We start from the raw sequence: 55,441 nt of genomic DNA on the forward strand, positions 1-55,441 counted from the left end.
CGGCCTCGAACCGGCCGCGACGGGAACGATGCGGCTTCACGATGCCCCGCTCCGACTACCGATCGCCCGCCGGCCACGGTCGCTGCGCGGCCGGATACAGCTCATCCCGCAGAACCCGCTGTCGACACTCAATCCCGCTCACACCGTGGGACATACCCTCGCCCGGCCCTTGCGGCGTCGGGGTGTCCGAGGTAGGGCCCACCTCGACAGCACGGTCACCGCGCTGCTCGCCACCGTGGGGCTCACCGGGGCATTCGCCGCTCGTTACCCTTCCGAACTTTCCGGTGGTCAGCGCCAACGCATTTCGATCGCGCGCGCACTGGCTGCAGAACCCGACGTCCTGATCTGCGACGAGGTGACATCCGCGCTCGATGCCGCTACCGCGCAGTCCGTCATGGATGTGCTTCGCGGGACCATGCACGAGCGACATACGAGCTTGATCGTGATCACTCACGATCTGGAACTCGCGGCCCGATACTGTCGGGACGTACTCGTGATCGACGACGGACGGGTAGTCGAATCCGGCTCATACGCCGCGGCCGACCGGCTGAGCTGACCCATCGAATCCGAAGGTAATCAATCGTTAAAGCACACTGCCACATAGGAATACGTTGATCTGTCGGTGCTGTGATCTGCCGCACAAGGGGTTTCGGTTGGCCTCAAATGAGGTTAGCCTTCCCATACACTGATTCCGGCCGTGAGCCTTCTCGAATCTCGCACTCACACAACACTTTCTTCTCAGCAACGACGGTTCTCGATCGTCTGACCGAAAGTTGGATACTCCATGCCCACAACATCAACACTGACCACGCGTGCCATCTCGGTTGCCGGAGCGGCGGCCACTGCAGACCTTCTCGCGGCGGTGGTGTCGGCGTACGGCACCGTCGACAATCCCGATCTGATCGGTGAGGCAGCGGACATCGCGAAAACGCTGCCCGCCGAGGTCCGCGAGGCGTGCACCATGGAGCCGCGCGGACTCGGATTCCAGGTGCTGTCCGGGTTCGAGATCGACGATCGGGCAATCGGTCCCACCCCCGCGCGATGGAACGACGTGGATCCCCACCGAACGGCCGAGTGGGACGTGCTGATGCTGCTTCTCGCGCATGTCGTCGGCGCCCCCTTCGGGTGGTCCGGCCAGCAGGAGGGCCGGCTGGTCAACAACATCGTCCCGTCTCCGGGACACGAGACGGAACAGACGGGAGCGAGCAGTACCGTCCTGCTCGAACCGCACACCGAGGACGCATTCCACCCGGGCCGGTGCCACTTCCTTCTGCTCGGTGGGATGCGTAATCACGACCGGATCGGCACGACCATCTCCTCGATCCGGGAAGTGGAACTCGAACCCGCCGAGTTCGTCGAACTCGCGAGCGCCACGGTGCCGATCCTCCCGGACGCCTCCTACGAGACCAACCCGGCGGCTGGCGTGCCCACTGCGGTCCCCGGCGGCAATGCCCTTGCGCTGCCGACACTCTGGGTCGGCGAGGACGGGCTGTGCCTGCGCTACGACCCGGCCTACACACCACTCGACACGGCTCCCGAACGGTATCGGCGCGCCTACGCCCGACTGTCCAAGGAACTCGCACGCCATGCCCGCACGATCTCCCTCGACGCCGGGGAGGTGCTGATGATCGACAACGATGTCATCGTGCACGGGCGGGTTCCCTTCACACCCCGCTACGACGGCACGGACCGGTGGCTCAAGCGCATCAACGTGCGGGTCCCGGGCCGGCATCGACCCCCGGCCGAGGACTTCGAGGACGGGTACGGTGAGGACGTCGTCGACCCGTCGGGAGTTCATCCGATCTACTCCGTCAGGAGCGCGAGCCGATGAGCGCACCCCATCCGATCCTGACGCTGACGGCGAGCGATCTCGACAAGGTCGAGGTGTCTTCCGGTGAGGTGCTCGCCGCTGTCGAGCAGGCGTACAGCGCTCTGGCGGCGGGAGAGTCGACGAATCCCGGGAAGCTGACCGTCGCTCCCGCCGACAAACACTCGGTGGCCTACTCGATGCTCGCCCGAGACGGGCAGAGCTCCACCGTGGCTTTCAAGACCTCGTACAAGTTCGACCCGGACCGGGATCGTACGAGCAAGCGCTACTACACCACGCTGTCGCTGTACGACGACGCCACCGGACTCCCGATCGCCCTGATGGATTGCGGGCGCATCGGCGCCCTGCGTACGCCGGCCGTATCGGGGCTGATCATCCGGGCCTGCGCGGCACCGAGCGCGTCCACCGTCCTCGTCGTCGGTTCCGGAACGCAGGGGCGGTTCGCACTGCCATTGGCGCTCACCGCACACCCACAGTTCACCCACCTCGAACTCTTCGGCACACATCCGGACGGAATTGCTGCGGTCCGAGAAGAATTGGCTCGTCAGTACCCGGACCGCACGGTCACGGTCAGTACCGATCTCGAGGCGTCCGCCCGCCGGGCCGACGTGATCCTCGCTGTGGCCGGTGAAGCGACGCCCGCGCGGATCGAAGCCGACTGGCTCGTCCCTGGCGCGCTCTCCATCCTCGTCGGTTACGGTCTGTCGCCGTCGACCCTGTCGGGCGCGGATTATGTGGTGGCCACCAACGCCGAACAGATGCGTACCACCGGTACCGACATGGCCGGCCCGGACGGAGTCCTGCGTTCGGTGGATGCTGAACTGCCCGACATTCTGGCCGGCCGGGCGCTGCCCCGCCTTTCGGCGACGGACCGGGTATTCGCCTACAACAGCGGACTCGTGGTCACCGACATCGCGCTCGGGCTCCTGTTCGCACACAAGGCACGTGAGCAAGGCCTCGGCAGCCCGTTGGAGTTGTGGTCATGACCCGAAGCATCCTGCGGTCGGTGCGACTGCCGGCATTGACCACCCCCTGGACCGACACCGTCACCGCGGACCGGGCGCTGTTGCGCGCCCTCGTGCGGGGATTCGGCGGCGGGCCCGTGCATCTTCTCGACCCGGCACAATTTTCACACAACGCCCGCAGCTTCGCGGCCGTCTTCGACGAGGCAGGGGTGGACGGGACCGTCTACTTCGGGAAGAAGGCCAACAAGGCGAACGCCTTCGCCGATGCCGTCGCCGACCTCGTCACCACCGACCGCCGCGCCGGACGTTCGGGCACCTTCGGTATCGATGTGGCCAGCGCCGGGGAATTTCGTCAAGCCCTCGCGGCGGGGGTGCGGGGCAGCGACCTGTTGATCACCGGCCCCGCCAAGCCGGCCGAACTTCTCGCTCTGGCCGTGCGGCACGACGCCGTCGTCACCATCGATTCCCCGAGCGAGCTCCGGTCACTCGCCGACCTGTCCGACGGACTTGGCGTGCGGGTCCTTTTCCGTGTTCTTCCGCAGCCGGAAACCAGCCGATTCGGGATGAACGACGACGAATTGCGGTATGCCGAACAGCTTGCGCTCGATCGCTCGGCTGACGTGACGATGCTCGGGTACAGCTTCCACCTCTCCGGGTACAGCATTCCCGAGCGTCGTGATCAGGCCGGCCAGCTGGTCGAACGCCTCCGTGCCGCCCGCGCGCAGGGGCTCGCCGCCGGAACGATCAGCCTGGGGGGCGGGTACCCCATCAGTTATGTGCCGCAGGAGGACTGGCAGCGATTCACGGGCGAATCGGCCCACGCATTTCATGCCGGTAAGCGCTTCGACAGTTACTACCCGTACCACTCGGCGATCACCGGAGCGCACGCCTTGCGGGCCATCCTCACCGAACCCGCGCCGGGACGAAAATCGCTGGCCCAGTTCGGCCAGGACCACGGCATCTCGTTCTTCGCCGAACCGGGTCGCGCCCTGTTGGACCGCGCCGGGATCACCGTGTTCCCCGTGCTGGGAGTCAAGGAACGCGATCCCGGAATGATCGTCGTCAACGGCACGAGCCTGAGCCTGTCCGAACAGTGGTTCGACACCGAATTCCTCCCGGACCCTCAGTTGGTGTCCGCAACGACGCCTACCGAGGACCGCATCCCGTTCTTCGCGTCGGTCGGGGCCGCGACCTGTCTGGAATCGGACATGCTTACCTGGCGAGTGATCGAGTTCCCGCACCGACCCGCCCCAGGCGATTTCCTGGTGTACCACAACACCGCGGGCTACCAGATGGACTCGAACGAATCCGCGTTTCACGACACCCCCGTCCCGCCCAAGGTCGTCATCACACTCGTCGACGGCCGACCCGCCTGGGAACTCGACCGCCCCACCAGCAATTAGGAGAAGACAGTGGAGACCATTGCCACTACCGCCCGCGTCGTCAGCCGAGTGTCGGATCTGATCGGTTCCACTCCCCTGCTACAGCTGTGCACCCTCGAGAACGGGACACGCTATCTCCTCAAACTCGAGCAGTTCAATCCGACCGGGTCCATGAAAATCCGGATGGCGCGCCAGATGGTGATCGATGCCGAGGTCGCGGGGCTGCTGCGTCCCGGAGGCCACATCATCGAATCGACCTCGGGCAACACGGGACTGGGGCTGGCTGTGGTCGCGGCGGAACGCGGATACCGCTTCACCGCCGTCGTCGACAACCACGCCAGCGCCGAGAAGCTGCGTTCCATGCGGGCAATGGGCGCCCACTTGCACTTCGTCACCGAGGACGGCGAAACCGAGCTCGCCACCTCGGCCCGTGAGGACCTCGCCGAGCAGATGGCCGCGGCGGATCCAGACGGGTGGTTCCCCGAGCAACACAACAACCCGAGCAACGCCGTGGGCTACCGCGCCCTCGCCGCGGAGCTCCTCGACGACGCGGCCTCGCCGATCGACGCCTTGGTCTGCGCGGTCGGAACCGGCGGCTCGCTGTTCGGGACGGCGCGCGAACTGCGGCGGCTCGGGCAGTCGACCACCGTCATCGGTGTCGAACCCGTCGGATCCATCGCCTTCGGCGGACCCGGTGGGCCGTACCACCAGTCGGGCACCGGCACTCCTCCCGGAGCAACCATCGGAACCGCAGTCGATTACTCGCTTCTCGACCAGGGCGTCAAGGTGTCCGATGTCGACGCCTTCGCGACCGCTCGGGCTCTGGCCCGGCGGAACGGGCTCATGGTCGGTGGTTCGTCCGGTGGCGCCATCTTCGCCGCGCTCGATGTCCTCCCGACGCTGCCCGCCGGCAGCACCGTCGTCACGATCGTCTGCGACGGTGGCGAGAAGTACCTTGATACAGTCTTCGACGACGAATGGATGACACGCCACGAACTCCTCGACCTCACCGCCGAGCTGCGCGTGGACGAGAAGCTCGATGCGGCCGGAGTACCGGCAAGCCGGTCCGCCCGCGAGCAGTCGCCGATCGAGTACGCATGACACACGAAAGCACAGGAACCATCGCGCCCACACAGAGTTACCGGCAGACCAGTCGCGAACTCGCCTATCTCTCTGCGCCGATCGCCCTGACCCAGCTCGCGCAGGTGGCGCTCACCACCACCGACACCGTCATGATGGGCTTGATCAGCATCCAGGCCCTCGCGGCAGGCGGTCTGGCCATCACCTTGTTCAATCAGTTACGCACCATGGGCGTCGGGCTGGTGACAGCCGTCGGCAACCTCATCTCCGGGGCTGTCGGCCGCGGTGAGCGGACGGGCGACACCACACCCTCCGAGGCCACCGCGGAGGAGGTTCGCGACATCGTCCGGTCGAGCTTCCTCATCGCCACGGTCGCCGGAATCCTCGGCGGCATCCTGCTCGTCGGGCTCGGTTACGGTCTCCGGTTCGTCGGCCAGGACGCCGAGGTTCTCGACATGGCGTTGCCGATGCTCATCGCGCTCGCCCCGGGCCTGGTGCCGTGCTTGTGGTTCCAGGTGATCCGCCAGTTCACCGTCGGCATGCGGCGGCCCAAGGCGCTGCTCGTCATCACCATCCTGTCGGTGCTCTTCAACATCGCCCTCAACTGGGCCTTCATCTACGGCACCTTCGGGCTTCCCGCCCTCGGCCTGCCGGGCATCGGTGTCTCCACCTCGCTGGTGTACCTGCTGACCTTCGGGATCTTCGCGGCCATGGTGCGCCGCGACGACGTGCTGTCGCCAATGCTCAGCCTCGCCATGCACCGATCCCGGCCCGAGACCGTACGGACGATCCTCCGTCTCGGGGTCCCGATCGCCGGAACCTACGGCAGCGAGGCGGGTCTGTTCTCGGTGACCGCGGTGATCATCGGCAGCTTCGGCGCTCCCGCTCTGGCCGCCCATACCGTGGTCAACCAGCTCACCTACATTGTCTTCCAGGTGTCAGTGGGCATCTCGCACGGTTCGTCGATCCTGGTCAGTCGATTCGTCGGACTCGGTGAGGCGATCAAATCGCGTCTGACCGCCCGAGTCGCCTTCTCCCACGCGGCAATCGTCATCGCGGTCGTCGGTGTCGTGTATCTCCTGGCACCGACCTGGGTGCTGTCGCTGTTCATGGACACCTCGGACACCACGGCCGTGTCCATCGCGACGGTGCTCCTCGCGATCGCGATCTTCCAGCAGTTCGCCGACTCCGCGCAGAACATCGGTATCGGACTGCTGCGCGGGGTGGGCGATACGGCCTCGAGCTTCGGTATCACCCTCATCGGGTACTGGCTGGTGGGTTTGCCGGTCGGCCTTCTGTTCGCCTTCGGCTTCGGCCTCGACACGTACGGCATGTGGATTGGTCTTTCTTGCGGATTGCTGACCGCGGCGATCCTGTTGCTGCGCACGTTTCAGCAGCGTCTACGAACGATCGAGACTCAACCCGCTTCGTAGTCCGGAAGGACTAGAAAAGGGACTCCCACCAGGAATTTTCTTGGCAGATCTCTTGTTTTCACCTACGCCAGATGCTATAACGAATCTACAGCATCTGCTGCAGGTAACCTGTCACAACGAGAGGGTTTTCTGGAGGTGGACACGATGTTGATGCGCACAGATCCGTTCCGCGACCTCGACCGTTTGACCCAGTCGATCCTCGGTACCGCTGCCCGCCCGGCAGTGATGCCCATGGACGCCTGGCGAGAAGGTGAGAAGTTCATCGTCGAATTCGACCTGCCGGGAGTGGACGCCGATTCGCTGACCCTGGATGTCGAACGCAACGTTCTCACCGTGCACGCCGAACGGCCGAGTCGGGACGAAAACAAGGAAATGGTGGCGGCCGAACGGCCACGGGGCGTATTCAGCCGGCAACTGTTCCTCGGTGAGAACCTCGACACCGACCGGATCGAGGCTCGCTACGACGCCGGGGTGCTGACCCTGACCATCCCTGTCGCCGAGAAGGCCAAGCCGCGCAAGATCGAAATCGGTACCAACACAGAGAAGAAGGCAGTCAACGCCTGACCCTGACCGGGGAGGGGCGATCGCGATGACACCGGAAGCCACCAGTCCCTACATTTCGGAGCCGACCAACTGCGAGATTCGGTCGTGGTCGGAGATCGAGTACGAGTTGCTCGTCGCCGACTCCGACCGCCTCCTCGCCGAGGCGCTCACGCCGCAGGCCGTCGTCCTGCTCAGGTGGGTGACTGTGGGTACGACCGGATCGCCTCGCCCCCTCCCACTCCCGTCGGCACCCTGGACGCCGTCCGCGGCGCCGGTGCCGGAAATCCGCGCAAAGCAGCGCTCCCCTCCGACGTGACGAAGAGTTGGGAAGTGCGACGGCGGGCGGGTGGAGGTGACGGCAAGGAGATACGCCGATTATGAACACCCGCACCGACTTCTACGACATCCTCGGGCTGCCACGCAGCGCAACCCAGAGCGAGATCACCAGCGCGTACCGCCGTAGACTGCGGCAGTTTCACCCCGACACCCGCGAAGCCGCACTCGACACCCAGCCTTCGGACGAGTCGCTGCAACACTTACTGGCCGCATACGCCGTGCTCCGTGACCCGCTCCGTCGCGCCGAATACGACCGGCAGAGCCTGGTGGCGCCACCGCGTGCAGGGATCCCACCAACGATTATTCGCGTCCGCCACCACGCATCGAGCGACCCGACACCGATGTTCCGGGCCGGGCCGGTCCGGCGTCACCGTTGACGACTGCGCAGTAGCGAACGCCTGCCTGATCCGACCTGCCTGATCCAGCCCTGGGTGCGTGTTCCCCATCGAGATGGGTATTCGTCGCTCATGGCTTCGGACGGCGGTGGCCGGGCGTATCCGGAGGCAAGGTTTGTCGCCGGACATCTGATCGCGCTGGTCGCCGATCGAGACTACGCGGCGCTCTCTGCGGAGTTGTCCCCGCTTGTGCAGTCGCCCGGGAGTTCGCTGCCTGGGCCGGCCCTGTACGGCGATGTACTGACCTGGGTTGTCACCGCGCTTGCGGACGTGGTCGTCGCGCGCCTCGGCGAGGCGGCGGATGGAGAATCCTTCGTCCTCGAGGTCCGTACCACCGCCGGCCGTACGGTGGGTGCCGGCGATCTGCCTCCCGGACAGGGCCGGGTAGGCCGGTCGGTGCTGGCGTTGTTGGCCGACGATCGCGCCGCCGCCCGTGCGCAGCTCGCGGCGGCCGAACGCGAATCCGATCCAGCGGTGCGTGCCACCACTCTGGTCGAGGCCCTGATCTGGCTCAACGCCATGCTCGAGGCTGAGACGTCCACATTCCCCGACCTGCCGCCCCGGTGACGGCGAGATACCCTGCAGCATTTACTGTAGGTTTATTACAGTGTAGGTAGTTTTATCGGGTAAATCGAAGGCAGCGAGAATTCCGCTCCCGAGGAGGCGTTATGCCGAGGAAAATCCTTCCGAAATCCCGGCGCGGCCTCTACGGCATCTCCGTCGCCTCCGAACTGTCGGGCATCGCGGCCCAAACGCTGCGCTTCTACGAGCAGTACGGACTGGTCACCCCGGCACGCACCAGCGGAGGTAACCGCCGCTACAGCGACTACGACCTAGCACGCCTCCAGCGGGTCTCCGAGCTGATAGAGGCCGGCGTCAACCTGGCCGGAATCGGCCGGATTCTGGACCTCGAGCGACGAACCGAGAAACTTCAACGGGACAACACCCGCCTCGCTGCCGACAACGCACAGCTACGAGCAGAAAGGACACCGACCATGGACATCGACCTCTCCGATGCCGTTCCGGAAGCCGACCAGCTCGAAGAAGCACAACCCGCCGACCCCACCGATGCAGGGAGCCGCTCGATCGCCGACGAGCAGCCCGTGACTTCGCGGTCGTCGTGGGACGCTCCCGAGGCCGACAGACTCGAACAACAGCAGTCGGCAGCCCCAGTCGCCGAGCTGATACCGCCCACATCCGGCAGGTGGGACGCACCCGAGGCCGACGCGTGGGAACAGGCTTTCGCCGTGCCCATGGACGACGACCGAGAAGTCGCCGAAGAATAGGCCTCGACGCAGCAGAAAACTGCCGGATGAACAGCCTCGCCCACGGCCTCACGGCGTAGCGTCGAGACCATAGCCGCGACGAGGCGCCGTGTCAGGTCGACCAGTCCCGACACCCGTCGAGGAGGGCGAGATGACCGAGCAATCTATCGGGGGATTGCCGCTGACCGAGGTAACGCACGCCTTGGACGTCGTCACCGGAGCGCTGAATGCGCTGCGCGACGAGGCAGTCGCCTGTGAACCACTCGAGACGGCTTGGAGCGAGTGGCGCACACCGCCGTCACGGCACTCCCCGAGGCAGATGCCGCCAGCGTCACCCGCCTGGTCGATGGGGTCCCGGACACAGTTGCCACGACCGACGACGCTATCGCCGCCATCGACGAATGCCAGTACGCCGCGGGCCGCGGGCCGTGCCTACAAGCCGCCGAGACACGAGAGCCGGTTCGCGCGGTCGTCGGCCGACACCGAGAAGAATGGCCCGAATTCACCGCCGTAGCAGAGGCGGCCGGAATTCACGCCTACCTCTCGGTACCCGTACTCCTCGACGACCGAGCCCACCACTCCGAACTCATCGGATCTCTCAACGTGTACAGCTATCACACGGAAGCCTTCGACCCCTTCGACGAACAACTGGTGCGGCTGCTCACCACGGCGGTCTCTGCGGCCATCGCCAATGCACTCCGCTGGCAGCGCGCACACCACCAAGTCCTCCAGCTTCAGAATGCGCTGAGGTCACGCGCCGACATCGACCAGGCCAAAGGCGTACTGATGGCCATCCACGGAATCTCGAGCGACCAGGCATTCGAACGGCTCGCCAAGATCTCCCAACGCACCAACACGAAAGTTCACGAAGTAGCCCGGAACTTCATGCGCAACTTCACTGCGCCGTCGTTGTGATCGGCTCGGGTCGAGGCAGACAGTCAGGACTCCGGAGGGTCGACCACTGCACAGCACCGGTCGGGTCGCGGATCGAGTACGGCCCGCGCACTTGGTTCGGCGCTTCCGGCGATCATTCCCTCGACGAGCCGTAAGTTCAGCCCGCACACCACGTCCAGATGGTCCTGGGCGACGAGATGGAACGGGCAGTTGCGTAACTCGACTCGGCCGTCGTCAGCTACCTGAGGCAGGTAGCCGCAGCTTCGGAGCGCTGCGAGAAGATTGTGCCCGGACTCGGCGGCAGATCGCCGTCCGGCATCGAACGCCGCCTCGTTCACCGCGTTCCGAACGGCTCCGCCGGCATCCTGTTCCACCGAAGAGACGAGCAACCGGGCGAGCAGTTCGTAGTCCCGCGGCGGCACACTGACGGCCATCTCCTTCGTGGCCCGGGCATACAGCTTCGCAGGACGCCCGGCCCCAGGACCGCCCCGTCCGGCAGGCCGCTGGTAGCTGATTGTCAACAGGTCGGCATCGGCGAGCTTGTCGAGGTGATAGGCCGCGAGGGTTCGACCGATCTCGACGGCCGCCGCCGCTTCCTCGCGGGAAACCGGCGTGGCGCTTTCGGTGACGTACTCGTACAGCTTGCGCCGCAACGGATCGTCCAGATTACTCAGCGCCGCCAGAGCCGCCGGCGCAGCGGATCGGGCTGTGGACGACATGCCCCGACTCTATCACCAAGAACTATTGACAAATAGGTGCGCACGGGCGGATTCTAAAAACAGTTCCTATTACTTTTACAGAAGGATCAGTGATGAACGCCCCGACGCCACGCTCCTCGTCAGCAGTCCCTGAACATTCCCTCGGTGCCGCCGTGCAACGCGCACGCAGCGACCCTGCCTATGGCGCATTCCTGTTGCTACGCATCGGCTTCACCGTGCTGCCGATCATCATGGGCCTCGACAAGTTCACCAATCTGCTCACCACCTGGGAGAACTACCTGGCACCGTGGATCGTCGACATCGTCCCCCTCAGCGCCCACCAGACCATGCTGGTGGTCGGAGTGATCGAAATCGTCGCCGGGATCGCTGTCGCGATCAAACCGCGATACGCGGCCTATATCGTCGCCGCCTGGCTCGCCGGGATCATCGTCAACCTGCTGAGCTACCCGGGCTTCTACGACATCGCACTGCGCGACTTCGGCCTGATGCTCGCGGCAGCGACCCTCGGCCGACTGGCCCACGTGTACGACCCGGCGTGGCACCGACGCACTGCGCCGGCCACGAACTTCGCAGCCGCGTAACCGGACCCCCTCAGTTCCCCGTCCACTCGACGAGTCCCCGGCCCGTCGGGTGGACATCCCCACGGTCAGGCCGGAGTGTCTCCTCGATGCCTGGACTCGAGAACCCGGTTGAGCGGCCGCGTGGGGGTAACGGCGTCCGCGTCGGCGAACGGGTTGACCCGCCCGTCGCCGGACGCGGGTGTCACCGCGGGGTGCCTGCCGAGCGTCGCCATATCGACGACGACCATATTGTTATCGATCGGATCGCTGTTGCGGCCCAGCCCGTCGATGACGGTGCGATAGTCCCCGGCGTCGAGGAGACTTTGATAGCGCTGGTGAAAATGACCGTGCCACAATCGGTTCGGCCGTACACCGTCGACGATCTTCCGAAGTCGCTGCCGATTCTCTGCCGTCGCGCGCAACTCGTCGGGTGGCACACCGGCCTCACGACGAGCCGACCCGGGGACGGCTATTCCGGCGGGACAGTCATGGCAGAACATCACCTCGGCGCCACCAGCGGCGGTAATGGCGCCGACCTCGTCGGCGCTCAGGGCTTCCTGCGGCCACCACGAGGTGTGCGGGGTCCGCAGTATCTTGTCGAGCGAGCATGCCCCGCCCACCGCCAGGCACCGCAGCTGACCCCACTGCCAGCGCAGCCCCCGCGGCAGGTGGACGATGCGTTCCCGCAGGTACCGCAGTCCGTCGTCGGCGATCGGTTGTTGCAACAGCCAGTCGAAGTCCTCGTGATTGCCATCGACGAAGCCGAGGACCACGCCCTCCTCCGCGAGGGCGGCGTCGAGGCTATCGAGGTATGTGGGGCGGAACGTGTAACCGAAATCGCCGAGTTGGACGATCACATCGGCGGCGCGTGCTCCCGCACGGGCGATCGCGCCGACGGCGTAGTCGGTGTCGGCGTGCCAGTCCCCCGCGACCGCCACCCGCCTTGGGGTGGCCAGGAAGCTGTCCACAGCCCACCTCCGTTCCGGAAATCCCCATCATCGTGTAGGAGATACCCATTCCGCCGGCGTACCAACCTTGTACCGAACTGCAGCAAGCTAGGGCATCACCCGCGCCCGGGCCAGTGGGCGCGCGGATCGAATCCCGCCGCCTTCTCGGCCTTCTCGTAGGTGCGCAGCGCATCGACCGCATGCTGATCCAACCGGGACGGCACGGCGACCTCCACGGTCACCAGCAGATCTCCGGGTGGTCCGCTGCGGCGTGGTACGCCACGCTCGCGCAATCGGAACGTGCGACCGGTCGGAGTACCAGCCGGAATCTTCACGCTGACACGACCGTCGAGAGTGGGAACCGAGATCGTTGTGCCCAAAGCTAATTCGCTGAATGTCGCCGGTACCGTCACCGTCAGGTCGTCACCGGCGCGGGCGAACACAGGGTCGGGATCCACCTTCACATTCACGTACAGATCGCCCGACGGCGCGCCCCGCAGACCCGGCTCACCCTGTGCGGGAAGCCGGATTCGTTGCCCGTCACTCACCCCGGCGGGGATGCGCACCGAGATGGTGCGGGTGCGGTTCGCGACCCCGGCTCCGTGACAGTCCGAGCACGGAGAATCGACCACCGAGCCGGTGCCACGGCACTCGTCGCAGGCGTCACTGAACCCGAACCCGCCTTGGTTCCGGTTGAGCACGCCGGAACCACCGCAGTAGGGACACCGACGCGGATGAGTTCCTGGACGAGAACCGCTGCCATGACAGGTGGTACACACCGTCGGTCCACTGATGCGCAAGGGTACGACCGCACCGTTGACCGCATCCCGGAAGGATAGATGCGTCTCTGTCTCGATATCGCGACCCCGCCGTGGGCGCGTCCGGGTGGTCTGTCGGCGACTCCGGAACAGATCACCGAACACGTCACTCATCGAGCCGGCATCGGCAGTCGTGAAGTGCGATCCGTTCCCGAAAAGATCGCCGAGGTCGAAATCGCTCATACGCGAGGTGCCGGTCGGGCCTGGGCGGAATCCCGTATTACCGAACATTCCTGCCTTGTACAGCCGCCGCGTCTCGTCGTACTCCTTACGTTTGGCAGGGTCCGACAGCACGGCGTGCGCCTCACTGACCGACTTGAACCGTTCCTCGGCGCAGGAGTCGTTCGGATTGGCGTCCGGATGCAGTTCGCGGGCCAACTTCCGGTACGCCTTCTTGATCTCGTCCGCCGACGCACCAGAGGGGACGCCCAAATCGGCGTAGAAGTCCCGCTCCAACCATTCCTGCTGCGTCACCGGGCATCCTCCTTTCACAGTGCCTACGATCGGTGAGCGTCCACCACGGTGACCATCGCCGTCCGTAACACTTTGCGGTCACCGAATTTGTAGCCGCGACGCAGCACACTTCCCACGACGAGCTCGTGCCCGTCGCCCTCGTGCTGAACTGCCTCGTGCAGAGTCGGATCGAACGGATCGCCCTCCTCGCCGAATGCGGCCACCCCCAGGTCCGCGAGCGTGGCCCGGATCTTGGACGAGATAGCGCGTAGTGGTCCGTGCTCGAGGTCGCCGTGGCTGCGTGCCCGGTCGAGGTCGTCGAGGATTCCGAGGAACTTCTCCGCTATGGAAGCCTTCGTGATCTCGGCGGTGACCTGCCGATCGCGTTCGACCCGCCGCCGGTAGTTCGCGAACTCGGCCTGCAGTCGTTGCAGATCGGCGGTCAGCTCCGCCACTCGATCCTCGTCGGGCGCGCCCGTCCTCCCACCGGCGGCGGACTGGCTCCGACCGCCGGCGACCGGGGGTTGCGAGGGCGTGTGCTCTCGAACCTGCCCGGTCTCCGGATCGACCCGGCGTTTATCGGTGATCGAAATCGGTTCTCGCGGTGGTTGTTTCCCGTTGGTGCGCTCAGTGCTCATCGCGCATCCTCCCTCCCGGGTTCGTCCACCACCTCCGCATCGAACACCTGCTCGGATCCATCGGACCCCGTGGTCCCGTCGCCGCCGGGCGCGCCGCCCTGCTGCGCCTGGGTGTCGTACAGTGCCTGACCCAAGGACTGGGACTCCGTGGCCAGCTTCTCGACCGCGGACTTGACCGCACCGATGTCGGTGCCGGCCAGAGCATCCTGCACTTCCTTGATCGCCGACCGCACCTTGCCCTTGACGTCATCGGGAACCTTGTCCTCGTTGTCCTTGATGAACTTCTCGGTCTGGTACACCAGCGACTCGGCCTGATTCCGCGTTTCGGCCTCCTCGCGCCGTCGGGAGTCTTCGGCAGCGTGCGCCTCCGCATCCTTGATCATCCGGTCGATTTCTTCCTTGGACAGACCGGAGCCCTCCTGGATCCTGATCGTGTTCTCCTTGCCGGTGCCCTTGTCCTTCGCCGTCACGTGCACGATGCCGTTGGCATCGATGTCGAAGGTCACCTCGATCTGCGGCACCCCGCGCGGAGCCGGCGGAATACCCGCCAACTCGAACGAGCCGAGCAGCTTGTTGTGCGAGGCGATCTCGCGCTCGCCCTGGAACACCTGAATCTGCACCGACGGCTGGTTGTCGTCGGCCGTGGTGAAGGTCTCGGACCGCTTGGTCGGGATGGTGGTGTTGCGCTCGATGAGCTTGGTCATCACCCCACCCTTGGTCTCGATACCGAGCGAGAGCGGCGTGACGTCGAGAAGCAGCACGTCCTTGACCTCGCCCTTGAGGACACCAGCCTGCAGGGCAGCGCCCACCGCGACGACCTCGTCCGGATTCACACCCTTGTTCGGTTCCTTACCGCCGGTGAGCTCCCGGACCAGGTCGGAGACGGCGGGCATGCGGGTGGAACCACCGACGAGCACGACGTGGTCGATGTCCTTGACCGCAATACCGCTGTCCCTGATCACCGATTGGAACGGGGCGCGGGTGCGGTCGAGCAGATCGGAGGTGATCTTCTGGAACTCGCTGCGCGAGAGCTGCTCGTCGAGGAACAGCGGGTTCTTGTCCGCGTCGACGGTGATGTAGGGCAGGTTGATCGAGGTGCTCTGCGAAGAGCTCAGCTCGATCTTCGCCTTCTCCGCCGCCTCACGCAGGCGCTGCAGCGCCATCTTGTCCTTGGTCAGATCGATGCCGTTCTGCGCCTTGAACTTGTCGACCAGCCAGTCGACGATGCGCTGGTCCCAGTCGTCACCACCGAGGTGGTTGTCACCGGAGGTGGCGCGAACCTCGACGACACCCTCGCCGATGTCGAGCAGTGAGACGTCGAAGGTGCCGCCACCGAGGTCGAACACCAGGATGGTCTGTTCCTTGTCGCCCTTGTCGAGGCCGTAGGCGAGTGCCGCGGCGGTGGGCTCGTTGATGATGCGCAGCACGTTCAGGCCGGCGATCTGGCCGGCTTCCTTCGTGGCCTGACGCTGGGCGTCTTCGAAGTAGGCGGGGACGGTGATCACGGCGTCCGTGATGTCCTCGCCCAGATACGATTCGGCGTCACGCTTGAGCTTCATCAGAACCCGGGCACTGATTTCTTGCGCTGTGTACTTCTTGCCGTCGATCTCCACCGTCCACGGCGTGCCGATCTCGCGTTTGACCGACCGCACCGTCCGGCTGACGTTGGTGACCGCCTGGTTCTTGGCGGGCTGGCCGACCAGCACCTCACCGTTCTTGGCGAACGCGACCACCGAGGGCGTGGTCCGGGACCCTTCCGAGTTGGCAACCACCACCGGGTCGCCACCCTCGAGCACTGACACGACCGAGTTGGTTGTACCGAGGTCGATACCGACCGCGCGTGCCATTTTTCCTCCTCAGTTATGGAAAGACTGCGTGTTTCAGAGTTGAGCCTGTTGGACTCAATTTTCCGACTCCAGAGCTGGTCAGTCAAGGTTTCCGGCCCTGCCGAGTCAGCCCGAGGTGATCTCTATCCGTCGGGCCCGCTCAGGCTCAGCCTTCCCGATTTCGACGCGCAGCACCCCGTCCTCGAGCGAAGCGGCGACCTTGTCGCCGTCGACCTCACGCGGCAGGGTCGCCCGGTAGCGGAACTGGCCGGTGCGTCGGGTCTGATGGCGGATCAGGCCGACACGCTTGCGTTCGGTGATCTCACCCTCAATCGACAGCTCGTTACCGCTCAGGTTCACGTCGATGTTCTCGCGGGGAACGCCGGGCACGACGGCTTCGACCACGTAGGAGTCGGCAGTTTCCTCCACGGTCACGGCCGGGGTCCATGAGTCCCAGATGCGGAAGGGGCCCGACTGTGCCACATCGGCATGTCGGCGAATTGGCGATGCCATCGTCCTCGACCTCCTCGTCCACGAGTCAATGCGAAGCGTGTGCAAAGTTGAGCGCATCACACTCAGGTTTTATTCCCCTCCGGCCCGGAAACTCGCTCGACGTACGCCTTCATTTCCATCCGACCGACCACCGAAGGGGGCTCATGCTGCTTCGTCCGGGCTCCGCCTATCCCCTGGGGGCGACGTACGACGGGTCGGGCACGAACTTCGCACTGTTCAGTGAAGTCGCCGAACGGGTGGAGTTGTGCCTGTTCGACACCGCCTGCACCGAAACGAGGATCGAACTCGTCGAGTTGGACGGCTTCATCTGGCATGCCTTCCTCCCGGGCGTCGAACCCGGCCAGCGCTACGGGTACCGCGTGCACGGGCCCTTCGATCCGGCCGCGGGAGCCCGGTGCAACCCGAACAAGCTTCTGCTCGGCCCCTACGCCAAGGCGATCGACGGGCGGTTCGACTGGAATCAGTCACTGTTCGGCTACGACTTCGGCTTCCCCGACAGCCGGAACGACGAGGACTCCGCGGCGCACATGCCGATATCTGTGGTGATCAACCCCTTCTTCGATGGGGGCACCGATCGCCTCCACGGCATGCCTACGCGGACACCGTCCTCTATGAGGCCCACGTCAAAGGGCTCACAGCGCTGCATCCGGCCGTACCGGAGGAAATGAGAGGCAGCTACGCGGCCCTCGGACACCCGGCCGTCCTAGGACATCTCCGCAACCTCGGGGTGACCGCACTCGAGCTGATGCCGGTCCACCACTTCGCCGACGACGCGCTTCTGCAGGAGCGCGGACTATCCAACTACTGGGGCTACAACACCATTGGCTTCTTCGCGCCCGACGCCAAGTACGCGATGAGCAGATCACCGGCAGGCCAGGTCCAGGAATTCAAGGCGATGGTCCGGGCCGTCCACCAGGCGGGGATCGAGGTCATCCTCGACGTCGTCTACAACCACACCGCCGAAGGCAACCACCTCGGTCCGACCCTCGGCTTCCGCGGGGTCGACAACGCCGCCTACTACCGTCTCGTGGACGACGACCGGCGGTACTACATGGATTACACCGGAACCGGAAACACCCTCAACGTGCGTCACCCGCACGCGCCGCAACTCCTGATGGACTCACTCCGATATTGGGTACTGGAAATGCACGTCGACGGCTTCCGCTTCGATCTCGCCGCCTCACTCGCGCGCGATTTCTACGAGGTCGATCGGCTGGCGAGTTTCTTCGAGCTCGTGCAGCAAGACCCGGTAATCAGCCAGGTGAAGCTGATCGCCGAACCGTGGGACCTCGGTCCCGGCGGGTACCAGGTGGGCAACTTCCCACCCCAGTGGACCTAATGGAACGGCCGCTACCGCGACACCGTCCGCGACTTCTGGCGGGGCGAGCCCGGGACGCTCGGCGAGTTCGCGTCCCGCATTACCGGCTCCGCCGACCTGTACGAGCACACCCGTCGACGGCCGGTCGCCTCGATCAACTTCGTCACCGCCCACGACGGATTCACGCTCCGCGACCTGGTCAGCTACAACCACAAACACAATGACGCCACGGCGAGAACAACAACGACGGTGAGAGCCACAACCGCTCCTGGAACTGTGGCGCGGAGGGCCCGACAACCGACCCGGAGATACTCGCGCTCCGCGCGCAGCAGAGCCGGAACTTCCTCGCCACTCTCCTGCTGTCGCAGGGTGTGCCCATGCTCAGCCACGGTGATGAACTGGGCCGCAACCAAAAGGCAACAACAACGCCTACTGCCAGGACAACGCCATCACCTGGGTCGACTGGGCCGCAACCGACGAGGACCTCCTCGCGTTCACCCGGCGGCTCGCGCAGCTACGCACCCAGCACCCAGTGTTCCGCCGGAGACGGTTCTTCGAAGGCCGCCCCGTGCAACGACGGCGCGACCACCTCCCCGACATCGCCTGGCCGCGCCCGGACGGAAGCGAGATGACCGAGCAGGACTGGCCGACTTCGGTCGTGCCGTAGGAATCTTCCTCAACGGCAACGCCATTCCCGACCCCGACGACTACGGGTTACCCGTCACCGACGACTCGTTCCTGCTGTACCTCAGCGCTCATCACGACAGCATCACCTTTCCACTGCCGTCGATCGAGTACGGAAAGTCCTGGGGGCTCGTCGTCGACACCCGACTGCCCGAGGCCGAACAGCCGAAGGCGATATTCCTCGCCGGAGCCGACATCGAGGTGCCCACGCGCAGTGTTACTGCTCAGGCGAACCGACTGAACCGGGCCCGCACTGTCGGTCCTACCTCGCCAACCGGAAACCTCCGACCTGATTGCCATTGAGGTACGTGGTGCCGGTGTAGGAGCCGTCCCCGTTGGCCACCATCGTGTCAGTGAGGAATCCGAGACCCGAGGGGCCGTAATCGATGACGGTTCTGCCCGCCGCATCTTCGTAGTAGTTGCCGCTCAGTCCACTGAGACCGAACACGAAATTGTTGGTGACCGTGCCGTTCCGGAAGGTCTTGCCCTTCCAGATCAGTCCGCCTCCGGGCGCGTCAGTGGTTCCCTGATAGGTCCCGTCCGGGACAGGTTCCGCGGCAGCGGTACCCGCTCCGACGAGGATGATGCCGGCCGACAGTACGGCCGCGGCGATGCCTGCTGCGAATTTGCGCATAGTTTCTCCTGAGCGTGTAGGGACCCGACTCGACGGACCGCTTACCCACCTTCGGCGCCCCACACACAGGTTCATCCGCGCCCACCACGAGGCTCCTCGGGAGGAAATGTCACACGAGCGGCGATAATGTCTTCCGCAAGTGCGGTGATCCTGCGCTCCTCGGCGAAGGCCATCGCCCGCAGCCGGGAGATCGCATCAGCCGGCGAGATACGTAACTGGCTCGCCATCATGCCCGCCGCGACATGCACATTGCCGTGGGGGAACAACGCCGGATCCGTCCAGACCGACGGGTAGCGAGTGGGGTCGAGCTCCTCGAGCACGGTCGGACCGAGCATCGCGGCGCAGCCCTCGGCGGCGCGGTACTGGGCACCGTCGAGCGTCCGGGGCTTGTCGCTGTACAGCTCGAGGACACCGACTCGTCCCCCGTTCCACAGTCCGAGCGGAAAGGCGTAGATGCCGCGGACCCCGAGCGCGACCAGCTCCGGCGCGAACGCCGGCCACCGCGCCGATACGGCGGGATCGGCCATATCGGCATGAAGCTCGGGCCTGTGGGAGCGGTACGCGGCGAGGCACGGCCCCTCGCCCAGGGTGAACTGCAATTCGTCGAGGCGCTCGGCGGTCGAGTTGGTGGCGTACACCAGGTCACGAGTGGTGTCACCAGCGAACACGGCGATTGCCGACCCATCCACGCCTACCGCGTCCAGGCACCCCTCGCACAATGCACGGGTGCGGCCGAGCAACATCAGCGCAGGATCGTCGTTGCGGTGAGCTGGATCCTCTCCGTGCGTCATTTCTCCAGCGTGCCCCGGCACACTGTCGGGCAAACGCCCTACCTCCCATCAGGCCGACTCGTCGTACGCGACGGGTTGGTCCCCGATAATCGGATCGACGACGTCCGACATCGGTATCGGGAGAGGCGGTGCGATCGACTTGTAGCGGTGCCCGGTCGGGGTGAGGAAGTCGTACGCGTGTACCTCCCCCTGCCGCCGCTTCGCTGTGGCCGCGTGCCAGCCGACAGCCTGCTTCGCGTAATTGCATGCCGCACACAATCCTGCCCCGTTCTCGAGCGACGTCGGCCCGCCCTTGTGCCACGACCTGATGTGGTCGTGGTGCCGGATCGGCGCATCACACCAGGGCGTGCGGCACGTGCGGTCGCGCAGGTCGATCATGCGCGCCAGCCCCATTGGGAACTTCCGCGCCTGCGACTCCACCGCGGTGAGCGCCCCCGACTCCGGGCACGCGTACACCCTCCGCAGCAACATCATTGGCTCGGCAGACGGAGCTGCGCCCGTGGTCTCGCGACCTCCAGCTGCATCACGACTCCCGGTCTCGCGACCTCCGGCTGCCTCGCCACCTCCGGCTGCCTCGCCACCTACACCCTTGCCGACCCATTCCCGAGCCAGTGCGGCGGGCACGGGGCCGTACCCCTGCAGGTGCGCCGGCTCGGACCCGCCGGCGAGCAGGGTGTGGTCGGACATCACCAGATTCACCGTGACCGCACATCCCGAAGCGGCACCGGCGCCGGTGACCCGTTCGAAGAGCAGGTCCGCCATGATCTGACCTCGACCCCGCCCGTCCCCGGCTGCGATGAGAGCGGCTGCGTCCCGCGACAACGTCGTCTGCACCGCGACACCCTGCTTTACCGGCAACAAGGCGCTCACATACGCCATCGTGTCCGGTGCCGGACGGCAGGAGACCCGCCGATCGGATTGGGCCTGCCGGGCGCGGCGCACCACCGCTGCCGCGTCCACCTCTGCAGCCCATGCTCGGGCCTTGGCCGCGACCGCACGGTCCCCGAGACCGTCCAAAGTGGCCGGATCTTCACACAATTGGCGGTCCAGGGCTGTCCGGTCTTCCCGGGACAGGCAGGCCGTCTCCTTGACGAGCAACGTCGCTCGCCATTCACTGAGCAGTCCGCGTTCGAGCAACCGCAGAGTGAAGGGCATTTCGTGTACCAACGCCGTCGCCATGCCCAGGTGCCGGTTCCCTCGCCAAGGTGAGTCCCGTCGCGCGAGTCCCACCTGCGCCGCGATTCCCCGCCCGCGCTGCGACACAGGGACTTTCGCCGACCCGGCTGCTTCCTGTTGCGAGGAAGCGAAATCCGCGGTTACCCGAGCCTGAGCCCCCGCACAGGCCGCTTTCAATTCTTCCAACGCCCGCAGTAGATCGACCCGCACACCATCATCACAGTGGCGCTCGACGACGCGCAAGCGGTCCACCACCGCGCGCACGTCAGCGACACCGACCGTCCCGGCGTCGCGTGCATCAACTGAATTCCCACCCGCCATCGAACCCCCCAATTCGAACGTATGTTCTACCTTAGCCCTCCCATCGATCCCACCGCAAGCCCTGTCGACTTTGCGGCATGATTTGCCGGCTGTTAGCCTTGCGGCCGCGGTTGAGCATGCAGCCCCGGGACGGAGCCCGCTCCCTTCCCACGCCGGCCAGCTCACTCAGGAGATTAATGACCGCCACCATGCCCAATTCCGCTTCAGCACCCCAGAGTCGGCGATAACGAATGGGAGCATTACGTAAGGGACGCTTCGCAGCGATCGTGTCCGGCGGGTTGCTCGCCGCCACGATCCTGGGCGCCGGGATAGCCGACGGACAACTACCTATGAACGTTGCGCTGTCGGGTCAGAGGTTCGTCGGGACGATGTCGGCGGTGGAGGGCGAAAGCATCACCGTCTTTCCTCGCCAGGTCGAGACGAAGGCAGGGCAGGTGCCCACGGTCGCGATCCTGATCGAGTCCGCTCGACTGACCGACGTGTGCCTCTCGACGGTCGCACACGGCCTGCCCCTGGTCGGGGACGTCACGATGTTCCTGCGGGTCCCGGGTGACGGCACGACCGCCCGCGATCTCGTCGCCGATGCGTCCGTCGTCGGTGGTTCGATCGGAATCTCGAACGTCGCGATGGGCGCTGATGTCTCGGCTACCGGGGACGTACAGGGTGTGGTCACGTCGGGGATGGTGGCGGCTGAATCGTCGATGACGGGTGCCCGCCTGGAAGGAGTGTCCCTCACCGCGACCTCACTGTCGTTGCGCGACTTCACCATCAGCTCGGAGATGGGTGCGAAGAGTTGCTGACACCTGAACCACCCCTCACCCGAAGGGAACGCTTCCGGCATTGGCGCGGCATGCGCCCGTTCGGGGGCGCGGTCATGCTCACTGTCTCCGCTGTGTTCCTCCTGCTTCCCGCCTACTCCACCGTCGAGGTCGGTGATCTTCTGATTTCGATCAGCACCATCTCGGGAGTGTCCACGCTGTTCCTCGGCGCCTCCATGCTGTTGTGTGCAGGCTCGGTGCTGGTACGGCCGAAGACGCGGGTCGCGGCAGGTGGAGGCGCGATGCTCCTCGCTCTCGTCGCGCTTCCGGCCGCCAATTTCGGCGGCTTCGGTGTCGGAACGCTCATGGGTGTTTTGGGTGCCGCCGCCACCCTCGCCTGGACGGATCGTTCCGGCGCGCCACCGGCTGAGACAGCCGCACCATGAAGCCCGCCGACTACTCTCACCGCAGACTGACCGGCACGATCAGACGGGCGCACCATGGATAACCACGCGGTCGCGGGTTCCGCCGACCCCCACGAGCTGGCCCGGCGCGTGCTCGGACTTCGGGTGCCGGGGCAGCGCCTGATCGTCGGGGTGACGGGACCGCCCGGCACGGGGAAATCGACGTTGGTCACCGAGGTTGCGGCGGCCCTGCCGAGGCGGGTTCGGACGGTGGTGGTCCCGATGGACGGTTTCCACCTCAGCAACACCGTGCTGCGCGCGCTGGGGTCGGTGGATCGCAAAGGTGCTGTCGACACCTTCGACGACGCCGGGTTCGCCGTTCTGCTGGAGCGGCTGCGCAGCCGCGACGAGGACGTCGTCTACGCGCCCGACTTCGACCACGCCTTCGGCGATCCGGTGGCTGCCTCGATCGCAGTGCCGCGCGCCGTCGACGTGGTGTTCACCGAAGGCAACTATCTGCTCGCCGATTCAGGTGCCTGGCCGCGCGCGCGTTCGGTGATGGACGAGGTCTGGTATCTCGACACCCCACGCGAGCTCAGGTTGGCGCGTCTGATCGATCGGCACCGCGCGGCCGGTAAATCGGGTCCCGCGGCCCACGCCTGGGCTCACGGCACCGACGAGATCAACGCGTCGATGGTGGCCGAAACGCGCGGGCGCGCGGACCTGATCATCGACAACGGGTGACGGACATGCTCAGAGCTCGGTCATGTCCGTCGGCGACCAGTACGCCCGCATGCTGGTGATGGCTCCGCGGTCGTCGAAGGTCATGACGTCGATGGGTTCGATGGCGTAAGCCTTACCGTCGATTTCTGTAACGACCCGGAAATGGAAAGCCGCATTGTTGCCGCTCACCCGTATGGTCAGCAGTTCAGTTTTGCAGTCGACGCCGTCGAGGGCGCCGTAGAAGGCTTCGATCGCTTCGCGCCCCACCCGGGCCTCGCCGCCCACCGGGTCCTCGAGGGTGGCGTCCTCCGCATACAGTGCGGCGATGGTGCTGGACGGGCCCGAGGACACGGCGTCGAGGTAGTTGGTGACGGCGGTCCGGATAACGTCGGCGGTGAGCAGTTCCTGATGTGTCATCAGTTGTTTCCGTTTCTCGGTTGCGGTGCCGGTGCGGTGATCAGTTTGTGCCGCAACGTTTCGATGGTTCCTCGGCTCAGTCCCAGTCCTTCGGTGAGGTAGCGGTCGACTGTGCCGTACTTCTCGGCGAGCCGGCCGAGCCCAGCCTCGAGATAGCTGCGGTCGACCCCCAGCAGAGGCTTATAGATCTGCGCGACGGTTTCGCCTCGAGAAGCCACGATCTGGTCGTACGTCACTTTCATCGACGCGGCCGTGTACTCGTTGGTCAGCAGGTAGTCGTCGAAGATGGTGCCCTCGGGCACTCCCGCGATTGACAGCAGCAGCGCGGACGCCCAACCGGTGCGGTCCTTGCCCGCCGTGCAGTGGAACAGTTGGGGCCCGGCCGTACGGGCCATTTCGGTGAGCAACTGGGCGAATCCCGCTCGGGTGGCCGCGTCGTCGACGAAGCTGCGGTTCATATTCTGCATGAACGCGACCGCATCGGCGGGTGACTTCAATTGCGCCACTGCGGCGCCCAGATCACCCGAGAGAATGGGGATGCCGAGGTAGCGCGGTCCGGCGGGGAGCCTGTCCGGCTTCGCGGCGACCTCTTCGACCGTGCGGACGTCGTACACGGCGGTCAGGCGCAGGCCGGTGAGCACGGCGAGATCCTGGTCGTTGGGCACGAGCGCGTTAGAGCGGTAGAACACACCCCTCGTGACGTGGTCACCCTTCCCGGTGGCGTACCCCTGCCCGGTTCCGCCGACGTCCCGGAAGTTGTCGACCGACGCCAGACGCGGTGTTTCGACGACGGGTCGTGCATTACCCAGGGAACCGAAATCGGGGAGGCTGATTCCCGGTGGCGAGAGCGGCTGCGCTGACACGGCCGCGGGACCACTCAGGCCGGTGAACAGGACGCCACCGGTGATCAGCACAGCGGCGGTGGATTTTGCACTACGAGACATGAAGAACCTTTCGTCGGAATGTCGCGAGATCCGCTTCCGTCTGGCTTGCGCGGAACGTCAGCGGGTAATCCACATCACAGTGCCCCGGCGTTTCCCGTGGCTACGAGTTATTCCGATGACCGGGAGAACCCGTTCCCCGGGCGGAGACATCCGCAGCAGACTCGGGCCGTCGGCACCGGCGTGCCGACGAACGAAATTTGTCACGAGACGAGGATGTGAGCTGAGATGACCGAGATCCCACAGCAGGTAGCGGGGAAGGTCGTGATCGTCTCCGGAGCGTCGCGCGGGCTCGGTGCCGCCTTCGCCGCCCGGATCATCGACGAGGGCGGAAGCGTGGTGGTGGCGGACGTCCTCGATGACGAGGGACGCGCCACCGCCGAAAAGCTGGGCGCACGCGCCCGATACGCCCATCTCGACGTCACCGACCGTCAGCAGTGGCAGGACGCGGTCGACCTGACGGTCAGCGAGTTCGGCCGGGTCGACGGCCTCGTCAACAACGCAGGTATTTCGGCCGGGCAGTACATCGAACACGAGACGGCCGAGAACTTCCGCCGCGTCCTCGACATCAATCTCACCGGTGTCTTCAACGGCATCCAGGCCGTGATTGCACCGATGCGGGCGGCCGGGGGCGGATCCATCGTCAACATCTCCTCCGCAGCCGGCCTCATGGGCTTGGCCCTCACGGCCGGATACGGCGCCTCCAAATGGGGCGTCCGCGGACTGACCAAGATCGCGGCGGTCGAACTGGGCACCGACAAGATCCGAGTCAACTCGGTTCACCCCGGCATGACGTACACACCGATGACCGCCGACCTCGGGATCCAGCAGGGCGACGGCAACTATCCCAACACCCCGATGGCGCGAGTGGGCGTACCCGAGGAGATCGCCGGCGCCGTCAGCTTCCTCCTGTCCGACGCTGCCGCCTACGTCACCGGCGCGGAACTGGCGGTCGACGGCGGCTGGACCGCGGGACCGACAGTGAAATATGTGATGGGCCAATAACTTCTGCTAATCAGCACCATCCGACCACATCGAGGAGTATCGACATGAATCGTTTCGCAGAGCGCCGGGTGCTGGTGACGGGCGCCGCCTCCGGAATCGGGCAGGCCACAGTCCTCCGCCTGCTCGAGGAAGGCGGCACCGTCGTGGCCGCCGACGTCTCCGACGACGGCCTGAAGCACACATGGGCGCTGGCCGAGGCGAAGGGCACCGCCGGGCGTCTCGACACCACGACCATCGATATCGGCGACGAGACGTCTGTGATCGACGGCGTGCGTGAGAGCATCGACAAGCTCGGCGGGCTGGACGTACTCGTGAACGCGGCAGGAATTCTCCGTGCCTCGCACACCCACGACACCTCCCTCGACCTGTGGAACCAGGTGATCGGCATCAACCTCACCGGCACGTTCCTTGTGGTCCGTGAATGCCTGCCCGCCCTGCTGCGGTGCGAGCGCAGTGTGGTCGTGAACTTCAGCTCCACCTCCGCCGCGTTCGCCCATCCCTACATGGCGGCGTATGCGGCGAGCAAGGGCGGAATCCAGTCGTTCACCCATGCGTTGTCGCTCGAATACGGCAAGCAGGGCCTGCGCGCGGTCAGCGTCGCCCCCGGAAGCATCAAAACCGGGATCACCGACGCCACAGCAGGTTATGTGCCCGCAGATGCCGATTGGGCTCTGTTTTCCAAGCTCTCCCCCATCCTGCCCACCACCCTCGAATCCGGCGGCGCCGCGATGGGTGGACCTGAACAGGTCGCCGGGGTCGTCGCCATGCTCGCCTCCGACGACGGTGCCTTCATCACCGGCACGGAGATCCGCATCGACGGCGGCACGCACGCCTGAGTGCCGACCTTACGGAACGTCGGTTCGGCGCGGGCAGCTCAGTTATCGACTGACGCTTCCCGCGTCGACCGGCAGGGCAACGGACGTGATGTACCGCGCCTCGTCCGAGGCCAGGAACAGAGCGGCGTTGGCGACGTCGACGGGTTCGATCCACGGGATCGGCAGCATGTTCATCGTCCCTGCGGCCGCGGCGAACTCCTCACGAGTGGGGTGCTCGAGGTCGGGCCGGAACGCCCGCCGCACCATGTCGTTCTGGATCATGTCCGTATCGACGTTAGTGGGGTGCACGCTGTTGACCCGAACCCGATGCGGCGCGAGCTCCTTGGCCAGCGAGCGCATCAATCCCACGACACCGTGCTTTGCGGCGGTGTAGTGCGCAACTCCTACCAGTCCCCGCAGACCCGCAATGGAACTGGTGAGAATCATCGCACCACCGCCGCGCTCGATCAGATGCGGCGCCGCAGCCTTGCAGGTCTGCCAGACGCCGGTCAGGTTGACGTCCAGCATGGTCTGCCAGGTTTCGGTGGTGAGGTCCAGCGCGGCACCCGAGGACGTGATACCCGCTGTGGCGCAGACGAAGTCCAGTCCGCCCAGCTCAGCGGTGGCCGCCGCGACGGTCTCGGTGAGTGCCGCTCCGTCGCGCACGTCCACCCTTGCGGTCACGATTCGGCGGCCGGTGTCCCGGACCAGCTTTGCGGTCACCTCGAGGTCCTCGGGACTCGCCGGGGGTGTCACCACCGTGTCGACCGGTCCGCACAGGTCGACGGCGATGACGTCGGCGCCCTCCTGGGCGAACCGCAGTGCCTGCGCCCGCCCGATTCCCCGGGCGGCCCCGGTCACCAGAACGACGGTGTCTTCTACACGACCTGTCATCACGACACTTTCTGGGTGAGTCCGGCATCGACCACGAGTTGGGTGCCGGTGATGTATCGGGATTCGTCCGACGCGAGGAACAGCAGCGCATTGCTGACGTCGCGTGAGTCCAGCCACGGCACCGGAAGCAGGTGGTTGCGGGTCAGCACTGGAATCACGTCGTCCTCGGTGGGTTTCTCGAGGTCGGGCCGAAGCCGGGACATCGTCGCCGGGTTCAATGTCATGCGGGTGCCGACCGCGCCGGGGTGCAGCACGTTCACGCGGATGAACCGGGGGCCGAGTTCGTTGGCGAGGGTCCGCGCCAGCCCGACCACGGCGGTCTTGGACGCCGAGTAGTGTGCGGCGCCGGCGACGGCCTTGATACCCGCCGTGGAACTGACCACGACGACGGAACCGCCGCCCTCGGGAATCGCCGGGACCGCGGCCTTGACGGTGTTCCATACTCCGGTGAGGTTGACGTCGAGCGACCGATTCCAGACGTCGTCCGGGATGGTCCACGCCGGTCCCGGATTGTCGGCGATGCCGGCGTTCGCGACCACCACATGGATGGCACCCAGCTCGGCGACACCTGCGTCGACCGCCTCCTGCAGGGCCGCTGGGTCCCGCACGTCGGCGTGTGCGACCACCACGCGTCGCCCGAGTTCGCCGACCAGTCGGGCAGTCTCCGCCAGACTCGCGGCCGCCTCGTCTCCGGGAAGGTCGACGGCGATGATGTCGGCGCCTTCCTCGGCGAGCCGGACCGCATGACTGCGTCCCATGCCGTTGCCGGCTCCGGTGATGAAGGCGGTCTTTCCTGCCATCCGCGCCATTCGTCCGCTCCCTCCTAGTCCAGGCGTCCGGGCGTCGGATAGCTGCGCAGCGACAGCCCTACCCGCCCGTCGTCCACGGCGTCGTCGATCGAGCCGCGCAGGGCCCCGCAAGTGGGGATGAACATCGAGTGTTCCCCTGCCGCAGCGAGTTGCGCGAACTCCGGGCAGGACCGTTCGGCGTCACCGAGCCATTGCACACTGGTGTGCGCATCGCTGTACTTCTCGACGAGTACCGAATTTCCGCAGCGACGGCATTCGACGGGCAGCATTCAGCTCACCGCCCCAGCGGCGTGGCGCGCCCCGATCCACCCGAACACCATTGCGGGCCCGATCGTCGCACCCGCGCCGGCATAGTCGTTGCCCATCACCGATGCCGACGTGTTGCCGGTGGCATAGAGTCCCGGAATCGGGTTGCCGCCCCAGTTCAGTACCTGGCTGTGCTCGTTGCACACCAGACCGCCCTTGGTTCCGAGGTCACCCGCCTCCATCCGCACCGCGTAGTACGGAGCCTTCTCCACCTCGTCCAGCGTCGGATTGGGCAGTCGTGGGTCTCCGTAGTAGCGGTCGTACGCGCTGTCGCCGCGTCCGAAGTCGGAATCGACTCCCGCGCGGGCGAACCCGTTGAACCTGTCGATCTCGGCCGCGAAGGCGCCGGCCGGAACACCCATCTTCTCCGCGAGCGCCGCGACGGAATCGGCCCGCAACATCAGCCCCGTCTCGAACCACTCGGCCGGGAACTTCTGGCCGGGCATCACACCGCCGAACTGGTAGCGGCTCTTGGCCTTCGAGTCGAAGACGAACCAGACCGGGTCGTGCCTTCCAGCGATCTGGTCGTGGACGAACGACACGTACGGCGACGCCTCGTTGGTGAAGCGTCGACCGTTCTGATCGACGATCAGCGACGGGGGAATCGAGCGCTCCGACACCAGGACGTGCATGATGCCGTCGGGACGCCGGAACGACGGCATCCACCATGCGTCGTCCATCAGGTCGAGTGCGGCACCCACCTGCTCACCGGCCATGATCCCGTCACCGGTGTTGTCGGGTGAGCCTGCGCTGTAGTTGTCCTTGCCGCCTTCACGCAGATACTTCTTCCGCAACTGCTCGTTCTGCTCGAAGCCTCCGGTCGCCAGCAGCACGCCGCGGCGTGCCCGGATTTTCAGCTCACGCTTCCCGGCGTCGACCACCGCACCGGTGACGGCACCGGTGGCGTCCGTGACGAGGGTTTTCAGCGGGGAGTTGAGCCAGAGCGGAACGCCCGCCTCCTTCAGCGCGAGCCGCAAACGGCCCACGAGCGCCTGCCCCAGTGTTTCCATTCGCCTGCGCCGCACCATGGCGACGACCGAGCGCCAACCGACACCGAGCGCGGTTCTGCGTCCGGCCCACGTCCGGAAGAACATGTTGAGGTGACGGAACTCCGTCGACGTCATGTACAGGCCACCGGGCATCGCCAACGCGTTGGGACGTTGCAACTCACGGTCGGAACCGAGCAGGTTCATATCGAACGGCAGCGGCTCGACGGTACGACCCTCTGCGCGCCCACCCACGTTCTCGGGGTGGTAGTCGGAATAGTCCTTGCACCAGGAGAACCGGAGATGAGAACTCGCCTGTTCCAGGAACCGCATCATCGCCGGGCCCTGTTCGATGTAGGCCTCGAGGCGTTCAGGCGGGACGCTGTCGCCGACGATCGAGTCCAGGTACCGCCGAACCTCGCCCGGATCATCGGTCATACCCTCGCGGAGCAGAACCGGCGAGTTGGGAATCCACAGGGCTCCGCCCGAGAGGGCCGTCGAACCGCCGTACACCGAGGCCTTTTCGACGACGAGGGTGTCGAGTCCCCGCCCGGCACCGGCGAGCGCGGCAGTCATGCCACCCGCGCCGCTGCCGATCACCAGAAGATCGACTTCCCGGTCCCATTCCTGCTCGTCTACGCTCATCGTGCACACCTTCCGAAGTGGTCTCGATCACACTCTGCCGGTGTCGATCCCGCTTTCCCACAACTCTTCCCGCGGAGCGGGAGACGCATCCGACTATCCGGCGAAGAGTCCGAGTCCGCCGCGGTAGACCAGCAGCGGCGGTGCATCACGCAACGCGCGCAGGCCGGTAACACGCGCGACGACGATCGTGTGATCGCCCGCATCGTGTTCGACTTCGACGGTGGCCTCCACCTGGGCGAGAGCGCCGTCCAGCGCGGGTGCACCGTTGTCGGCATACGACCACCCGACGTCGGTGAACTTGTCTCCCCCGCTGGTCGCGAAGGTTCGGCACACGTCGCGCTGGTCGTGGGCGAGCACATTGATGCAGACGCGTTCACTCGCTCGCAGGTGAGGCCAGCTCGTCGACGTGCGGGCCGGGCAGAACGACACGTACGGCGGTTCGAGCGACAACGAGACGAACGACTGGCACGTGAAACCGTGCGGGCTCGTGCCGTCGTGGGCAGTGACGACGGTGACGCCGGTGCAGAAGTGCCCGAGTACGGACTTGAAATCGGACGGTGCGAAGCCGCGGACGACCGGTGGTGCCGGTTCCTCGGTTCGTGTCATCGTGCCTCCTACCAGTACGAGTCGACAGAGTTCGACGGGTTGCCTCCAGCCTGGAGGGCGCCACCCTCCGCCGGAACGGTCCGTCCCGCCCAGCGGCAGGCTTTCGTAGGTCGGTGGTTGATAGGCTCCGAACATGCCTTCGTCCGACCCCCCACAGAGCTCCGGATTCGCCGGCCTTCGGTCGACGAGTTGGCCGGTGCTCGGCATCTTGTCGTTCGGCGAGGAGCTGTCCGGATACGACCTCAAGAAGTGGGCGTCGTACAGCGTGCGCTTCTTCTACTGGAGCCCGTCGTTCAGTCAGGTGTACTCGGAACTCAAGAAGCTCGAGGAGCTGGGATACGTCACGTCGCGGACCGTCGTCGACGACGAGTCGCGCGTGAAACCCAAGCGGCTGTACAAGATCACGGACACCGGTATGGCCGTTATCCGCAGCTGGGCGCGTGAGGCCCCCATAGATCCGCCCGTGCTCAAGCACGGTGTGATGCTACGGATGTGGCTCGGCCATCTCACCGAACCCGATCACCTCAAAGAAGCTCTCCGCGAGCACATCTCGTACGTGGAGGGCATGAGCAGACAGGCCGGGCTCGACGCCCGCGACTCCGAGGTCGAACCGACGTGGGCCTTCGCGCACATGGTCAACAAGTGGTCGGAGCGCTATTACGCAGCCGAGGGCGAACTCGCGAAACAGATGCTCGCCGACATCGACGAGGCCACCCGGAGGATCCGGGGCGAGGACGCCCCGGAGCACCCCGGTGTTCCCAAACCCACTGAAACACATGCCATCCGCAGATCCCGCGCCGCCCTGCAGGAGTACCAGGCTGCCATGAAGGCGGCGCGGGACGCAGAAGAGGCGGAGGGCTGACCCGACTCAGCGCCGAGTGTCGTCGTCTTCGGTGAAACGGGCAGTCCAGCGTTCGAGGGCATCCTCGGTGGCTCCCCGTTGCAGGAGCCAGGTCCGCACTCCACCGGGTTCCGCGTCCCACGTGTCGAGAACACCCTGGATCGCCTCGGGAGGGGCGCCGACCAGGTCCCGGTTGGTGGGATGAACCCGCCCGAGTTCGGGCGCGAATCGGGTGATCCTGGCGAGCACCGCGTCCATGTGGTCGTTGGTCGCCGTGTAGTCGTCCACTATCTCCGCTGCGCCGACACCCGCAACACGCAGAAGCATTGCGACCGCGATGCCGGTCCGGTCCTTCCCGGCGGCACAGTGGAGGAGAATCGGGCCGGGTGCGGTGGCCGCCACGTCGAGGATCTCCGCCAGTTGTGCGCCGGCTCGGTCGAGCACCCTCAGGTAGAGATCGGCGAGTCGGAAATTCGGGTCCGGCCGGGCGACCTCGCTGTCCGACATCAGCGCGATTCGGTGGACCACGGTGTCGGCCGAATCGAACGGATGCGCGCGTGTCGCCTGTTCCCGGGGACTGCGCAGATCGACGACGGTCTGCGCGGGCCACTCCGCCACGCCGGTCGGCGATGCGTCACCGTCGACCGGAAGCGCGCTGCGGTAGAGCACCCCGCTACGGGTCTGCAGCCCGTCGGGGAGCGGTAAGCCACCGAGGTCACGCAGATTCGGTAGGACGGCGGTCTCGGCGACGGTCATGTGAGCTTCTTCCGTAGGTGGGAGGCGACGCGATCGAGGGTAACCACCACCACGAGAACGACGAGAACGATGGTGAGGACACTGCCGTATTCGAAGAGACGGAGCTGCTGCGTCAGTTCCATTCCGATACCGCCCGCACCGACGATACCGAGAAGGGAGGCAGCGCGGACATTCCCGTCGAGCATGAGCAGCGTGTAGCTCGCGACGGTTGGTGTGCTTTGCGGCAGAAGGACCCAGCTGATGCGCTGCGCCCGGCTCGCCCCGGACGCCGCCGCCGCTTCCCATGCGCGCATGTCGGTCGTTTCGAAGATGTCGGCGAACAGACGTGCCATCCCGGCGGCGGAACCGATGATGATCGCCAGCGTTCCCGCGAGTGGGCCGAGCCCGACGGCCGAGACGAACAGCAACGCCCACATCAGCTCGGGAATAGCGCGCGTGAGGTTGATCGATCCGCGGGCGGCGTGATGAAGCCACGCCTGATCGAACACTGAGCGTGCCGCGAGCAGCGCCCACGGTATGGCGAAGAGCACTCCGACCGCGGTTCCGATGACGGCGATCGCCAGGGTCTCCCCCATGAGGGCGATCGCGGTGGGGAGGATGGCGAGGTCGGGCGGGAACATCCGTCCGACGAAATCGGCGATGTTGGGGATGCCGTCGAGCAGAGCGGCCACCGAGAATTCGGTGGCACCTGCCGCCCAGAGAAGGACGGTCGACACGATGACCACGCCGGCCGCGGTCTGCCAGGACGGTCTCCGTAGAGCCGCCAGGTCGGCCGTGCTCTCGAGTGCCTCCGGCTTCGGTTCGGTATCGAGTGTCATCTCACTGCACCCCCACGGGAGAACGAGCCGGATCGGCGTAGAGGAGATCGAGGTCGGACGAGGACACGTCACCCACCGGTCGGTCGAACACGAGGCGGCCCGCGCGAAGCCCGATCAGGCGGTCGGCGACATGCCTGGCCAGGTCGACATCGTGCAGGTTCAGGACCGCGGTGAGCCGTTCTACGCGCGCGAGACGGACGATGTCGTCGACCACCCCGCGCGCGAGCACGGGATCGAGGTTCGCGACCGGTTCGTCCGCCAACAGCATGTCCGGCTGCTGGGCGAGGGCTCGCGCAATCGCGACCCGCTGCCGCTGTCCGCCCGACAGTGCATCGGCGCGTTTACGCAACTGCTCGCCGAGGCCGAGTCGCCGCACGCTCTCGACGGCGATCTCCCGGTCGCTCCGCCGAACGAAATGCAGGAGGCTGGGCAACACGGGCTGGTACGCGAGGCGCCCGATCAACGCGTTGGACAGCACCGTCGCGCGCTCGACGAGCTGAAACTCCTGGAACACCACACCGACCCGGGCATGTGCGCGACGCCGGGTCCGACCGCGCAGCGTGCCGCGGTCCTCGCCGTCGTGCAGAACGCGGCCGTCCGTCGGAATCTCGAGCCCCGCCAGGCAACGCATCAGCGTCGACTTCCCGGCGCCGCTGCGGCCGAGGACGGCCACGATCTCACCGGCGTGAACCCGCAGCGACACGGACTGGAGGGCGGTCGTACCGTCCGGATAGCGGTAGCTCACGGCGTCCGCCTCGAGTCGCGGAGACATAACGACGTCGCTCATTTCCGCGACAACTCCTCGAGATCCACGCCGAGCTCGCTGGCGGCGTCCCGGAAGAGGTCGAAATCGGCGGCGGTCGCTTTTTCGAAGCTGGTGGCGTTCGCCACGCCGAGCGCCGCCGCATTGTCGCCGTCGACGAAGGAGTCGACGATGCCCTGTTCGAGGGCCGGATCGAGGTCCTTGCGGGCGATGATGACCAGCGACACCGGGATCGGGTCGGATTCGGCGACCACCCGTTGCGTCGAACCGTCGATGACGCCCTTGTCCACCATCGTCTGATACGACGATCGGGCATCGGCGGCGCAGTCGACCGAACCCTGCTTCACCGCGAGTTGGGCGGTGTCGTGGCCACCCGCATAACTGCCCTCGATGTCGGTGTCCGGGTTGATGCCGGCCCGCTTCAGCAGGAGCTTCGGGATGTAGTTGCCGCTGGTCGATCCGGCGTCGACGAAGGCGATCTTGCGTCCACGGAGATCGTCGATCGAGTCGATGCCGGTGTCGGTACGACACACGAACACCGAGCTGTACGCGGCGCCCTTGGCGACCACGAGAGGCGTGACACCGGCAACTGCCTCGGCCAGCGGTGTCGGGAACGGGCTGAATGCGGCCACATCGATCAGTCCCGAACGCATCGCCTCCACGATCGACAGGTAGTCACTGGTGGGCTTGACCTCGACGGGCTTACCCGAACCGGTGGCGATCAAGTCGGTGATCGGCGCGAACTTCGCCTGCAGGTCGGCGTTGGCCTCGGAGGGCGGTAGGCCGACCTTCAGAACCGCGGGTGCACCGCCGTTCGCGGCCGAATCGCCGCACGCGGCGGCGCCACAGACGGTCAGAGCGCAGGTCGCTGCCGCCAGGGCTCGGCGCAGTCTCGGGTTGTTGCTCACGGGAGGCCTCTCGAATCTGTCATTGGGGGTGATCGAAGATTCATCTAGACAAGTAGACGTTCGCACCCATCGAGGTTTCGAGCAGATGAACCGTTTCCCAACAGATATATCGAACCTCGCACCGATCCCCTCGACAGACCGAACTCATCTAGACTTCCGGCATGTCGAGCGCTCTTCGTCGCAGCAAGGTTCCCCTCTACCGGCAGGTGCAGGAGGTGCTGGAGCGCCGGCTCGACGGCGGATCGCTCCGCCCTGGCGACAAGTTGCCACCTGAAACCGAACTCGCGGCCGAACTCGGCGTCAACAGGCTGACGGTGCGCCAGGCCATCGGTGAACTCACCCGGGCAGGCCGCGTCGTCGCACGGCAGGGCGCCGGAACGTTCGTCGCGCAGCCGCCGCAGCATTTTCCGATCGAGCTGACGCCTAGCTACATCAACGATCCGGACGGCATGAGCCACGCCTTCGCCGCGGTCGGGCGGCACGTCACCGAGTTCCTCGTCTCGAGTGAGGTGGTCCTGGGCGGCACCGCCCCCGAAGCCGAGGAGAATCTGCCCGGGTGCCGGCTCCGCCGCATCGACACTGTCCTCGCGGTGGACGGCGACCCCTGGTTCGTCAACTCTTACTGGTTGGACGACAAGCGCTTTCGCGGTATCACTCGCCTCCTCGGCGAGGGAACACCGATCTACTCGGTGTGGAACGACGCGTACGGAGTGCGCCTTCGGGCCGCGTGGCGTTCGTTCGGAGCCGGCGCGGCCACGCCGCGGGTCGCGGAGCTGCTCGACATTCCCACCGGCGCCGCCGTCGTCCTACGCGATGGGCTGAATCTCGACGAGGACGGCAAGGCCACCGTCTACATCAACCGCTCGTGCCGCAGCGACCGAGTGCGGTTCGTGGCCAACTACGTCGCGGCGCCATAAATCTACTGCCGACAAAGGCCCCGGCTCGAGTTCAGGCGGAATGCCGGTCGGCACGGCCTGCGCTCGGCGTCGCAGTCGCCATGTAGTTGCGCCAGGTTCCCTTGGCCGCCATGCGGATCGGAGCGGTCAGCCGGTGGTCGAGCTTGATCTGGCTGCTGGGTCCGCAGACGGAAATTGCCGCCACCACGTTGCCCTCGGTGCCCACGGGCACGGCAACACAGCTGACGCCCACGAGGTCCTCTTCCCGGTCGTACGCCGCTCCGCGTTCACGCGTCTTCTGCAGCTCCGCGCGAAAGGCCGCCGGTGAGTCGATGCTGAACCGGGTGCTGCGCGGCAGACCGGCGTCGACGACGCGGTCGACCACGTCCTCGGACGAATGGGCCAGCAGCACTTTGCCCACGCTCGTACAGTGCGCGGGCTGGCGGCCGCCCACCCGCGACGGAAGGCCGACCCCGAAGCGTCCGGCGATCTTCTCGAGATAGACGACGTCGATGCCCTCGAGGATGGCGAAATGGACGGCATGGCCGGTGAGGCGGTGCAGTTCGTGCAGGAAAGGAAGCGCGGCACGGTGCAGTCGGTCCTGGTGCACGGCGAGCGAACCGAGCTCGAACAGTCGCATACCGAGTTCGTAGTCGCGACCTTCACGTCTCAGCCACCTCAGCTGCACCAGCCGCTCGAGCATCCTGTGCGCGGAGGAACGCGGCAGTCCCGTGCGGCGCACGATCTGGGCGAGGGTGAGCCGTCCCGGACCGTCGAAGGCGTCGAGGAGAAGAGCGGCCCGATCGAGGCCGGCGGTGGGGGTTGCGGGGCTGAGTGTCGTAGTCATGGGGACCTCCGTTGCGCCGCTGTGCAGGAGAACGACGCGTTGTGTGACTGGCGACACTTACTATAAATAGGCATATACCTATTTGCAATACGCCAGCCAGCCCGACAGCAAAAGGCCCGGTACCCGCATCGATCGACGCAGGTACCGGGCCTCGAGCAGCCGCTACATGGCGGCCAGCGGTTCGCTTCCGGACCAGTCATGGCCCCAGTAGCTGTCAGCGGTGATCTCTTCGGCCGAGTAGTACTTCTCGTCCACCTTCATGCCCTCGGTGCCGAACTCGATGTCCCAGCCACCGGGGGCACGCACGTAGAACGACACCATCTTGTCGTTGGTGTGCCGGCCCAGCGTGGAGGACACGGAGAACCCGTCCTTCACGACCCGGTCGAGGGCTTGTCCGACGGCGTCGAGTGTGTCGACCTCCACCATGATGTGCACCAGTCCCGGGGCGCCGCCGTGCGGTGCGGGGCACAGCGCCAGGCTGTGGTGCCGCTCGTTGACACCCATGAAGCGGACCCGCATCGGGCCGAACTCGGGCGGCGCCGGGATCCGGAAGGCGCCGCGGGGCAGGAACCCGAGAACGTCGGTGTAGAAGTCGAAGGCCCCATTGATGTCCATCACCGGCAGCACCACATGTCCGAGTCCCTGCGCGCCGGTCACGAACTTCGCGCCGAACGGGGTGACCACCGGAGTGTGATCGAGGACGGCGCCGTGGAAGATCTCGATCGTCGCCCCGGTCGGGTCCTGGAAGGTGACCACCTCTTCGACGCGGCGGGCGTCCGCTTCTTCCACCGACAGCGGCTTCACCGCGATCCCGGCGCCTTCGACCGCTTCCTGCACGCGCAGCAGGCCCGCATGATCGCGGACCTCCCACCCGATGGTGACCACCTCGTCGGTGTCCCCCGGAACGACGACGATGCGGGCGGCACGCTCGTCCATGCGGAGGTAGAGGGCATCCGTGTCCGGGCCCTTGCCCTCGGCGAACCCGAGGACGTCGAACGCGAACGTGCGCCACCGTTCGAGGTCGTTGGTCTGGATCTTGACGTAACCCAGTCCCTTGATATCGGTCATAGTGTCTGTCCTTCTCCGTGTTTCGGTAACGCCGGTCAGATCATCGACTTGAGGTTGTCGGCAGGGTCGAGGCCGAGCGAGCTGAGCGCCGATGCGTGGTACACGGTGCTGGGGACATGAATGGCGTGAGCCAGCCCGGCGTGGGCGTCCCGCCAATACCGCTGCAGCGGCTTGTCCATCCGCAGAGCGTTACCGCCGGACCGCGCGAAGATCTGATCGACGGCGGTGACCGCCCGCCATGCGGCCCGGACCTGCGTTCGGCGACCGGCGGCTCGGTCCTCGAAGCTGACCTCCTTACCGGATTCGACCAGGTCCCAGATCTTGTCGACGTTCGCGAGGAGCTCCTGCCGCGCCGCATTGATGTCGGCCGCGGCCTCGCCGACGGCGAACAGCACGTAGGGGTCGTCCTTGATCGCGGTGCCCTGGGCCCCGACACGGTCTCGCTGATAGTCGAGGTGCGCGGCGAGGGCGCCCTCCGCGATTCCCACGACGGCCGAGGAGATGCCGAGCGGGAACATCGTCGACCACGGCATGTTGTACAGCGTCTCGGTACGGCCGAACTTCTGCACCGCCGTGCCGTTCATGACCTCGTCGGCGTCCATGACCCGGTAATCGGGGACGAAGGCATTCCGGACGATGATGTCTTTGGAACCGGTGCCCTTCAGCCCGACGACATTCCACGAATCCTCGACGATCTCGTAGTCACTGCGCGGAAGAATCATGTGCAGCATCTTGGGCGGCAACGCCATCGCGCCGTCCTTGTCGCCCAGCATGGCGCCCAGGAAAATCCAGTCGCAGTGATCGGTGCCGGACGAGAACTGCCAGCGCCCGTTGAAGAGGAAGCCACCGTCGACCGGTGTAGCGATGCCGGTGGGCGCGTACGGCGAGGCCATCCACGTGTCGGTGTCCAGGCCCCACACCTCCTCCTGCACCTTCGGGTCGGCGAATGCCAATTGCCACGGGTGGACGCCGACGATGCCGCACACCCAGCCCGTGGCGGGGTCGAGGGCGGCGGCGGCCATCACTGTTTCCGCGAATGCGCGTGGATGTGCCTCGAAGCCGCCGTAATTCGCCGGTTGCAGAAGCTTGATCGGCCCGGCCTCGCGGAGCTTCTTCGCGGTGTCGTCGGGCAGCCGGCCGATTCGCTCGGCCTCGGGAGCCTGGTCGCGGAGCTCATCCGCGATGGCCATGATGTTGTCGAGAACCTCGTAGGTCATCGTTCGTGTCCTTTGTCTCTGAGCCCGCTCAGGCGTGGGTGTCGAGCGGTACGACGCCGTTGGCGAGGTTGTCGGCAACCTCCGCCTCCCAGCTCTGCACCGCCCGGGTGGTGTCGATCTCGAATTCGAAGCGCTTGGTCATGTCTTCGGTGATGTCCTCGACATCCACGTAGAACTGCTGGTACCAGCGGCGCAGCTGATACACCGGCCCGTCTTCCTCCGACAGCAGCGGGTTGTCGATACGCGACTTGTTGAGCCAGATGTCGACGTCCTGCTTGAACCCGAGTTCGACGCCCTCGGCGAATTGGGCCGCCATGCCGTTGGCCATCTCGTCCGACAGCCCCTCGGGCTTCTTGACCATGGCGCCCCACTGCAGCACGAACGAGTTGGACGTCACCGGATAGTGGCAGTTGATGAGCACCGTCTCGATCATCATCCCGTTCGCCTCGCTCCACAGCTTGTCGATCATGTAGGACGGGCCGAAGTACGACGCGTCCGAGCGCAGCGTGGAGTTGGGGTCGTCGTAGCTGGTGCCCACCGAGATGTCGTGGCGTGGCGTCGACCGCATGTACTGGGTGGCGACGTGCCCCTCGAACACATTCTTGAAGTAGCGCGGGAACGAGAAGTGGACGTAGTAGAAGTGCGCCATGTCGACCACGTTGTCGACGATTTCGCGACAGTGCGAGCCCTCCACCAGCAAGGAGTTCCAGGTCCAGTCCGTCCACTCCGAAGACCCGACGCCGTCGATCTCGGGGATCGTCACGTCGGCCGGCGGCGGATTGCCCTGCGGGTCGTTCCAGACGTAGAGCTGTCCGTTGCGCTCGAGCGTGGTCCAGGCCCGGGTGCGTGCGAGAGGGGGAACGCGTCGCGCGTAGGGAATTCCCGTGCACTTGCCGTTGCCGCCCCAACGCCAGTCGTGGAACGGGCAGGCGATGGAGTCACCCTTGACGGTGCCCTGCGCGAGGTTGCCGCCCATGTGCCGGCAATACGCGTCCAGCACACTGAGGGTGCCGTCGGAGGTCTCGAACACCACCAGGGACGTGCCGAACGCATCGACCTGATGCGGGGCGCCGTCCCGGAACGTCTTGGCCAAACCCAGGCAATGCCACCCGCGCGCGAATCGCGTGGGGGCAGAACCTACCTCGATCATCCGAACTTCGTCACCGTCTACGGCACCATTGCGCACCATGTCTACCTCCGCCTCGCTGTACGTCAAGAACACCCTCGGGGTGTGGTGCAGCTCATAGTCGGCTCGTCGCGTCCAGTGCGGTACCCAGCTCTCCCACTGAGCGAGAATCTTTCGTAAAGAACCCGGTTCCCCTCCCGTTGACAGGGAACGCGGGCGTCGCGCGGGCCCAGCACGATTAGCGTGCTCTTCACGCACACCCTCGACATCGGGAGGACCGATGGCCGCCGCCACCACGACTCACGCCCGCACAGCCTGGATTCGGCACCTCTGCGACGGCTCTCGCACGCCCGGCACAGCTCTTCCGACGAGCGCCGTCGAGCAGGACTATGTCTTTCTGCACCCGGATCAGATGTGCGAGGAACTTCGCCTGCGGTCCCGGACGGACGGCACCGAGGTGCTGGTGCAGGGCCGGGATTCCGACGAGAGGCTCGTTGTCGAATTCTGGTCCAACGTCGTCGGTTCAGGGCCCGCCGACGCCGCAGCCGACCTACTCGAGCAACACTGTGCCGATCGGCATTTCGGAACCTTGCGCCGGTTCCGTACCCGTATTCGGCGAGAGATCACCACCGGCGCCCGGTATTCCGCTGCCGTGCAGCAGACCTACGTCCAGGACGGCGCCCGAATGGTGGACGTCACCGTCACGTGCACGCTCGGCGGTGACGTACTCGCTCAGGCCTGGGCCACCTATGCTCTCCCCAACTAACTTTCGCGCGGTTTCCGACAAAATGAAGAGCCGCGCAGGCAATTGCCTGCGCGGCTGACCATTGTCTCGGCAACTACCCCACCCGGTCGGCCAACCGAGTTCGAGACCGGCAGAAGTCGAAACCCCGAAATCCCTCGTCCGCGACTTCGGCCAAGATCTTCCCGTACGCACCGAAGCCGCCGATATACGGCATGAAGACGCGAGGCTTCCCCGGAATGTTCGCTCCCATGTACCACGAATTGGCCAGGGGGAAGAGAGTGGCGGACGCCAGCTCCCGGCAATGCTGCACCCAACGGTCCGTAGCCGGAACGGTCGCCTCGATCGCGTCGTAGTCGTTCTCCCACAGGTGCTCGATGCAGGCCGCGATCCAGTCGATGTGCTGTTCGGCACCGAGAACCATGTTGGCCAGCACCGACGGACTACCCGGGCCGGTCACGACGAACATGTTGGGGAACCCCGGAACACCGACTCCGAGATACGTCTTGGGCCCCTCGCTCCAATACTCGGCGAGGGACACACCCGCCCGCCCCACAATGCGCATTCGATCGAGGGCGCCGGTCATGGCGTCGAAACCGGTGGCGAACACCAGCGTGTCGAGGGTGTACTCGGTGTCGGTGGTGGCGATGCCAGACGGGGTGATGGACTCGATCGGTGTCTCTTTCAGATCCACCAGCGTCACATTCGACCGGTTGTAGGTTTCGAAGTAGTGGGTGTCGGTGACGATGCGCTTGGTACCGATGGGGTGATCGTTCGGGATCAACTTCTCCGCAATCGCCGAGTCGTCGACCAGCCGGCGAATCTTCTGCTCGGCGAATTCGCGTGCGGTGGCGTTGGCGGCATCCGTCTTGGTTTGATCGGGAAAGGTTTTCGCGAACAGGACCCCACCCAGCTTCCAGCGCTCCTCGTAGGCGGCGCGGCGTTCCTCCTCGGACACCTCCAGCGCAGACTTCGGATGCGCGTTGTACGGCGAGCCGCCGCCACTCTCGCGGGAGAGCCTGCGACGTTCGGCGTAACCGGCCTTGATCGCGCGCCGCATCTCGTCGTCCCACGACATATTGCCCGCGGGAACGCTGTAGTTCGCGCTACGCTGGAACACGTAGAGGTGGTCCGCCTGCTCGGCGATGAGCGGGATCGATTGGATCCCCGACGACCCGGTGCCGATCACCCCGACCTTCTTACCGGTGAAATCGACTCCCTCGTGTGGCCAGTGACCGGTGTGATGGGTGTCGCCCGAGAACGTCTCGCGCCCGAGAATGTTCGGCATATTGGCGGTGGACAGGGCACCCGTCGCGAAGATGCAGTACCGGGCCGTCAGCATGTCGCCGCGGTCGGTGCGCACCTCCCACCGCAACGATTCCTCGTCCAGCTCGGCCGACATCACCCGGGTCTCGAACAGGAAGTGGTCCCTGAGGTCGAAACGGTCGGCGACGTGGTTGATGTACGCCAGGATTTCGGGTTGCGTGGCGTACTTCTCGCTCCAGTTCCACTCCTGCTCGAGCTCAGGGGAAAACGAGTACGAGTAGTCGACGCTCTCGACGTCGCAGCGGGCTCCGGGGTAGCGATTCCAGTACCAGGTTCCGCCCACACCCGCGGCGGCCTCGATACCCCGGACGGTCAGGCCGAGGCTCCGCAGTTTGTACACGGCGTACAGTCCGGCGAATCCGGCGCCGACGACCACCGCATCCACGGTGTCGATCCGGTTCGCACGAGCAGCATCTTCGGTGCGTGCACTCACGGGCGCGCTCCTCTCCCAGTCGATGGACATAGCCGGCAAAACGCCTGACTGGGACGGTAGGTGGAGACGGGCAGGCCGCCCCAGACCCGTTCCCGGTGAGCGGTCCCCACTCCTGGCCGACGCTGGGTGTACTCAGAATTCGATTCGGAGATGTTCGCTGACGGGCCGCGCCTGGCAGGCGAGAATGTAGCCGTTCGCGATGTCTTCGGGATCGAGTATCGCGGCACTGTCCATCGAGACCTCTCCCTCGATCACGGTGCACGCGCACGAACCACATTCGCCCTCACGGCACGAATACGGGACTTCGAGCCCCTTGGACAGCATGACGTCGACCAGGGTGGCTGCGCGTGGCCAGCTGAGGTTATGGGTGTCGCCGTCGAGCTGCACCTCGACCGTGGCCGTCGACCCCTCGTCACCGACGGGAATTTGCTCGACCCCAGGCGCGAACGGATCACCCGACAGTGAGGTGAACACCTCGGCGTGCACCTTGTTCCGGGGCATGCCGACGAGCGCGAGCGCCTCGTGAATTGCGCCCATGAACGGTCGTGGTCCGCACACATAGGCCCGGCGGTCGTGCCACCGATCCGACAGACTCGCCAACTGCCGCGCAGTGGGCAGGCCCTGCACACTCTCGAGCCAGTGCACGACGGTGAGCCGATCGTCGTGGCGGGATGCAAGCTCGCGCAGCTCCGCCGCGAAGATGATCGACCTCTCGTCCCGGTTCGCGTAGAAAAGCATGACCTTGCCGCTGCCCTGACTCAACGCGGACTTCAGGATCGACATCACCGGGGTGATCCCACTGCCCGCGGCGAACAGGAGCACGTCCTCGTCGAGATCGACCGGCGTGAACGCTCCTGCCGGCGGGAGAACCTCGATTCGGTCACCGACGTCGACGTGATCGCACAGCCAGTGGGAACCGTAGCCGTCCGCGGTGCGCTTGATCGTGACCTTCGGGAGGTCGTCGGTGAACGGCGAGCTGGCCAACGAGTAGCACCTCGCCACCGACCCGGATCGATCGCTCGGAATACGCAGCGTCAGAAACTGGCCGGGTTTGTAGGCGAATTCGTCTCGCCGTTCGGGCGGAACGTCGAGTACCAACGATCGCGCCTCGGACGTTTCCTCCACCACAGCGGCGACGGTCACCACTACTGATCGTGAATTGCGCGGTGTTGTAACGGTCGTCATCGCGACGGTGCCCTCTCGGTATGGGAGTTCGATCCTGCCGAAACTAGTGGAGACCGGCGGCGGCGGCCGTGGGCTTTCCCGGTGGGCGGGATCAGCCGTCAACCCCACCGGGACTGGCCACCGTCCAGCGGGATCGTCGCCCCAGTGAGGTAGCCGGCGTCCTCACCTACCAGGAAGACGACGGCACGTCCGATGTCGGTTTCGGCGTCGCCGACTCGCCCGAGCGGGATACCCGCCACGAACTCGGCTGCCTCCTCGGGATTGTCGTCCATCCAGCGTTCGAGGGCCGGAGTCTTCGCGTGCGGCGCGACGGAGAGCACCCGAATGCCGTCGGAGCCCCATTCGCAGGCAGCCGACCGGGTCAGTGAGCGCATTCCCTCCTTGATCGAACCGTAGGCGCCGTAATTGCTCGCGTCCCAGCGCACCGCCGCCGAGGTCACCAGATTGACGATCACGCCGCCACCGCGGACCTTCATGTGCGGATGGCACGACTGCATCATGCGGAGCGTCGCGAGCGGTCCCGTCGCGAACGACCGCTCGTACTCCTCGTCCCGGACGGACAGAATCGGGCCCGGCTTGCAGTCGTTGGCGTTGTTCACCAGGATGTCCACTCCACCGAAAGCGTCGACGGTGCGTTCGACGGCGGCCACGATGTCGTCCCGTCTGCTGACGTCGCAGACGACGGGCACGCTGTGTGCCCCCAGCGCCGTGAGGCGCTCGCAGGTGCCGACCAGTTTCGATTCGGTTCGGCCCGCGACCGCGATGGCCGCTCCTTCCTTGGCCAGGGCGAGGGCGATTCCCTGTCCGATCCCCTGCCCCGCGCCGGTAATCAACGCGACCTTGCCGTCCAGCTTGCCCATACCCACTCCTGTTCGCCTACTATCGGTTCCGATACCTCCGGCCGTCGTTCGACGACCGGCCCCACTTCCGCTGAGCGTCAGTGTTTCTCGCGCTCTCCCCATCTCAGAGGACTACCGTGACTCTCCCCAACCCCCTCGATTTCCGGAACCGCGCCGTGGTCGTCACCGGCGGCACCAAGGGCATCGGATTCGTCATCGCCCAGTCGTTCCTCGAGGCGGGCGCCGACGTCCTCGTCTGTGCGCGCACTCGCCCGGATGTGCTTCCGGCACACAGTGACCGCACCGCGTATTTCCGCGCGACCGACGTGCGCGACGCCGACGACGCCGCCGCGCTGATCGACGACGCCGTCACCCGGTTCGGCCGCCTGGACGTGCTCGTCAACAACGCCGGCGGCTCCCCCGACGCCGACGCGGCCACCGTCTCGCCGCGCTTCGTCGAGAAGATCATCGCCTTGAACCTGTTGGCGCCCTTCACTGTCGCCCAGTCGGCCAATGCCGTGATGCAGCAGCAGCCCGAGGGCGGTGCCATCATCAACATCGGAAGCGTCTCCGCTCACGACCCCCAGCCCGGCACCGCCGCGTACAGCGCCGCGAAAGCCGGTCTGCTCGTCCTGACCAAGGCGCTTGCGCTCGAATGGGCCCCGAAGGTGCGGATCAACCACATCACCACCGGGCTCATCCGCACGGACAGCGCCGCGACGGTCTACGGCGACGACGGTGGAGCCGCCGTCACCCGTACCCTGCCCATGGGCCGGATGGCGGTGCCGTCGGACATCGCGGGCGCCTGCCTGTTCCTGGCGAGTCCGCTGGCGTCGTACGTCAACGGTGCCGATCTCGCCGTTCACGGTGGTGGCGAGTACCCGGCCCGCTTCCTCGCCACCCACCCCGACCGCTCGTGACGCTGCTAGCCGAACGCCGCGCGGGCCCCGGCGATCACCGGGTGCCCGCCATGGACGAGCTCGAACGACGCGCCAGCCGCGTCACCCCACGCCCGCAGAACCGGTGAGTCGCCCGGGAACACCGGGGCGGCGAACCGGCCCTCCACTTCCACCAGGTCCGCGGGGTGTACGCCCAGTTGGCGCGCCAATTCGAGGGTGCTCGCCGCCAGTGTGCACAACCCGTGCATGATCGGCCGGGGCTGGCCGATCCGGGCGGCCGCCGCCGGGTCGAGGTGAATGTGGTGCCGGTCCCCGGTCAGCCGGTACAGCGCCGCCTGATTGTCCGCAGTGTTCACCACCGCGTCCACGGTCGGCTCACCCTCTGGCCGAGCCGGTTTCGACGGCCCACGCTCCCCGCCGAATCCACCCGCCCCCGGCGCGAACAGCGACCAGGTGGCCACGAAGAAGTCGGACTCGACGCGCACCTCGAATACCGCCGCCGACCCCTTGTCCCACACCTCACCCACCGATGCCGACAGGGCGATGTCACCGCGGCGTGGGAGCGGCGCGCGCACCGTCAGGTTCTGCGAGCCGTGCAGCGCGGTCTTCGTGTCGAAGGCACCACGTGATCCCAGCTCGTCCGGTGCCCACTGCGCGAGAGTCAACGCGAAGGTGGGCAGCACCCGCAGCCGGTCCTCGAAGACGAGGTCCAGTTCGGTGGCGCGGGCGCCCACAGCCAGCGCATACAGAATCGCGTCCCGCTCGTCGTAGGCCACGGTACGAGTGCCGAGGTCCTCGCCTCGCCACGCCGCCGCAGACCTATTTTGTGTGCTCGTCATGTTCAGTCCTCACTGCTCAGGATCAGGCCGCTGGTCGGTACTGCAGTGCCGGCGGTCACCAGCACGTTGCGAATGTCGTCCGGTTGAGTGGTCGAGGTTCCGCGGATCAGCCGGACTGCCTCCGCGATCCCGTTCACTCCGTGCAGGTACGCCTCGCCGATCTGCCCACCGTGGGTGTTGGCCGGCAGACGCCCTCCCACCTCGAGGTTGCCCTCGCGGATGAAGTCCTTGGCCTCGCCCGGCTTACAGAAACCGAGCTCTTCGAGCTGTGGCAATACCAGCGGGGTGAAGTGGTCGTAGAGGATCGCGGCCGAAATGTCCTCCGGCGTCAGACCACTCTGCCCGTACAACTGCCGGGCCACCAGTCCCATCTCGGGGATTCCGGTGATGTCGGGCCGGTAGTAGCTCGCCATCATGTGCTGGTCCTTGCCGGAACCCTGAGCGGCGCCCGCGACGAAAGCGGGTTTGTGCGCCAGGTCGCGAGCGCGTTCCGCCGACACGATGACGAGCGCCTGACCGCCATCGGTTTCCTGGCAGCAGTCCAGTAGGTGCAGGGGTTCGGCGATCCACCGCGAGCTCTGATGGTCCTCGAGCGTGATGGGCCGTCCGTAAAACCAGGCCGCAGGATTATCGGCGGCATGCTTGCGTCCGACCACCGCGACTCGCCCGAAATCCTCACTGGTGGCGCCGTACTGGTGCATGTAGCGACGCGCGAACATGGCCACCCACTGCGCCGGCGTCGACAGTCCCTGTGGTGTCAGCCAGGCATATGCGGCCCGGTCGGCGGTGCTGTCCATAGGCCGGTCGTGCTGGCCGAGTCCGTAACGCACCCCGGATCGTTCGTTGAAAGCGCGATAGCAGACCACGACGTCGGCGATTCCGGTGGCGACGGCCATCGCCGCCTGCTGCACGGTTGCGCAGGCGGCGCCGCCGCCGTACCCGATGCGGGAGAAGAACTTCAACTCTCCGATGCCCGTGTTGCGGGCGACGAGCACCTCTCCGTTGGTTTCCGCGGTGTAGGTGGACAGTCCGTCCACCTCGGCGGGGTCGATGCCGGCGTCGGCGAGTGCCGCGACGATCGCCTCACACGCCAGCTGGAGTTCGCTGCGTCCGGAGTTCTTGGAGAACTCGGTGGCGCCGATGCCGACGATGGCGGCCGCACCCGACAATGGGCTGATCACTGAACTCCTCCCGCGGCCCGGGCGACGGTGACGGTTCCGGTCACGTGATCACCGAGGCTGTTGGCGCCGCGCACCTTCACGGTGACCACCCCGTCCTCGTTCGAGATCACCTCGCCGGTCAACGTCAGTACGTCGCCGGGATAGTTCGGGGCACCCAGGCGAATCGCGATGCGTCGCAACGACGCCTGCGGTCCCGCCCAGTCGGTCACGAACCGCCCCACCAGGCCGTTGGTGGTGAGGATGTTCATGAACACGTCCTTCGAACCACGTTCCACGGCCAGTGCGGGATCGTGGTGGACGTCCTGGAAGTCCCTGGTGGCCAGTGCGGTGGCCACGATGAGGGTGCGGGTCAGCGGAATTGCCAGTTCGGGCAGGCCCGACCCGACCTCGACCTTTGTGAAGGGGCGGAGGGCACCGGTCGCGGTGCTCATGCGACCACCTCGACCCCGGATGCGAGCAACGCCCCGAGCCGTGCCAGGTCGGAGGCGGAGCCGCCGAGGGTTGCCGCGAGTTGTTTACCCCACAGCAGGTGGCGGTGCACCGGGTAGTCCGTGTCCACGCCGATGCCGCCGTGCACGTGCTGGGTTCGGTGCACCACCCGCTGACCGGCGTCGGTAGCCCACCACTTGGCCACCAGCACCGCAGTTCCCGGGTCTTCACCGTTCGCGAGGAGCCACACGGCTTGCCACAACGTCACCCGCATCGCCTCGAGATCGATGTAACAGTCCGCGAGTTGATGAGTGACTGCCTGGAAGGTGGCGAGTGGGCGACCGAACTGGTTGCGTTCGTTCAGGTAGGCCACGGACTGACGCACCGCGTCCTCTCCGACACCCAGTTGCAATGCGGCAAGCGCTAATTCGACCCGATCCTGAAGCCAGGCGGGTGGGGTGCCGTCCGCGGGACCGAGAAGCTCCGCGGGTGTCGCGTCGAACGTGACGTTCGCGCAGATTTCGTGAGTAGTCGATGCACCCCGTTCGGCGGTCACTCCTTCCGACCGTGGGTCGACCAGGAACAGCGCCACACCGGACGGGGTCGCGGCCGACACGACGACCCGTTCGGCAGCGTGCATCACCGGCACCGCGGCTTTCGCACCGGTCAGCCGCCACCCACCGTCGACCTCGGTGGCCGTCGTCGACGGGACCCCGTCTCCGTAGGGCCCGAATTCTTCGATTCCGATGGTGAGGAACAGGCTGCCGTCGGCCGCAGAGGACACAAGGGCATCCCGTTGGTCCGGTGTCCCGAACTCGCAGATCGCGAGCGCGCCGAGCACGTGCGGCCACAACGGAACCGGGGCCACGTGCCTGCCCTGCTCCTCGAGGAGGACGTAGAACTCTGGCAGACCCATACCGCCGCCACCGAGATTCTCCGGAAGGGCGATTCCGAGGAGACCGGTGCCGGCCAGTTCACGCCAGAGGTCTCCGTCGATGCGCTCCGCCGAGGATTCGACCTGCTTGATCCGCTCGGGGGTTGCCTTCGCGGCAAACACATCGGAGGCAAGTCCGCGGACCGCCTGCTGTTCCTCGCTGAAGGTGAAATCCATCAGTGCTCCCTCGATCGTTGGGGCCGGAAGGTGGGGAGCGTGAGTTCGGGATCGGCGTCGATCCAGTCGAGCTCCACCGGCATTCCGATAAAGACGTGTTCGGGTTCGACGTCCGTCATGTTCGCGATCAGGCGTGTGCCCTCTTCGAGTTCGATCACCGCCACGATCAGGGGGTAGTCGAAGGCATCGATCTTCGGGTGGTGATTGACGACGAATGTGTAGACGGTGCCGCGACCACACGCGTCGACGGTGTTCCACTCCGTGGAGCGGCACTGCCCGCACATGGGTCCGGTCGGATGCCGCAACACACCGCACCGGGCGCAGCGCTGGATCACGAGGCGGTGCTCGCGCGCGGCCTCGAACCAGAACGCATTGTCGGCGTTGAGGGCCGGGCGCGGACGAAGCGCGCGCGGGGCCGCTTTCCGGGTGGGCCGGAAGCGGAGGGTCCGCCACCGCTGGGTCCCGACGACGACACCGTCACCGTTTCGGTACGTCTTGAGGGTGGTGACGAAATGCCCCGCTCCGAGACCCGTCTGCTTTTCCTCGGAGACGGCTTCGACCACCTCCGTCGCGCTCACCCGCTCCCCGGGACGCAGTTCGACGAAGAACTCCTGATCGGAATCTGTCGCCACCACCGAGGTGAACCCCGCACTGTCGAAGGTCTCGATCAGCTCGGTCCAGACGGCGGACGGATCGGCACCGGACATCTTGTCGGCGTACGTGCGCATCGTCCACACCTGCAACATCGACGCCGGGGCGATCGCGCCCTCACGTCCGGTGTCGCGTGCGGCGTCGTCGTCGAGGTAGACGGGGTTGGTGTCGCCCATCGCCTCGGCCCAGTGCCGGATCATCGGAGTGTTCACCGGGTCGGGGCCCCACGTGGCCGGGACGATCGTCCGGCCTTCGAAGGCGCGTAACCGGGCGAGTAGCTCACTCACGTCGCCCTCTTCTCGCGCACCAGGCCGAGACCTCGAGTGCCCACCATGTCCCGCAGCACTTCGTTGACTCCACCACCGAACGTGTTGACGACGCTCTGCCGGGAGATCTGTTCGATCTGCCCCGCCAGGACGGCGCCCGGCGAACCGGGGCGCAACCGGCCGGCGGCACCGAGAATTCCGAGTAGCGCCCGGTACACGTCGACGTGCGTTTCGGTGCCGTAGGTCTTGGTGGCGCCCGCGTCAGCGCCCGACAATGTGTCGTTCGCGACGGCGGCCGTCATCTTCCAGTTCATCAGGCGCATGGCCTCGAGCTTGGCGTGGGTGCGTGCGAATTCAGTTTGCACCCAAGGGATCTCGAGGGCGTCGGTCGCCCTGGCCCAGTCGAGTACCTGATGCCACAACCCGAGTGTGCGGCCACCGAGGGCCGCGAGGCCGATCCGCTCGTGATTGAGTTGGGCGGTGATCAGCTGCCACCCGCCGTCGACGGCTCCTACCACGTCCTGATCGCCGACGCGGATTCCGCTGTAGTAGGTGGAGGTGACCGTCAGACCGCCCACCGTGGAGATCGGTGACCAGCTGAACCCGGGATCGTCCGTCGGCACGATCAGAATTGAAATACCCCGGTGTTTGAGCGCTGTCGTATCGGTGCGGCACGCGAGCCACACGTAGTCAGCTGTATTGGCCCCGCTGGTGAAGATCTTGTTGCCGTCCACCACCCAGGAGTCGCCGTCGCGGACCGCCCGCGTCTGCAACGACGCGAGGTCTGTGCCGGCGCCGGGCTCGGTGTATCCGATGGCGAAGACGATCTCACCGGCCAGGATGCCGGGGAGGAACCGTGCCTTCTGCTCCTCGGTGCCGTACTTCATCAAGGTGGGGCCGACGGTGTTGACGGTGACGAAGGGAAACGGCAGCCCGGCCCGTTGCACCTCGTCGAAGAACACGAACTGCTCCTCGACCGACCGGCCCTGCCCGCCGAATTCGACGGGCCAGCCGATACCCAGCCAACCGTCCTTGCCGAGCAGTCGCACGATCTCGCGGAAATGCTCCCCGCCGACGCCCTCCTCACCCGCGATACGCCGCTTCTCCTCGGGCAGCAGTGCCGCGAAGTAGGCCCGCAACTCCCTCCGGAGTTCCCACTGCGCGGGCGATTCCCTCGAGTCCATCAGCGTTCTCCTCATGCCTGTCGCTACGTTCGTTCGCGTGGCTGCAGCGAACGTCGTTCTGGACGCTAACCAGCGGCCCGGCGCCTCGGTGGCGATGTCTCGGTCACCGGGAGGTGGGCATAGCAGAGGTCGGCGGCCCGCTGGGATGGCCGGGCCAGCCTGCGTGGTGGAGACGAAGACGGTCAGTGGGCGCAGGCTCCGAGAACACCCATCCGCGCAGCGCGAGGAACCGGAGCACGCCGACGAACGCGCTGACCGCGACCATCAGGATTGCCTGCGGGAGACCGCTCGCTGACGGCAGCCAAAGGTCGAGCAGCGCAAGCGAAATGGTGCTGAGTAGCAGCCCGAGGATCGCGAGCCCGCCACCCTCCCACTGCGCGTGGAACCAGTGAACCCGCGCGGAGGCCTGGAACGTGAGCCTGCGGTGGAGTTCGTTGGCCAGCGCGGTACTGATCAGTGCACCGGCCACGTTGGCCGCAAACGCATCCCAGGAACAGAGCAGGAGGAATACGAGCGCATAAACAATATTGCTCGATCCGCCGACAACGACGAATCGGACGAATTGCGCGAGGACCCCTGCGCCGCGTGTTCGTTCCATCTCCATGCCGAGACAGGGTACACCGATCGGTTTCCGTAGTTTTCGCACGTTAGAGCCCCGCGCTTCGCGGGGTTGCAACAGAAAACCGATCGGTTTACGATGGCGGCGACGGAATAGTGAAGCTGCCGAAGGCTCTGTGGTGTCGCCTGCACCAACGGCGCGCGTTCACGACTGAAGCACGCCTCCGTGGTCAATCATTCCGACCGGGCCCTCACGGTGCCCCGCCCGACACGACAAAGGACACATTGATGCCTGAGCGCAATCCCATCCTGATCACCGGTGCCGCCGGCGAAATCGGTGGCGTGAGTCGCACGATGGTCGACATGCTGCTTACCCAAGGCCACCCTGTGCGCGCATTCGTGCGACGGGATGACGAACGCGCACACTCCCTGCGCCAAGCCGGGGCGGAGGTCTTCGTCGGAGATCTACTCAACATCGCCGACGTGACCACAGCATTGAAGGGTTGCAGTCGCATCTACTTCAGCATGAGCTTGTCGCCCTACTACACCGACGCCGTCACGCTGATGGCCGCGGCGGCGCGAGATCGAGGTGACATCGAGGTCTTCGTCAACATCTCCGAGTACGAGCAGTCCTTCATGACCTTCGAGAAGCTCTCTGCACCAGAGGAAGAACGACGTTCGTGGCTCGGGGGTCTCGTTGCAGATTGGTCGCCGCAGCAACGTGCCCACTGGATCGCAGAGCAGGTTCTGGACTGGTCAGGCATCCCGACCGTCAACGTGCGGGCAGCCATTTTCGTTGAAAACCCCCTCATGACCTGGCTCGCGCTCGGCCCGTTGAGCAACGGTGAACTGCGCCTGCCCTTCGGCGACCAGAGATTTGCACCCATCGCTGCGTTCGACGTGGCGGAACTGTGCGCGAAGATTCTGGTCGACCCTGCACCGCACATCTCGAAGTCCTACGAGCTCACCGGTCCGGAACTGAAGGACATGCACGAATTCGCGAAGGACTACGCGGCCGTGCTGGGACGGGAGGTGATCTACGTTCCCGAAGAGGTCGAAAGCTGGAATGAGACCTACGTGGACAGCGCCCTGGCCGAGTATCCGCACATTGCGGAGCACTTGAAGACCTTGGCCCGGCTGATCGCGGGAGGGGGATACCGTGGCAGCACCGATCAGTTGGAAACCCTTCTCGGGCGTCCGCCGAAGACCGTGCAGTGGGCCCTCGAGAACCATCCGCGCATCCGAAAGCTGGCGTCCACATAGGCCGCTGAGATCCGGCTCGCCGGACTGTTCATCGGGGGGGTGTTCAGGCGACGAGGTTTGCTGCCGCCCAATCCATGTGGGTCTGGATCGCACGGGCGGCCTCATCGGCATCACCGGTTTCGATGGCGTCGACGATGGCACTGTGGCGGCCGACGTCCATGTTGCCGACGGCGCGATCGAGGCCGGCGAACATGATCGACATCCGGATGGACCCTTCGAGGGAGATCCACGAGTGCACCAGTGTGTCGTTACCGGTGAGAGCGCACATGGTGCGGTGGAAGTTCAGATCGGCCTCGATGCGGGCTTCGAGAACGGCGGTGTCCATGACCTCGAGGGCAGCGCGCAACTCCGCGATGACGGTGGTGCGGTCGGCCAGGCCGGCGAGTTCCCGGACCGCCAGCGCCTCGAGTGCGGCGCGAACGGCGAAGATGTCGCGGATCTCCTTGGAATCGAGATGCCGGACATAAAGGCGACCGCGCGCGCCTGCCGTGATCAATCCTTCTTGCTGGAGCTGCCGCATCGCCTCGCGGAGCGTGCCGCGGCTGATCTGCAGCTTCTCGGACAGTTCGGTCTCCACGAGGGGGCTGCTCGGCGCGAGTTCCCCGCTGGTGATCGCGACCCGCAAGGCGGCGACGGCTTGCTGACGGAGACTGGTCTTCTCCAGCCCGAGCAGTGCGGCGGGTTGTCCGGCCATGGTTGCCTCCGTGGGATCTGCGATCAACTGTCGACAAAGGTCTGTTGACAGCAACCTGTTGACAGCCATCGTACGGCCCCCGCCGCCGGGCCTGCGGCGAGGGCCGTACGAGCTGGTCATGCCAGTTCGCCCAGAACCTTGGCGACGATACGGTCCGTGCTGAGGCCGTACCGTTCGTGCAGGGTGGGCAGGGCGCCCGCGTCGAGGAACTGGTCGGGTAGGGCGATCGGCACGATGCGTTTACCGAGTCCGGCAGTGACGACGGCGGCGGCCACGGTTTCGAAAAGCCCGCCGATCACGGTGTGGTTCTCCAGGGTGACCACCAGCCGGTCGGTGTTCACCTCGGCGAGGACGGTCTCGGCGTCGAACGGTTTGATCGTGGGCGTGTGCACGACCGCCACGTCGACGTTGTGCTCGGCGAGTCGGTCGGCGGCCTGCAGTGCGCGCATCGTCATCAGCCCGCTGGTGACGAAGACGACGTCGTTGCCGCCGCGGAGCACCTTCGCCTTGCCGAGCTCGAAGGTGTAGTCGTACTCGTCGAGCACAGTCGCGACCTTCCCGCGCAGCAGCCGCAGGTAGGTGGGGCCGTCGGAGGCGGCGAGTTGCGGGACGGCCTGTTCGATGTCCACCGAGTCACACGGATCGACGATCGTGAGGTTGGGGATGCCACGGAAGATGGCCATGTCCTCGGTCGCCTGGTGGCTGGGACCGTAGCCGGTGGTCAGGCCGGGGAGTCCGCCGATGATGTTGACGTTGAGATTCGGTTCGGCGATGTCGAGGCACAGGAAGTCGTAGGCGCGGCGTGCGGCGAATACCGAGTACGTGGATGCGAACGGAACCAGCCCGGTCTCGGCCATCCCCGCGGCGGCGCCGAACAACAGCTGCTCGGCCATCCCCATCTGGAAGAACCGGTCGGGGAACTCCTGCGCGAAGATGTGCATATCGGTGTACTTGGCGAGGTCGGCGGACAGGCCGACGATGTTGTCGTTCTCCCGGGCGGCTTTCACGAGGGCGTGTCCGAACGGCGCCGTGGTGGTCTTTTGGCCGTCGTCGACGAACGAGGCGATCATCGCCGACGTCTTGAGCTTCGGCTTACTGGCGGTGGTCATCTCAGGCGTCCTTGTCGTTGCAGCCGGCGGCCAGTTGGTCGCGGCAGATCTGCCACTCGTGTTCCTCGATGCGCATGAAGTGCGCCTTCTCCCGGGTCTCGAGCAGGGGCACGCCTTTACCGACCTTGGTGTCGCAGAGGATGATCGACGGCTTGCCGTCGGATTCGGCGGCGGCGTTGTCGAATGCACCCACGAGGGCGGTGACGTCGTTGCCGTCGACGCGCTCGACGTGCCAGCCGCACGCCGCCCACTTCTCGTGTACCGGTTCGGTACTCAGGACGGTCGAGGTTGCCCCGTCGGCCTGCAGGGCGTTGATGTCGACCATCGCGGTGAGATTGCCGAGCCGGTGATGGTGGGCGCCCATCGCCGCTTCCCACGTCGAGCCCTCGTCGAGTTCGCCGTCGGAGAGGAAATTGAAGATGCGGGCGGTGGAGTGCTGGTGACGCAACCCGAGCGCCATTCCGACCGCGATGGTCAGTCCGTGTCCGAGGGATCCACCCGAGATTTCCATGCCGGGGGTGTAGGTGGACATCGCCGACATCGGTAGGCGCGAGTCGTCGGAACCGTAGGTTTCCAGTTCGCTGCGCGGGATGATGCCCGCTTCGGCGAGGGCGGCGTAGTGGCCGATGGCGTAGTGGCCGGTGGAGAGCAGGAAGCGATCCCG

60 protein-coding genes and 1 pseudogene (2 of these 61 only partly in view) are annotated in these 55,441 nt (G+C 66.0%); 24 read left to right on the forward strand and 37 right to left on the reverse strand.

All coding sequences use genetic code 11. The features are described from left to right. The 12 genes from R4P95_RS22720 to R4P95_RS22775 all read left to right on the forward strand — a co-directional run. On the forward strand, positions 1-556 hold the 3' end of the coding sequence (locus tag R4P95_RS22720; protein ID WP_213574918.1) for an ABC transporter ATP-binding protein. 860 nt of this gene lie to the left of the window's left edge; 556 of the gene's 1,416 nt are visible here — the last part of the coding sequence; its start codon lies off the left edge, out of view; the stop codon is at positions 554-556. Between the two features lie 228 nt (positions 557-784). Beyond that, positions 785-1,831: a TauD/TfdA family dioxygenase gene (locus R4P95_RS22725; RefSeq protein WP_317745356.1), complete on the forward strand. Its 1,047-nt coding sequence runs from the start codon at positions 785-787 to the stop codon at positions 1,829-1,831. Beyond that, positions 1,828-2,814: an ornithine cyclodeaminase family protein gene (locus tag R4P95_RS22730; RefSeq protein ID WP_317745357.1), complete on the forward strand. Its 987-nt coding sequence runs from the start codon at positions 1,828-1,830 to the stop codon at positions 2,812-2,814. The genes R4P95_RS22725 and R4P95_RS22730 overlap by 4 nt, the downstream gene beginning before the upstream one ends. Then, positions 2,811-4,196 (forward strand): alanine racemase, encoded by a 1,386-nt coding sequence (locus R4P95_RS22735; protein WP_317745358.1) that lies wholly within the window; start codon positions 2,811-2,813, stop codon positions 4,194-4,196. The genes R4P95_RS22730 and R4P95_RS22735 overlap by 4 nt, the downstream gene beginning before the upstream one ends. A 9-nt stretch (positions 4,197-4,205) precedes the next feature. After that, entirely contained in the window at positions 4,206-5,276 is a 1,071-nt protein-coding gene (locus R4P95_RS22740; protein ID WP_249354123.1) for a PLP-dependent cysteine synthase family protein, read from the forward strand. Continuing rightward, on the forward strand, positions 5,273-6,688 hold the full coding sequence (locus R4P95_RS22745) for an MATE family efflux transporter (RefSeq protein ID WP_317745359.1): 1,416 nt from the start codon (positions 5,273-5,275) through the stop codon (positions 6,686-6,688). Before R4P95_RS22740 ends, R4P95_RS22745 begins: the two co-directional genes overlap by 4 nt. 144 nt (positions 6,689-6,832) lie before the next feature. After that, positions 6,833-7,252: an Hsp20/alpha crystallin family protein gene (locus tag R4P95_RS22750; protein ID WP_109334788.1), complete on the forward strand. Its 420-nt coding sequence runs from the start codon at positions 6,833-6,835 to the stop codon at positions 7,250-7,252. A gap of 25 nt (positions 7,253-7,277) precedes the next feature. Further along, positions 7,278-7,547, forward strand: a complete 270-nt coding sequence (locus R4P95_RS22755) for a hypothetical protein (RefSeq protein ID WP_317745360.1) — start codon at positions 7,278-7,280, stop codon at positions 7,545-7,547. Positions 7,548-7,608: 61 nt separating this feature from the next. Continuing rightward, a complete protein-coding gene (locus tag R4P95_RS22760; RefSeq protein ID WP_317745361.1) occupies positions 7,609-7,944 on the forward strand; it encodes a J domain-containing protein in 336 nt (111 codons plus the stop codon). A 90-nt stretch (positions 7,945-8,034) separates the two neighbouring features. Continuing rightward, entirely contained in the window at positions 8,035-8,529 is a 495-nt protein-coding gene (locus R4P95_RS22765; RefSeq protein WP_213574929.1) for a hypothetical protein, read from the forward strand. A gap of 101 nt (positions 8,530-8,630) precedes the next feature. After that, a complete protein-coding gene (locus tag R4P95_RS33650) occupies positions 8,631-9,248 on the forward strand; it encodes a helix-turn-helix transcriptional regulator (protein ID WP_397517700.1) in 618 nt (205 codons plus the stop codon). Between the two features lie 261 nt (positions 9,249-9,509). Continuing rightward, a complete protein-coding gene (locus R4P95_RS22775; RefSeq protein WP_317745362.1) occupies positions 9,510-10,142 on the forward strand; it encodes a GAF and ANTAR domain-containing protein in 633 nt (210 codons plus the stop codon). Between the two features lie 23 nt (positions 10,143-10,165). Here the strand turns inward: R4P95_RS22775 and R4P95_RS22780 are convergent, their stop codons facing one another. Continuing rightward, complete coding sequence (locus tag R4P95_RS22780) at positions 10,166-10,840, reverse strand: helix-turn-helix transcriptional regulator (RefSeq protein ID WP_317745363.1); 675 nt, start codon at positions 10,838-10,840, stop codon at positions 10,166-10,168. A 92-nt stretch (positions 10,841-10,932) separates the two neighbouring features. Between R4P95_RS22780 and R4P95_RS22785 the strand changes: the two genes are divergently transcribed. Continuing rightward, complete coding sequence (locus tag R4P95_RS22785) at positions 10,933-11,421, forward strand: DoxX family protein (RefSeq protein ID WP_317745364.1); 489 nt, start codon at positions 10,933-10,935, stop codon at positions 11,419-11,421. Between the two features lie 65 nt (positions 11,422-11,486). Here the strand turns inward: R4P95_RS22785 and R4P95_RS22790 are convergent, their stop codons facing one another. The 5 genes from R4P95_RS22790 to R4P95_RS22810 all read right to left on the reverse strand — a co-directional run bounded on the left by R4P95_RS22790 (position 11,487) and on the right by R4P95_RS22810 (position 16,595). Continuing rightward, complete coding sequence (locus R4P95_RS22790) at positions 11,487-12,368, reverse strand: metallophosphatase (RefSeq protein WP_317745365.1); 882 nt, start codon at positions 12,366-12,368, stop codon at positions 11,487-11,489. A 95-nt stretch (positions 12,369-12,463) separates the two neighbouring features. Then, positions 12,464-13,639 carry a molecular chaperone DnaJ gene (dnaJ, locus tag R4P95_RS22795; protein WP_317745366.1) on the reverse strand — a complete coding sequence of 392 codons (1,176 nt, stop codon included), beginning with the start codon at positions 13,637-13,639 and terminating at the stop codon, positions 12,464-12,466. 23 nt (positions 13,640-13,662) lie between these two features. Next, positions 13,663-14,256: a nucleotide exchange factor GrpE gene (gene grpE, locus R4P95_RS22800; RefSeq protein ID WP_317745367.1), complete on the reverse strand. Its 594-nt coding sequence runs from the start codon at positions 14,254-14,256 to the stop codon at positions 13,663-13,665. Then, positions 14,253-16,103, reverse strand: a complete 1,851-nt coding sequence (gene dnaK / locus R4P95_RS22805) for a molecular chaperone DnaK (RefSeq protein ID WP_317745368.1) — start codon at positions 16,101-16,103, stop codon at positions 14,253-14,255. Before dnaK ends, grpE begins: the two co-directional genes overlap by 4 nt. A 105-nt stretch (positions 16,104-16,208) precedes the next feature. Continuing rightward, on the reverse strand, positions 16,209-16,595 hold the full coding sequence (locus R4P95_RS22810) for an Hsp20/alpha crystallin family protein (protein WP_317745369.1): 387 nt from the start codon (positions 16,593-16,595) through the stop codon (positions 16,209-16,211). Between the two features lie 143 nt (positions 16,596-16,738). Between R4P95_RS22810 and glgX the strand changes: the two are divergent. Beyond that, positions 16,739-18,900, forward strand: a pseudogene (glgX, locus tag R4P95_RS22815) (glycogen debranching protein GlgX). Here glgX and R4P95_RS22820 read toward each other — a convergent pair. From R4P95_RS22820 to R4P95_RS22830, 3 genes are all read right to left on the reverse strand, one after another. After that, a complete protein-coding gene (locus tag R4P95_RS22820) occupies positions 18,860-19,231 on the reverse strand; it encodes a hypothetical protein (RefSeq protein ID WP_317745370.1) in 372 nt (123 codons plus the stop codon). The pseudogene glgX and the gene R4P95_RS22820 overlap by 41 nt on opposite strands. Before the next feature lie 71 nt (positions 19,232-19,302). After that, a complete protein-coding gene (locus R4P95_RS22825; RefSeq protein ID WP_317745371.1) occupies positions 19,303-20,022 on the reverse strand; it encodes a GAF and ANTAR domain-containing protein in 720 nt (239 codons plus the stop codon). A gap of 48 nt (positions 20,023-20,070) precedes the next feature. Beyond that, positions 20,071-21,519, reverse strand: a complete 1,449-nt coding sequence (locus tag R4P95_RS22830; protein WP_317745372.1) for an HNH endonuclease signature motif containing protein — start codon at positions 21,517-21,519, stop codon at positions 20,071-20,073. Between the two features lie 230 nt (positions 21,520-21,749). Here R4P95_RS22830 and R4P95_RS22835 point away from each other — a divergent pair, with 230 nt between their 5' ends. The 3 genes from R4P95_RS22835 to R4P95_RS22845 are packed head-to-tail and all read left to right on the forward strand — an operon-like array spanning position 21,750 to position 23,425. Then, a complete protein-coding gene (locus R4P95_RS22835) occupies positions 21,750-22,319 on the forward strand; it encodes a DUF6230 family protein (protein WP_317745373.1) in 570 nt (189 codons plus the stop codon). Continuing rightward, entirely contained in the window at positions 22,313-22,723 is a 411-nt protein-coding gene (locus R4P95_RS22840; RefSeq protein WP_317745374.1) for a DUF6114 domain-containing protein, read from the forward strand. The genes R4P95_RS22835 and R4P95_RS22840 overlap by 7 nt, the downstream gene beginning before the upstream one ends. A 54-nt stretch (positions 22,724-22,777) precedes the next feature. Next, positions 22,778-23,425, forward strand: a complete 648-nt coding sequence (locus R4P95_RS22845; protein ID WP_317745375.1) for a nucleoside/nucleotide kinase family protein — start codon at positions 22,778-22,780, stop codon at positions 23,423-23,425. 9 nt (positions 23,426-23,434) lie between these two features. On the opposite strand, the gene R4P95_RS22850 is transcribed toward R4P95_RS22845, so the two are convergent. Together R4P95_RS22850 and R4P95_RS22855 are read right to left on the reverse strand one after the other, a co-directional pair. After that, positions 23,435-23,821 carry a nuclear transport factor 2 family protein gene (locus R4P95_RS22850; RefSeq protein WP_317745376.1) on the reverse strand — a complete coding sequence of 129 codons (387 nt, stop codon included), beginning with the start codon at positions 23,819-23,821 and terminating at the stop codon, positions 23,435-23,437. Next, positions 23,821-24,765: a tyrosine-protein phosphatase gene (locus R4P95_RS22855; RefSeq protein WP_317745377.1), complete on the reverse strand. Its 945-nt coding sequence runs from the start codon at positions 24,763-24,765 to the stop codon at positions 23,821-23,823. Before R4P95_RS22855 ends, R4P95_RS22850 begins: the two co-directional genes overlap by 1 nt. Before the next feature lie 225 nt (positions 24,766-24,990). Between R4P95_RS22855 and R4P95_RS22860 the strand changes: the two genes are divergently transcribed. Together R4P95_RS22860 and R4P95_RS22865 are read left to right on the forward strand one after the other, a co-directional pair. Beyond that, complete coding sequence (locus R4P95_RS22860; protein ID WP_213574964.1) at positions 24,991-25,767, forward strand: SDR family oxidoreductase; 777 nt, start codon at positions 24,991-24,993, stop codon at positions 25,765-25,767. 44 nt (positions 25,768-25,811) lie between these two features. Next, positions 25,812-26,603, forward strand: coding sequence for an SDR family oxidoreductase (locus R4P95_RS22865; RefSeq protein ID WP_317745378.1), 792 nt, complete (start codon positions 25,812-25,814; stop codon positions 26,601-26,603). A gap of 42 nt (positions 26,604-26,645) precedes the next feature. Here the strand turns inward: R4P95_RS22865 and R4P95_RS22870 are convergent, their stop codons facing one another. The 5 genes from R4P95_RS22870 to R4P95_RS22890 form a co-directional block, all read right to left on the reverse strand. Then, a complete protein-coding gene (locus R4P95_RS22870) occupies positions 26,646-27,476 on the reverse strand; it encodes a mycofactocin-coupled SDR family oxidoreductase (protein WP_213574968.1) in 831 nt (276 codons plus the stop codon). After that, on the reverse strand, positions 27,476-28,285 hold the full coding sequence (locus R4P95_RS22875; protein ID WP_213574970.1) for a mycofactocin-coupled SDR family oxidoreductase: 810 nt from the start codon (positions 28,283-28,285) through the stop codon (positions 27,476-27,478). Before R4P95_RS22875 ends, R4P95_RS22870 begins: the two co-directional genes overlap by 1 nt. Positions 28,286-28,299: 14 nt before the next feature. Beyond that, on the reverse strand, positions 28,300-28,554 hold the full coding sequence (locus R4P95_RS22880) for a hypothetical protein (RefSeq protein WP_213574972.1): 255 nt from the start codon (positions 28,552-28,554) through the stop codon (positions 28,300-28,302). After that, a complete protein-coding gene (locus R4P95_RS22885) occupies positions 28,555-30,222 on the reverse strand; it encodes an FAD-binding protein (RefSeq protein WP_317745379.1) in 1,668 nt (555 codons plus the stop codon). A gap of 93 nt (positions 30,223-30,315) precedes the next feature. Beyond that, positions 30,316-30,828, reverse strand: coding sequence for a flavin reductase family protein (locus R4P95_RS22890; RefSeq protein WP_317745380.1), 513 nt, complete (start codon positions 30,826-30,828; stop codon positions 30,316-30,318). Positions 30,829-30,961: 133 nt separating this feature from the next. On the opposite strand from R4P95_RS22890, the gene R4P95_RS22895 reads away from it, so the two are divergent. Further along, the gene (locus R4P95_RS22895; protein WP_213574975.1) at positions 30,962-31,690 is read left to right on the forward strand and encodes a PadR family transcriptional regulator; all 729 of its coding nucleotides are present in this window, start codon (positions 30,962-30,964) and stop codon (positions 31,688-31,690) included. 6 nt (positions 31,691-31,696) lie between these two features. Here the strand turns inward: R4P95_RS22895 and R4P95_RS22900 are convergent, their stop codons facing one another. The 4 genes from R4P95_RS22900 to R4P95_RS22915 are packed head-to-tail and all read right to left on the reverse strand — an operon-like array spanning position 31,697 to position 34,914. Continuing rightward, positions 31,697-32,425, reverse strand: a complete 729-nt coding sequence (locus R4P95_RS22900) for a tyrosine-protein phosphatase (RefSeq protein WP_213574976.1) — start codon at positions 32,423-32,425, stop codon at positions 31,697-31,699. Continuing rightward, entirely contained in the window at positions 32,422-33,243 is an 822-nt protein-coding gene (gene phnE, locus R4P95_RS22905) for a phosphonate ABC transporter, permease protein PhnE (protein ID WP_317745381.1), read from the reverse strand. Before phnE ends, R4P95_RS22900 begins: the two co-directional genes overlap by 4 nt. A 1-nt stretch (position 33,244) precedes the next feature. After that, entirely contained in the window at positions 33,245-34,030 is a 786-nt protein-coding gene (gene phnC, locus R4P95_RS22910) for a phosphonate ABC transporter ATP-binding protein (protein ID WP_317745382.1), read from the reverse strand. Beyond that, a complete protein-coding gene (locus R4P95_RS22915) occupies positions 34,027-34,914 on the reverse strand; it encodes a phosphate/phosphite/phosphonate ABC transporter substrate-binding protein (protein ID WP_317745383.1) in 888 nt (295 codons plus the stop codon). The genes phnC and R4P95_RS22915 overlap by 4 nt, the downstream gene beginning before the upstream one ends. 161 nt (positions 34,915-35,075) lie before the next feature. On the opposite strand from R4P95_RS22915, the gene R4P95_RS22920 reads away from it, so the two are divergent. Then, a complete protein-coding gene (locus tag R4P95_RS22920; RefSeq protein ID WP_213574981.1) occupies positions 35,076-35,831 on the forward strand; it encodes a GntR family transcriptional regulator in 756 nt (251 codons plus the stop codon). Between the two features lie 31 nt (positions 35,832-35,862). On the opposite strand, the gene R4P95_RS22925 is transcribed toward R4P95_RS22920, so the two are convergent. The 4 genes from R4P95_RS22925 to R4P95_RS22940 all read right to left on the reverse strand — a co-directional run bounded on the left by R4P95_RS22925 (position 35,863) and on the right by R4P95_RS22940 (position 40,131). Next, entirely contained in the window at positions 35,863-36,657 is a 795-nt protein-coding gene (locus R4P95_RS22925; RefSeq protein WP_109325736.1) for an IclR family transcriptional regulator, read from the reverse strand. Positions 36,658-36,819: 162 nt separating this feature from the next. Further along, positions 36,820-37,725, reverse strand: coding sequence for a biphenyl-2,3-diol 1,2-dioxygenase (gene bphC, locus R4P95_RS22930; protein ID WP_317745384.1), 906 nt, complete (start codon positions 37,723-37,725; stop codon positions 36,820-36,822). Positions 37,726-37,760: 35 nt separating this feature from the next. Then, the gene (locus tag R4P95_RS22935; RefSeq protein ID WP_317745385.1) at positions 37,761-38,942 is read right to left on the reverse strand and encodes an acyl-CoA dehydrogenase family protein; all 1,182 of its coding nucleotides are present in this window, start codon (positions 38,940-38,942) and stop codon (positions 37,761-37,763) included. A 28-nt stretch (positions 38,943-38,970) separates the two neighbouring features. After that, a complete protein-coding gene (locus R4P95_RS22940) occupies positions 38,971-40,131 on the reverse strand; it encodes a Rieske 2Fe-2S domain-containing protein (protein ID WP_213577430.1) in 1,161 nt (386 codons plus the stop codon). Between the two features lie 217 nt (positions 40,132-40,348). Between R4P95_RS22940 and R4P95_RS22945 the strand changes: the two genes are divergently transcribed. Continuing rightward, entirely contained in the window at positions 40,349-40,834 is a 486-nt protein-coding gene (locus tag R4P95_RS22945) for a hypothetical protein (protein WP_317745386.1), read from the forward strand. A gap of 73 nt (positions 40,835-40,907) precedes the next feature. Here the strand turns inward: R4P95_RS22945 and R4P95_RS22950 are convergent, their stop codons facing one another. The 3 genes from R4P95_RS22950 to R4P95_RS22960 form a co-directional block, all read right to left on the reverse strand. Beyond that, positions 40,908-42,569 carry an NAD(P)/FAD-dependent oxidoreductase gene (locus R4P95_RS22950; RefSeq protein ID WP_317745387.1) on the reverse strand — a complete coding sequence of 554 codons (1,662 nt, stop codon included), beginning with the start codon at positions 42,567-42,569 and terminating at the stop codon, positions 40,908-40,910. A 132-nt stretch (positions 42,570-42,701) separates the two neighbouring features. After that, on the reverse strand, positions 42,702-43,754 hold the full coding sequence (locus R4P95_RS22955; protein ID WP_317745388.1) for a ferredoxin--NADP reductase: 1,053 nt from the start codon (positions 43,752-43,754) through the stop codon (positions 42,702-42,704). A 98-nt stretch (positions 43,755-43,852) separates the two neighbouring features. Next, positions 43,853-44,614, reverse strand: a complete 762-nt coding sequence (locus R4P95_RS22960; RefSeq protein ID WP_213574989.1) for an SDR family NAD(P)-dependent oxidoreductase — start codon at positions 44,612-44,614, stop codon at positions 43,853-43,855. A 116-nt stretch (positions 44,615-44,730) separates the two neighbouring features. Here R4P95_RS22960 and R4P95_RS22965 point away from each other — a divergent pair, with 116 nt between their 5' ends. Next, positions 44,731-45,513 carry an SDR family oxidoreductase gene (locus tag R4P95_RS22965; RefSeq protein WP_317745389.1) on the forward strand — a complete coding sequence of 261 codons (783 nt, stop codon included), beginning with the start codon at positions 44,731-44,733 and terminating at the stop codon, positions 45,511-45,513. Between the two features lie 5 nt (positions 45,514-45,518). Here the strand turns inward: R4P95_RS22965 and R4P95_RS22970 are convergent, their stop codons facing one another. The 7 genes from R4P95_RS22970 to R4P95_RS23000 form a co-directional block, all read right to left on the reverse strand. Further along, positions 45,519-46,331 (reverse strand): MaoC/PaaZ C-terminal domain-containing protein, encoded by an 813-nt coding sequence (locus R4P95_RS22970; protein WP_213574993.1) that lies wholly within the window; start codon positions 46,329-46,331, stop codon positions 45,519-45,521. Positions 46,332-46,333: 2 nt separating this feature from the next. After that, complete coding sequence (locus R4P95_RS22975) at positions 46,334-47,512, reverse strand: lipid-transfer protein (protein ID WP_213574995.1); 1,179 nt, start codon at positions 47,510-47,512, stop codon at positions 46,334-46,336. Further along, positions 47,509-47,943, reverse strand: coding sequence for a MaoC family dehydratase (locus tag R4P95_RS22980; protein ID WP_213574997.1), 435 nt, complete (start codon positions 47,941-47,943; stop codon positions 47,509-47,511). The genes R4P95_RS22975 and R4P95_RS22980 overlap by 4 nt, the downstream gene beginning before the upstream one ends. Continuing rightward, positions 47,940-49,052, reverse strand: a complete 1,113-nt coding sequence (locus R4P95_RS22985) for an acyl-CoA dehydrogenase family protein (protein ID WP_213574999.1) — start codon at positions 49,050-49,052, stop codon at positions 47,940-47,942. Before R4P95_RS22985 ends, R4P95_RS22980 begins: the two co-directional genes overlap by 4 nt. Continuing rightward, positions 49,052-49,990, reverse strand: coding sequence for a bifunctional MaoC family dehydratase N-terminal/OB-fold nucleic acid binding domain-containing protein (locus R4P95_RS22990; protein ID WP_213575001.1), 939 nt, complete (start codon positions 49,988-49,990; stop codon positions 49,052-49,054). The genes R4P95_RS22985 and R4P95_RS22990 overlap by 1 nt, the downstream gene beginning before the upstream one ends. Then, positions 49,987-51,153, reverse strand: a complete 1,167-nt coding sequence (locus R4P95_RS22995; RefSeq protein WP_317745390.1) for an acyl-CoA dehydrogenase family protein — start codon at positions 51,151-51,153, stop codon at positions 49,987-49,989. Before R4P95_RS22995 ends, R4P95_RS22990 begins: the two co-directional genes overlap by 4 nt. A 103-nt stretch (positions 51,154-51,256) precedes the next feature. After that, positions 51,257-51,757 (reverse strand): GtrA family protein, encoded by a 501-nt coding sequence (locus tag R4P95_RS23000; RefSeq protein WP_213575005.1) that lies wholly within the window; start codon positions 51,755-51,757, stop codon positions 51,257-51,259. A 242-nt stretch (positions 51,758-51,999) separates the two neighbouring features. Here R4P95_RS23000 and R4P95_RS23005 point away from each other — a divergent pair, with 242 nt between their 5' ends. Continuing rightward, positions 52,000-52,974, forward strand: coding sequence for an NAD(P)H-binding protein (locus R4P95_RS23005; RefSeq protein ID WP_213575007.1), 975 nt, complete (start codon positions 52,000-52,002; stop codon positions 52,972-52,974). Positions 52,975-53,017: 43 nt separating this feature from the next. Here R4P95_RS23005 and R4P95_RS23010 read toward each other — a convergent pair whose 3' ends face one another. From R4P95_RS23010 to R4P95_RS23020, 3 genes are all read right to left on the reverse strand, one after another. Then, on the reverse strand, positions 53,018-53,668 hold the full coding sequence (locus R4P95_RS23010; protein ID WP_213575009.1) for a GntR family transcriptional regulator: 651 nt from the start codon (positions 53,666-53,668) through the stop codon (positions 53,018-53,020). 116 nt (positions 53,669-53,784) lie between these two features. Continuing rightward, positions 53,785-54,777, reverse strand: a complete 993-nt coding sequence (locus R4P95_RS23015) for a transketolase family protein (RefSeq protein ID WP_317745391.1) — start codon at positions 54,775-54,777, stop codon at positions 53,785-53,787. Position 54,778: 1 nt separating this feature from the next. Next, on the reverse strand, positions 54,779-55,441 hold the 3' portion of the coding sequence (locus R4P95_RS23020) for a transketolase (RefSeq protein WP_213575013.1). Its footprint extends 225 nt past the window's final position; only the last 663 of its 888 coding nucleotides appear in the window; its start codon lies off the right edge, out of view; the stop codon is at positions 54,779-54,781.

Origin of the sequence: Rhodococcus sp. IEGM 27 (genome assembly GCF_033142305.1) — a bacterium.
Taxonomy (GTDB): Bacteria; Actinomycetota; Actinomycetes; order Mycobacteriales; family Mycobacteriaceae; genus Rhodococcus_F; species Rhodococcus_F oxybenzonivorans.

Coding starts and splice junctions, on each gene's coding strand:
- R4P95_RS22920 (WP_213574981.1), top strand. CDS start 35,076: ATGTCGAGCGCTCTTCGTCGCAGCAAGGTTCCCCTCTACCGGCAGGTG.
- phnE (WP_317745381.1), bottom strand. CDS start 33,243: ATGACACTCGATACCGAACCGAAGCCGGAGGCACTCGAGAGCACGGCC.
- R4P95_RS22845 (WP_317745375.1), top strand. CDS start 22,778: ATGGATAACCACGCGGTCGCGGGTTCCGCCGACCCCCACGAGCTGGCC.
- R4P95_RS22900 (WP_213574976.1), bottom strand. CDS start 32,425: ATGACCGTCGCCGAGACCGCCGTCCTACCGAATCTGCGTGACCTCGGT.
- grpE (WP_317745367.1), bottom strand. CDS start 14,256: ATGAGCACTGAGCGCACCAACGGGAAACAACCACCGCGAGAACCGATT.
- R4P95_RS22980 (WP_213574997.1), bottom strand. CDS start 47,943: ATGAGCACCGCGACCGGTGCCCTCCGCCCCTTCACAAAGGTCGAGGTC.
- R4P95_RS22885 (WP_317745379.1), bottom strand. CDS start 30,222: ATGAGCGTAGACGAGCAGGAATGGGACCGGGAAGTCGATCTTCTGGTG.
- R4P95_RS22830 (WP_317745372.1), bottom strand. CDS start 21,519: ATGGCGGGTGGGAATTCAGTTGATGCACGCGACGCCGGGACGGTCGGT.
- R4P95_RS22750 (WP_109334788.1), top strand. CDS start 6,833: ATGTTGATGCGCACAGATCCGTTCCGCGACCTCGACCGTTTGACCCAG.
- R4P95_RS22785 (WP_317745364.1), top strand. CDS start 10,933: ATGAACGCCCCGACGCCACGCTCCTCGTCAGCAGTCCCTGAACATTCC.
- R4P95_RS33650 (WP_397517700.1), top strand. CDS start 8,631: ATGCCGAGGAAAATCCTTCCGAAATCCCGGCGCGGCCTCTACGGCATC.
- R4P95_RS23015 (WP_317745391.1), bottom strand. CDS start 54,777: ATGACCACCGCCAGTAAGCCGAAGCTCAAGACGTCGGCGATGATCGCC.
- R4P95_RS22985 (WP_213574999.1), bottom strand. CDS start 49,052: ATGGATTTCACCTTCAGCGAGGAACAGCAGGCGGTCCGCGGACTTGCC.
- phnC (WP_317745382.1), bottom strand. CDS start 34,030: ATGAGCGACGTCGTTATGTCTCCGCGACTCGAGGCGGACGCCGTGAGC.
- R4P95_RS22855 (WP_317745377.1), bottom strand. CDS start 24,765: ATGTCTCGTAGTGCAAAATCCACCGCCGCTGTGCTGATCACCGGTGGC.
- R4P95_RS22755 (WP_317745360.1), top strand. CDS start 7,278: ATGACACCGGAAGCCACCAGTCCCTACATTTCGGAGCCGACCAACTGC.
- R4P95_RS22745 (WP_317745359.1), top strand. CDS start 5,273: ATGACACACGAAAGCACAGGAACCATCGCGCCCACACAGAGTTACCGG.
- dnaK (WP_317745368.1), bottom strand. CDS start 16,103: ATGGCACGCGCGGTCGGTATCGACCTCGGTACAACCAACTCGGTCGTG.
- R4P95_RS22725 (WP_317745356.1), top strand. CDS start 785: ATGCCCACAACATCAACACTGACCACGCGTGCCATCTCGGTTGCCGGA.
- R4P95_RS22945 (WP_317745386.1), top strand. CDS start 40,349: ATGGCCGCCGCCACCACGACTCACGCCCGCACAGCCTGGATTCGGCAC.
- R4P95_RS22960 (WP_213574989.1), bottom strand. CDS start 44,614: ATGGGCAAGCTGGACGGCAAGGTCGCGTTGATTACCGGCGCGGGGCAG.
- R4P95_RS22760 (WP_317745361.1), top strand. CDS start 7,609: ATGAACACCCGCACCGACTTCTACGACATCCTCGGGCTGCCACGCAGC.
- R4P95_RS22730 (WP_317745357.1), top strand. CDS start 1,828: ATGAGCGCACCCCATCCGATCCTGACGCTGACGGCGAGCGATCTCGAC.
- R4P95_RS22865 (WP_317745378.1), top strand. CDS start 25,812: ATGAATCGTTTCGCAGAGCGCCGGGTGCTGGTGACGGGCGCCGCCTCC.
- R4P95_RS22870 (WP_213574968.1), bottom strand. CDS start 27,476: ATGACAGGTCGTGTAGAAGACACCGTCGTTCTGGTGACCGGGGCCGCC.
- R4P95_RS23010 (WP_213575009.1), bottom strand. CDS start 53,668: ATGGCCGGACAACCCGCCGCACTGCTCGGGCTGGAGAAGACCAGTCTC.
- R4P95_RS22935 (WP_317745385.1), bottom strand. CDS start 38,942: ATGACCTACGAGGTTCTCGACAACATCATGGCCATCGCGGATGAGCTC.
- bphC (WP_317745384.1), bottom strand. CDS start 37,725: ATGACCGATATCAAGGGACTGGGTTACGTCAAGATCCAGACCAACGAC.
- R4P95_RS22895 (WP_213574975.1), top strand. CDS start 30,962: ATGCCTTCGTCCGACCCCCCACAGAGCTCCGGATTCGCCGGCCTTCGG.
- R4P95_RS22860 (WP_213574964.1), top strand. CDS start 24,991: ATGACCGAGATCCCACAGCAGGTAGCGGGGAAGGTCGTGATCGTCTCC.
- R4P95_RS22835 (WP_317745373.1), top strand. CDS start 21,750: ATGGGAGCATTACGTAAGGGACGCTTCGCAGCGATCGTGTCCGGCGGG.
- R4P95_RS22890 (WP_317745380.1), bottom strand. CDS start 30,828: ATGACACGAACCGAGGAACCGGCACCACCGGTCGTCCGCGGCTTCGCA.
- R4P95_RS23005 (WP_213575007.1), top strand. CDS start 52,000: ATGCCTGAGCGCAATCCCATCCTGATCACCGGTGCCGCCGGCGAAATC.
- R4P95_RS22970 (WP_213574993.1), bottom strand. CDS start 46,331: ATGACGAGCACACAAAATAGGTCTGCGGCGGCGTGGCGAGGCGAGGAC.
- R4P95_RS22995 (WP_317745390.1), bottom strand. CDS start 51,153: ATGGACTCGAGGGAATCGCCCGCGCAGTGGGAACTCCGGAGGGAGTTG.
- R4P95_RS22880 (WP_213574972.1), bottom strand. CDS start 28,554: ATGCTGCCCGTCGAATGCCGTCGCTGCGGAAATTCGGTACTCGTCGAG.
- R4P95_RS22735 (WP_317745358.1), top strand. CDS start 2,811: ATGACCCGAAGCATCCTGCGGTCGGTGCGACTGCCGGCATTGACCACC.
- R4P95_RS22925 (WP_109325736.1), bottom strand. CDS start 36,657: ATGACTACGACACTCAGCCCCGCAACCCCCACCGCCGGCCTCGATCGG.
- R4P95_RS22820 (WP_317745370.1), bottom strand. CDS start 19,231: ATGCGCAAATTCGCAGCAGGCATCGCCGCGGCCGTACTGTCGGCCGGC.
- R4P95_RS22875 (WP_213574970.1), bottom strand. CDS start 28,285: ATGGCGCGGATGGCAGGAAAGACCGCCTTCATCACCGGAGCCGGCAAC.
- R4P95_RS22955 (WP_317745388.1), bottom strand. CDS start 43,754: ATGACGACCGTTACAACACCGCGCAATTCACGATCAGTAGTGGTGACC.
- R4P95_RS22765 (WP_213574929.1), top strand. CDS start 8,035: ATGGCTTCGGACGGCGGTGGCCGGGCGTATCCGGAGGCAAGGTTTGTC.
- R4P95_RS23000 (WP_213575005.1), bottom strand. CDS start 51,757: ATGGAGATGGAACGAACACGCGGCGCAGGGGTCCTCGCGCAATTCGTC.
- R4P95_RS22780 (WP_317745363.1), bottom strand. CDS start 10,840: ATGTCGTCCACAGCCCGATCCGCTGCGCCGGCGGCTCTGGCGGCGCTG.
- R4P95_RS22850 (WP_317745376.1), bottom strand. CDS start 23,821: ATGACACATCAGGAACTGCTCACCGCCGACGTTATCCGGACCGCCGTC.
- R4P95_RS22825 (WP_317745371.1), bottom strand. CDS start 20,022: ATGACGCACGGAGAGGATCCAGCTCACCGCAACGACGATCCTGCGCTG.
- R4P95_RS22810 (WP_317745369.1), bottom strand. CDS start 16,595: ATGGCATCGCCAATTCGCCGACATGCCGATGTGGCACAGTCGGGCCCC.
- R4P95_RS22940 (WP_213577430.1), bottom strand. CDS start 40,131: ATGGTGCGCAATGGTGCCGTAGACGGTGACGAAGTTCGGATGATCGAG.